The sequence below is a fragment of the Moraxella sp. genome (assembly GCF_030525845.1).
Taxonomy (GTDB): domain Bacteria; phylum Pseudomonadota; class Gammaproteobacteria; order Pseudomonadales; family Moraxellaceae; genus Moraxella.
On the sequence record NZ_JAUNDY010000005.1, the window covers coordinates 57,672 to 114,980 of the forward strand.

Sequence of the window (57,309 nt, forward strand, 5' to 3'; positions counted from 1 at the left end):
TGCGATTTGGCATCATCGCATCTAAATCACTAAGCGACACTTGCAAAGCTCCATCTCTAAGCTCACCAACCGATAGGCGTTTCACAGCGTATGGAGCTCCCCCCGCCACATCAGAGATGGAAACAAACAACATCGCGCCACCATCAACCTGAGCAAGCAATGTCTCTGCCACGCTTACGCCAACATTTACACCTGCCATCATGGTGGCTTCTTGGGCATTGATGGTGGCAAGCAATTCGTCAAGGCTAGACAGTGCCGCATTTCTATCTACCCCGCTTTCGCTGGTAATACTATCACGAAGCCGAGCCACCCACGCCTTTGCCTTATCAAAATTGTTGGCACGTGTCTCACCCATTGCCATCATCATCATCGCACCCTCATGCTTGGGTGTTCGTGTCAAAATGTCTTGTAGTACCCCACGTGCAGTTGCATCAAGCAAACCATTATTAGCAAAAAAGCTGGTCTGGGCGTACGTCATGGCTATCTCGTCATTGGTAGGGTCTAAGCGATATGCTCTTGATAACGCCTCCAACGCCTGCGGTGTCGCTTCTAACGCCACAAAAAGCTCGGATAATCTCATCCAACGATCCGGGTCATAAGCGTGCTGATGGACGTTGGTTTGCATGGCAGAAATCAAGGCAGTGCTGTCTTTGGTTGCCCATGTTGGCGGTGTGTCAATCTTACCTGTCAATAGATCATCTGCCACTTGACCCACCGAATCTTGTGCTTGCCAAAGTCCAAATACAGAGGTTCTGTCCCCACTTGTCAGATAAGCCAACATCGTCAAAATAGGAATCCACACCATGACAATCAGACGGCTTTTTATGCCAACAGGTGCATGGCTCTCCACATAAGTCTGAGCGTCCAAGAGCTGACGTTTGAGTTGAATTTCCCCAGCCTTAAACGCTTCTTCATCAATCCGCCCCGCTTCTTTGTCTGCATTTAACTCAGCGATACGCTCGCCAAACACCGCCACATTGACCACCATAAGCTGATTGTCCACCACCTTTTGCCCTCTTAACCAAGGGAAAATTACCACTAAGGCAAGCAAAACACAAAGCAATACCGAAAGACTAAAAAATAATAACAGCGTTGGGGTCATGACTTATCCTCTTTGCAGGGTTTATTGTGGAGGCTTTGGTGCTTGGTCAAGATATTGGCAATTTTAGCTTCCTCATCTGCCGACAAAGAGACCACTCCTTCATTTGTCGCCACTCGCCCTGCTCTGGCTTTGTAGAGCCAACCTAATATCAACACCACCAATAAAATCGGCGGGAAAATCCACAAAATCCATGTCGATGGTCGAAGCGGTGGTTTATAACTGATAAAATCGCCATAACGGTCAAACATAAACTGGCGAATCTCAGTATCACTTCTGCCGTCCATAATCATCTGATAAGTTTGGTTTTTTAAATCCACCGCAATCGGCGCGTCCGAACCTGCCAAATTTTGGTTTTGGCATTTTGGACAACGAAGCTCTTCAATGAGTGCCTTATAGCGAGTTTCATCTTCGGCACTCTTAAACTCATAAATATCAATAGTAGCAAAACTTGACACGCTCACTACCAACACTGCACTGACGATGAATGATTTGATAATATTCATGATTGGCACGCCTTGGTTTTTTCTGATTCATCTGCATTGGGGTTGGTTAGTGCGTCCATACATGGCTTAATGCTAGATGTCCAGTTTTCTTGACTAATCTCGCCCGTGATGTGCTGATAAACCACCCCTGTGCCATCAACCACGAATGTCTCTGGAGCTCCTGTCAATCCCAAATCTAGACCGTACCGACCATCTAAATCCTGCAAAGAAAATACAAATGGGTCTTGGTACTGATTGAGGTATTGCAGGGCATCAGGCAATTCATCTTTATAGTTTAGTCCCACCATCGGCACGCCTTGTGCTGACAGCTCCATCAAAAACGGATGTTCCACCCGACATGTCGGACACCACGACCCCCAAGCATTGAGTAAAAATGGTGTTTTTGGCAGGTCGGTGTTTGCCATCATGCGTTGAGGGTTGGATAATAAGGGCAGACTAAATGCAGGCAATGGCTTATTCATTGAGGTAGCAATGACCACATCGCTGGGCTTACCCAAGCGATTAAAAAACATCACCATCAACACAAGAAATATCGCCAATGGTATCATAAAAATAATGGTATATTTTTTGGATTTGGTCATGAGCTTACTCCTTATCAAATGGGTGTGTTTTGGGTTTTAAGCGATAACGCTTATCTAGCATGGCAACCAAACCACCCAATGCCATGACAATCGCTCCAAACCACAACCAACGCACCATCGGCTTGACATATACTCGCACCGCCCATGTGTCATGATTGCCAGCAATTGGCTCGCCTAATGCAATATAAATCTCGTTTAGTAGGCTTGCTCTTAGCCCTACCTCAGTCATGGGCATCATTGAGATTACATAATTTCGTTTTTCTGGATAGAGTGTGGTTATGAGAGCATCGTCTGCTTTTACCTGCACAGTGGCACGTATGGCATCATAATTTGAACCCTTAATGGTTTCAAATTCTTGTAAATAAAAGTCATAGCCTTGCACATGGGTACTATCACCTACCGTCATGGCAATATCTTTTTCAACGCTAAGGGCTGACACACCCGCCACACCAAGTGCTGTAATCAGCACGCCAATATGAGCGATTTGCATGCCATAGTAGCTAGGAGTCAGTTTTTTAAGACCATTGAACAAACCCTTTGAATGACGAGTTTTGTCCTTGATATCTAGCACCATAAACCCAATTACCCATACCGATAACATCGCTGTGATATAAATACCATGTTCAAAAGACGTATTTTGACCCAGTAGATTTATCATGTACCATAGTACCCCACCAAGCACAAGACTGCATAGCCCCATGCCCATTAGCAACTTTGTAAAAGAACGACTGTCATGCTTATAACGCATGGTTGCTCCCACTCCCATAAAGGCAAGCAAAATCCATGTCAGTGGTACAAATAACGCATTAAAATATGGAGGTCCTACCGAGACTTGACCGAGCTTAAAGGCATCAGCAATGATGGGGTACAACGTACCAAGTAGCACCACCAAGGTTGCTACCAATAAGATGATGTTATTTATCACTAAGATGGTTTCTCGTGATTTAAGTTTATAAAAACTCTCCACAGTCAGCTTCCAACCACGCAAAGCGAACAGCAGTAGCCCACCACCGATAACCACCCCCAATATCGCCAAGATAGCCATACCCCTTGTGGGGTCGGCAGCAAAAGAATGCACCGAAGTGATTACCCCTGAACGCACCAAGAATGTCCCAAGTAACGATAAGGCAAAGGAGAAAATCGCAAGCATAATCGTCCACGCCTTAAACACACCACGTTTTTCAGTAACAGCCAGCGAGTGCATCAGAGCGGTACTAGCCAGCCAAGGCATGAGTGAAGCATTTTCCACAGGATCCCAAAACCACCAGCCTCCCCAACCAAGCTCATAATACGCCCACCACGACCCAATGGCAATCCCCAGCGTCAAAAACGCCCACGCCGCCACCGTCCACGGACGAGACCAACGTGTCCACACCGCATCAAGTCGCCCCGCCCACAATGCCGCCATACAAAACGCAAATGGCACTGCCATGCCTACATAGCCCATATATAGCATGGGTGGATGAAAAATCAAACCAGGGTCTTGAAGTAGTGGATTTAAGTCCACACCATCAACAGGCAAATTTGGCAGGGTGCGATTAAAAGGACTTGACGTAAAGGTCAGCATGGATAACATCATTACCTGCACGCCTCCTAGCACCGCAAGCACCCTAGCCCTCATGTCCAGTGGCAATCCACGACTAAATATCGCCACGAGCATGCACCACGCTGACAAAATCGTCATCCATAACAGCAGTGAACCCTCATGTCCACCCCACGTCGCTGAGATTTTATAGTACCAAGGAAGTAGGCTATTGGAATGGCTGGCAACATACACCAAACTAAAATCATTAAACAAAAATCCTGCCATCAGCCCCAAAAACGACATCATCATCGCCAAAAACCCAGCCAGTGCCAAACTGGGAGCTAGGCGTTGCCATGCGACTTGTTTTTTTATGATACCTAGCGTGGGTAATACAGCCTGCAAAATTGACAGCATTAAGGCAAGTAATAACGCAAAATAACCCAATTCAGTGATTAACATAGGAAATTCTCAAAATTTTTATCGTTTTAGGGCGTGCTGAACTTTTGTATTTGCCATTAAAAATGAGAAAAATCGTAAGTTTTTCAAGGAAAAAGTGAAGTTTGATAGTTATTCTATCAAACGAGCTTTTGACGATGAAAAACAAGATTTAGCCATTTTTAATGCAAAAGCGATTAATTTTTTCTAAAATTTTTCTGTTTTGTAAAGAGTGTTATAAAGGTTTAGCACGCCCTAGTACTTAAAATACAAAATGCGTTCATCAAAAAAACACCACCACCAAATGTAGCCACCCTGCCAAAAGCCCTGTAATCGCCCCCAAAATCACCAGCGTCATCTCATCTTCTTTAAAGGCGGGTCGAAGCAGATTCTGAAATTCATGAGGCGAAAGTTCTCTGATGCGACTTTCAAACAGCCCAAAAATCTTACTCGCCCTAGAAGTGTTAAGCTTGGGGTCTCTGATGGGTATCATGGTTGCATCAATAGATTTATCAATGATAATATCCTTAAAGGCATCTAGCTCACGACTATCCATGCCAATTCTTAGGATAGATTTAACCACTGGCGATTCAAGCAGTTCGTACAGGTGCGATTTGACAAGCTCACGAGTTTTTGCTGAATGCACACCATACATCATCTCGCTCATGATATTTTCTAAGGTAACTAACTCATTTACCACAATCTGGGCAAAGACGGTTGAGACCTCATCTTGACGCTTCATAAAACCACCCTGCCACAAGTAGCGATGAACGTGGGGGAACATTGGATAGACCTTACCATCTTGGTAGCGAAACAGACGAACGAACCAAATCGGGCGTGGCTCAACAGGATTAAACACCATCCATATCGCAATCCAGTTGGTCAATGCCCCCCAAATTGCTGCAAAAAACGGCACCGTCCAATGCTGTGGCACAAAATAAAAAATCCCCATCTGAATAATGCCAAAGCCAAAACCAATAACAGCACTGATTTTCCAAATGAAGTTAATTTCTTTTTTGCCCACCCTCAAAAACATATCCACCATGAGTTTACGGTCGGATTCCATGCGTTTGACGATCATCGCTCGCATATCCACCAGTTCCTCGACGTGGGTGGTAAGGTCGATAACCAAAGACTTCATAATCTCCGGCATTTCGCTGTGAGCGTGAGCATAAATTCGCCGTCTGATGGCATAAGGGGTATGCGTCCACAGAGCATAATAACGCTCCAACATAATCTCATCGATGAGACTTTCTAGGTTTTTATCCACCGTCTCTGTGATGAATTCCGCCATCTCACGAGGCTCCATCGCCTGCAAAAATTCATCGATATTACCCAGTTTTGAGAGTGCCTGATCGACAATAACCCCTGAAATCTTGCCTGCCTTAGCGGGGACAATGCCTTGCCAGCCCAAGCCCTGTAAGCCCCACGGCATATTACGCACACGAATACCCCAAAACTTGATGGGATGAAACAACATCTCTAATGCCATCCACACATGAGCCCATGTTACAAAGGCGGTAACGGGCGGAATGGTTAGCATGGCAATGAATTCAGGGTGAGCGGCAAGAGCCTGCCAAATGGTCGAAAACATAGGGGTATCTTAAACTGTTTTTGGGTAAGTTTGGCAACGGCTAAACGGCTAATTGACAAAATAAAACAAAATTGGCTAATTCTACCATAATTTTAATTACTTTTCCAAAAATCCCACCCAAAACACCCAACTAAATTGGCAATTTTTACAAATCATTACTTTTAATATCCGCCATGCCATTTTTGCAAAAATTGCTTCACACCTTAAAAATATGCTATAATCATCGGCTTATAATTAGCCTGTCTGTCGCCAACCACCCATGAACCAACCACGCTCCAACGACTCAGACCTTAGCACTCGTGTTTTTCAAAGACGAGTGGTGGTGGCTTGTATCATGGTGTTTTTGGGCATGATGGGACTCATTGCTCGCTATGGGTTTTTGCAGATTAACCAATACGACAAATACCAAACTAACGCCGAAAATAACCGCATTAAACTCATCTCAGACCCACCCTCTCGTGGCTATATTTATGACCGAAACGGCATTTTGCTTGCTGATAATACGCCTGTTTTTACTGCCGTCATCAGCCCTGATGAGATTGAAAATCCCAAGCACACCCTAGAATTACTCATGCCAATCTTTGGGCTAACCAAAGAAGAGGTTGATGACATACTCAGCAGAATTAACAAATCCAAAAACAACCCCGTTACCATCAAAATCGGTCTTAGCGAAGAGCAAATCGCCACATTTAGCGAGCGAAAACCTTTTTTTCGTGGGGTCAGTATCCAAACTAAGCTCTCTCGTGTTTACCCTCATGATGAACTGTTTGCTCATGTCATTGGCTATGTGGGACGAATTAATGACAAAGAGTTTAAAAAAATATCCGAAGATGAGTACACCAAATCCCTATATGCAGGCACAGATTTGATTGGCAAAATCGGCATCGAAGCTCAATACGAGGAAATACTGCTGGGCAAACCCGGTTATCAATCCGTAGAAGCCAATGCTCACGGCGATGTGCTAAGACGACTAGACTCCAAGCCTCCTGTGGCAGGCAATGACCTCTATCTAAGCCTAGATTATGGACTTCAAAAACTCGCCCAAGACCAGCTCGCTGGGCGACGTGGTGCTATCGTGGCATTAGACCCAAAAAATGGCGAGGTGCTAGCCTTTGTCTCTAACCCCAGCTACGACCCCAACCCTTTTGTTTCTGGCATTTCCAGCAAGGAGTATGGAGCACTCAGAGACGACATTGACCAGCCACTTTATAACCGTGCCTTGCAAGGGCTTTATCCGCCCGCCTCCACCATCAAGCCTTTTGAGAGTATGGGTTTTTTACATTACGGGGCGATGAGCTGGGAAGATACGATTTTTGACCCTGGTTATTTTAGTCTACCAGGCGACAGTCATAAATTTCGTGACTGGAAAAAAGGCGGACACGGCACAGTGAACATGAGTAAATCCATCATCATGTCGGTGGACACCTATTATTATAAAACCGCCTACAAACTCGGTATTGATAAGCTACACAGCTGGATGAGTGAGTTTGGTTTTGGCAAAAAAACAGGCATTGATTTACCCAACGAAAAAGCAGGTATCATGCCCTCCCCAAAATGGAAAATGGATACCTACAAAAAAGAATGGCTGCCTGGCGAGACCATTTCTGTCTCTATCGGTCAAGGGGCGTTTTTGGCAAGCCCATTACAAGTAGCCAACGCCAGTGCCATGACCGCCATCAAAGGCAAACACCTAACACCGCACCTTCTAAAACGCTCTGAGGGGGCAGCCCCCGTTCAAATCATTGACAAGCCAGATGGCGTGATTAATTTTAACGGCAAGCCCTCTGATTGGGACAGAATGCACATTGCTATGGAAGATACCGTCAAGCGAGGCACCGCCAAAAACATCTATACCTCACGCTATCGCATGGCGGGCAAGACAGGTACCGCTCAGGTCAAATCCATCGCACAGGGCAAAACCTACAATAAAGCCGCCCTTAGCTCTCGCCACTGGGACCATGCGTGGTTTACAGGGTTTGCCCCTGTGGACGACCCTCAGATTGCACTGGCAGTCATTGTCGAAAATGGTGGGGGCGGTGGTAAAGTCGCTGCGCCGATTGGGCGAGTGTTATTTGACTATTGGATTCTCCAGCGAGAGAAAAATCCCATACTACCTCCTAGCGAGGAAGAGCTTGTTAAAATCAGAGCCATCAAACGTCAAGCCATGCAAGCAAAAATTGCCAAAATGGAAGCTGAAAAAGCCAAAGTAAAAGCCCAAGAGAAAAAATCATCATGACCAAATCCGCCAAACCAAGCCAAGTACGCATTATTGGCGGACACTTTAAAAGACGAAACATCAGTTTTATTGATACCGATGGACTACGCCCCACACCTGACCGCTTGCGTGAGACGATTTTTAATTGGCTGATGGCAGATATTTTTGGTGCAACTGTGCTAGATGCTTGTGCAGGCTCTGGCGTACTGGGTTTTGAGGCGTTATCACGAGGTGCAAGCCACGTAACATTCATAGAGCCGAACACCGCCCAAGCTGGCAAACTCAAACAAAATGCTGACACCCTAAAACTTACCAAAGGCAACCTAACCATCATCAACAATACCGCTGAGCACGCCATACCCTTGCTTGGCACGCCTTTTGATGTGGTGTTTATCGACCCGCCCTATGCTCTAAATTTATGGCACGCCATCATTCACGCCATCATCTCACATCAGCTTTATCATGCTGACACACGTTTTTACATCGAAGCAGATAGACCCCTTGATGAGATATTACAACCGTTTTGTGCCACACTCATTAAAAGCACCAAAGTTGGGCGGGTGCATGCAGGGATATTTACTATGCCAAAAAACAGTTAATTTAACCCCCATTCCGACACCAACAGCTCATTGTCATTCACGTCAACTTCATTAGACTTTTACGCCAAATCGTGTCGCAAAAAAGGGCAAACGTCGGTTCGCCCTTTATGTCATATTCGCTTATGCTTTTAGCAGATGATTTTCAAGATAATGGATATTTTGAGCCTCTTCGGTAAACCGCTCATCAATCAAAATCACATCTCGATGAAGCGGGATATTGGTTTTGATGCCCTCAATAATCAGCTCATCAAGCGAATGAAGCATTTTTTGGACAGCCTGTCGTCGTGTCTGAGCATGACAGATCAGCTTACCAATCATCGAATCATAGTAGCTTGGAATGCTATACCCTTGATACAGATGGCTATCAAAACGCACGCCAGACCCACTAGGGGCGAATAAGTTGTCAATGCGGCCAGGACACGGCATGAACGTCTTAGGGTCTTCGGCATTGATACGGCATTCCATTGCATGTCCACGAATGGTAATCTCGTCTTGATGATAAGATAAGCCATACCCTGCGGCAATTTTTAATTGCTCAACAATAATATCAATGCCTGTAATCATCTCAGTTACAGGGTGCTCCACCTGAACACGGGTATTCATTTCAATAAAGAAAAATTCTTCGTTTTCGTACAAAAACTCAAACGTCCCTGCCCCACGATAACCTATTTGTTTGCATGCACGCACACAAGCGTCCAAAATCGGCTGTTTAATATCATCTGGAATACCAGGAGCTGGGGCTTCTTCGAGTACCTTTTGGTGACGGCGTTGGAGCGAGCAATCTCGATCAAACAAATGCAAAGCATTGCCATTGCCATCGCCTAACACCTGCACCTCGACATGACGAGGATTTTTTAAAAATCTCTCCATGTACACCGTGTCATCGCCAAAAGCGTTTTTGGCTTCGGTCTTAGCGGCTTGTACTTGGCTGATAAGCTCCTCAAAACGCTCCACCACACGCATGCCACGACCACCACCGCCAGCGGCAGCCTTGACAATCAGCGGAAAACCAATCTTGCGTGCTTGCTCTTCGGCATTGTGCAGGGTAATCGCCCCTACCGAACCAGGCACCGTTGGCACGCCTGCCTCTTTCATGGCATTAATGGCAGAGACTTTGTTACCCATCAGACGGATGTGCTCAGGGGTTGGTCCGACAAAAATCAGACCTGCTTCCTCAACCTTCTCGGCAAACTCCGCATTTTCGGACAAAAAACCATAACCAGGATGAATGGCATCAGCCCCTGTGATTTCAGCAGCGGTCAAGATGGCGGGAATGCTAAGATAACTTTGGGTGCTATAAGCCGCTCCAATGCACACCGCTTCATCACAAAAACGCAAATGCATCAAATCCTTATCAGCGACCGAATACACACCCACCGTCGAAATACCCAGTTGCTTACACGCTCGCACGATACGCAGAGCAATCTCGCCACGATTGGCGATGAGTAGTTTTTTAATCATGTCGTCCCAGCCTTATGCTTTATAACGAATCACAGGCTGACCAAACTGCACCACATCAGCATTGGACACCAAAATCTCTTCAATGATACCGCTTTGGGTGGCTTCTAGTGGGTTCATGATTTTCATGGCTTCAATAATACCAAGCTGGTCGCCCACTTCTACCTCTTGACCCACTTTGACAAATGGAGGGTCATTTGGGCTAGGTGCTGAATAAAACACTCCCACCATCGGCGATGTCTCGACCTTGCCACTTGGGGCTTTTGGCGTGGTGGCTTGTGGTACGCCGCCAACAGGAGCAACCGCCTGTGGCACAGCAACCGTCTGCACAGCAACATTGCGAGCCAAATGGACATAACCATCATCATTGCCAACTTCTAGATTTGCTAGGTCTTTTTCTTCCATCAAATCAATAAGTTCACGAATCTGCCCAATATCAATCCCCATGCTCTCTTTGGTGGTTTTTGTTTGAGAGGTTGATTTTTGAGTGCTTTTTGAAATGCCCATGCCATTACCTTATAAAAAATAAAATTAAGGGTTAATTGTAACAAATTTTTTCAAAATCGCCTAGTCCAAAGACTTAGCCAAACCTTACTGTCTTGTAAAAATCAGTAACACAAAAAATTTGTTCATCATCTAAGTGTATAGTGTACATACGTACGAATTTTTTGCAAGTGTTTTTTACAAAATAATGGTAAATTTTTAAGATCTTGAAAAATTAGCACACCAAATTCACATCATTCACGCCAATTCATCTAGCCATGCAGGTCGTGTCCACTTTACCGCATCAACGTATTGAAAATTTTGCATTTTTTGGAGTAGCTCCTCGCTATCTTGTGCCACGCAAAGCAACTGTAAGTTTTCTTTGGGCATAAATCCACTCTCTGCCGTCTTAACAAGCATGTCTAACATGGGATCAAAAAATCCAGCGACATTGAGCAATCCAATGGGGTTTTGGGTCAGTTTTAGCTGGCTCATTGACAAAACCTCAAACAACTCCTCATAAGTGCCAAGTCCCCCCGCCATCGCAATGAATCCATCTGCCAGCTCGATGAGTTTGGCTTTACGTGTTGGCATGTCAGGCGTTTCGATAAGCTCGGTCAGCCCCTCATGGGCTTTTTCTTGCTGTCTTAAAAAGGTGGGAATCACGCCCACAACCTCTCCGCCATGAGCAAGCACGCTATCTGCAATCGTCCCCATCATGCCAATAGCACCGCCACCATAGACCAAACGCTTATCCTGCAAGGCAAGCGTTTGCCCCAAGATTTTGGCGTGATGATAATAATCAGGGATACTGCCGTAGTTTGAACCACAATACACCGTGATGTTTTTTAAGGGATTGATGTTTGTCATAAATTACTTACCTATCAAATAAATTTGTTGCAAAAGTTACGATTTTATAAATACAAAAGTTAGCACCTTAATTTATCAATCAAAAGAATTTTTGGTAAATTTTAAAAACCGCCAAGGCTGAACCGTGCCAAGCCCCATGCCAATAAGCCCCAATACCATGACGATGTTAAGTGGTTCGCCAAGTAACGGCACCGCCAAGAGTGCTGAGATAAATGGGGCAAGACTTGCTAGCCCTCCTGCAAAAAACGCCCCCAAACGCACCACAGCCAAAGAGTAGGTAAATGTGGCAAATATCGTTACTAGCACACCATGAAACACCCCTTGTATGATGATGTGCGATGGGTCTACCCCAACAAAACCCAGTCCACCGATGTCCATCGCCAGCATAAGCACATAAATCGGCAAATATAATATCGCCGACCAGATTACCGTACTGCACATGACCTGCCATGCACTAAACTGCCACTCTCTCAGCAAGATACTGTACCCCGCCCAACAAAATGCACACACCACAAACAACGCATCACCCACCCCAAAGGATAACCCCTTAACCATCATCAAGGCAGTCATGGCAATGAGTGTCGCCACGATTAATGCTAAGGCGATTTTTGTGTCGGTATCTGGTCGTTTTTTGAGCAAAATCAGCATAGCGATGGCGGTTGCCACAGGAATCATACCATTTAAAAACACCGCCCCATGAGCCACAGGAGCAAGCAAAAACGCACTATACACAAGCGCGCTATAACCTACCCCACCCAAAAGTGCCAACGCCACCGCTTTGGGTTGCCATAAAAATTGCAAATCCTGCCGATAAATCAAAATTGGCAATAAAATCAGAGCAGACACCCCAAATCTTACCGCCACAATATCCCACGCCAAAATCCCCCAGCTGGCATTTAGTCGGGCAAATAGGCTAAACCCACCCCACACACACATGGTAAAAATGATTAACACATAACCTTGTGTGCTTGGCGAGAGCCTGTCAAACAGATGATGTAAGTTACGCATAAAAGCCCTAACATCAGCCATCTAAATTCACAAAAACCTCGTTGGCGGATAATCTTGCTTTTGGTAGGTTTTTGTTAAAGTCCTCATCACTGGCATAGCCAAGTGATACCACAACCATGCTTCTCATGCCTTGACTTGACAAATTAAATTCCTTATCAAGTACCGCCTTGTCAAAACCACCGATAGGCGTTGCGTCAATCCCCATCATCTTGGCACAAAATAGCAGTTGTCCAAGAGCGATATAAATTTGCTCATTTATCCACGCATGCAATGAAGCGGGGTCATTAGCATAGGCATTGAGATAATTTTTACAAAGTGCTTGACGTGCTACCTTATCCTCAGGACGGCGAAAACGACCCGCCAAATCCTCTGCATTGATGACTTTGTCTAAATGTTCATCATTAATCTGAGTATTGGCACAAAAAATCAGTACATGCGAAGCCTTCATGACCTTAGGTGCATTATGAGCGTCCGTGCCTGTCATGGCGGTGGCAATGCGTGCTTTGGTCACATCTGTCTTAGCAATCAAAAATCGCCAAGGCTGAATATTTATGGACGATGGCGACAGTCGCAAACACTCAATAAGCTCCAAAAAAAGCGTATCATCAATGGTGCGTATCTCATCATAAGCCTTACAAGCATGGCGGGAGCGTGCAATATTTAGTGCATTCATGTGTTTATCCCAAAATAAAATCAAAATTCTTGTATTTAATGATTGTGAACAACCGCCTTAACCGTGCCATCACAAAATAAAATATCAATCTCGCCTGCACGAACATCATCTTTACTTGATACCAGCTTTTCATGCTGACGCACCAAAGCATAACCCTTAGCAAGAGTACGCTTAGGATGCTGTAACAAAATCATGCTTTGGAGGTGGCGAACCTCATGACTTGTGCGATAAAGTATCTGATGGGCGGTTTTTTGTTGATGAGCAAGCAGGTCATTTAGATGATTTTTGTGAAGCAGAATATGATGTTTGGCATGGGCATTTAGACGATTTAATAAAAAATCATTATCTTTTTTGGCAAGAAGCACAGACTGATTAGCATGATGATGAATGCTTTTCATGCTAAGATGACTTTGTTCTTTGGCAAAAGCCAAGTATCTTAGCGTCTTATCACAGATGGCTTGCATGGCAGATTTGGCAAGAGCTACCGTATTTATCAAATGATTTTCGATAGCCGCAATAACTTTTGATGGCGTATCAAAACGTGTGTGTGCCACCTCATCAAGTAACACCTTATCTCGTTGGTGTCCGACCCCCACCCACACAGGCATGGGAGACTCCGCCACCAAGGCAGACAGCTCATAGTCGTTTAGATAAGCCAAATCCCCCACCGCACCACCACCACGAATGATGACTAGCAAATCTGCATGATACTGATGCGTGTTATAAAAATCGCCAATGGCATAATTAATGACATCTCTAATTTCTTGGGGAGCGTGATTGCCCTGAAAAGTTGCATGATGATAATAAAACTGGCATGCCCCCGCCCCAGCAAGCCTATCTGCCTCTGCACGAAAATCCCCCAATCCTGCGGCATTTTCGGGGGCAATGACTAGCACATGACGAATGTCAAAAGGCATGGGCAATGACTTATTGAGCGTGGTTAACCCTGCATCGTACAGACGTTTTAGCATGGCGTGATACGCCTGCATTAAAGCGCCGAGCGTATAAGTAGGGTCAATATCACTAATGTTAATGCTAAATCCATACTGAGGATGAAAACTGGCACTACCACGAAAGAGTATCGCAAGCCCTGCCGTCAACGCCTGATTGGTGGCTTTGATAAATCTATCTACCACACCAGAACGATACCGCCAAAGCGTAGCCCTAGCAGTGGCCGTGATGTTGCCCTCCTCATCCTTTTCGGCAAGCTCAAAATAATAATGTCCGCCCTTCGTATTTACCGAGCGAATCTCGGCACTAATCCACACCTCATGGTCAAAAGTCTCTGATATGACCATTTTTACTGCCGATAAATACTCGCCCAGTGATAATTTTACATCGCTAAAATCAGGAGCTTCATGCTCTAAGCTCATCTCGTCAGCAATCGATTGATGTAGGGCAACAACCCCATTTTCATCAGAATGCACAGTCGCCAAACGGTCAATATCCGCCAAAATAGTACGTGTCTTTTGTGTCGTCATTTCTGTATTTTTGATATTTTGATTCTTAAGACAGTCATTTTATCACAAGTTTAAAAAATACAACACAAACCCAAACAAACAATATCCATTTTATAATAGCCATAAAAAACCGCCCAATCATGGACGGTTTTTGTGTTTGGCACTTACTTTATTCTAAACTGCTCAAATATGGCAGGGATGCCAGGCAACATACCCACCGCCGCCATCGCAAAGCACAAGATAGCAAAGCCAGCCACAGGAATGACCACACGACCCATAAAGCCAAGCTCAACGCTACGTTTTTTGTCGCCGATCAGACCCAAGTTATCAAGCATCATGGTGAGCGACCAGCCAAACACAGGATTAACGAGGGCAGACGCAAACACCACAACAGCAGCTGATTGGGTGGTTTTACCTGCACGGGTCATCTCCATGCCAGCTTCTAGAAGTGGCACAAACACCGCCACAATCAACGCAATCGATAGCACAGGTTGCCATACCGCCAAGTCCATCGGATAGCCCCAAACGGCAGCCACGATACAGAATACAGCAGTCAAAATCGCACCTGCTGGAATCGGACGTTTGGCGATGGAAGCAGGCACCATGTACGTACCCCATGAGGAGGTAAAGTTCGCCCCACCAAGCACCGAACCAATCATTTGACGAATCGAACAAGTCAACGTCGTATCATCAATATTCATGTGCGAACGCTCAGAATGCTTCGGATAGCTGATTTGTTGGAAAACCTTATGACCGAGCATGTCTGGTGGCCACATGGCAACCGCAAGCACCGCAAAAGGAAACACCACAATAAAGGCCTTGGCATCAGGCAAACCAATCGTCCAGCCTGTACCCTCGCCCCACCAGTAAGTTGGACTAAGTGGTGGCAAACCAGGTTCGGTCTTGAACTCAAACGGAGCTCCCAATATGAACGCCAAAAACGCCGCCAATGCACAGCCCACAGGCACCGCAAGCCAGCGTTTTTGCCAATGTTCTAAGAGAGCATACATGACGATAGTTGCCAAAATAATGATAAAAGCAATGTGGGGCAGACCTATTTTTTCTGACCACGCTATCATGTTTTTGACTTGACCCATCGTCCCCACAAAACCCAGATAGAGTAACAACCCCCCTGCCACGCCATTACTGGTAAGCTTGGACATGAGGCTACCACCTCGAAGCAGAGCCATTGCCAAACCAAATATACCAATCATCAGACCAAACGCAAGCGGATGCCCCCCTGCCGCTACGACAATGGGAATGAGCGGAATGAGCGGACCATGTGTGCCAGGTAGGTTGGAAGTGGGCAATAAAAACCCTGAGAATATCAGCACTAAGATGGCAGCAATAATCATCTCATAACGAACGTTTTGCAGTACAAAATCTTCGCCCAGCCCAAGTGGAGCTGCAAACGCTGCTGCCATTGCACCCACCATCACAATCTTACCGATGGTGGCAGCCATCGCAGGAATGGTATCCTCAAACTCAAAACGGTAGTCCTTAAACGGTAGGTTCATTTTCCACCGCTTGGGCTTCATGATTTGAAGTTCATGTCTAAGATACTCATCACGAGTTTTGAAGCTACTAGAAGGCTTATGCAACTCCTGATAGCTCTTACTCTCTATTTCTCGGAGACGCTCTTCGCTGAGCTCCGCTGTCATATTACTATCACTCACAACAAACTCCTTAGATTGTGATGATAAAAACACATTTTGCAATCCCAAAACACCTCATTGTGCGATGATTGCAAACTGTGTTTTTCCTTGTTTTATTTATAAACCCTGCAATCAGAACCTTCAAATTGCGTTTGTGATTATAACGTTCTTTTTTATGCTTGTCATGTGTTATTTTTAATTTTCACAAAAAATTATTAGTTTATATCAAATTATCAGAAAAACAAATATATCATCACACACCAACACAACATGAAACAAGTCAGTTATGCTATAATAATACTCTCGTTTACATTGATGTGATGCCATGACTATCTTAACCTACCCCTGCCCTCAATGCCAAACATCCACCGTTTGGGCAGACAACCCCACCAAGCCCTTTTGTAGTGAACGTTGTCGCCTGATTGATTTGGGAGCATGGGCAAGCGAAAGCTATCGTGTGCCTGCCGACGACACGCCATTTAGCGATGAATTAACGCCAAACAACCAGACCAGAACAACCCCACATTCAACTTGATACAACCAATTGATTTGTAAATAAAAAGTCATTTTTCTGACAATCAAAATCAGCATTAGACAATCAACGATTGCCAATTTTAAGTTGAAATTGGGATAAAAAACAAGGAAAAACCATGAGTTATTTAATGCCAACTTACGCACGCCAGCCCATCAGCTTTGTCAAGGGCGAAGGCTCTTATCTATACACCGCCGATGGCACAGCCTATTTGGATGCACTCACAGGCATTGCCGTGTGTGGGCTTGGACATTGCCACCCTGCCATAAGCCATGCCATGAAAGAGCAAGCCGATACACTCATTCACACCAGTAATTTATATGGCATCGACTGGCAAGAAAAAGCAGGTGAGATACTGTGCCAAAAAGCGGGCATGGAAAAGGTGTTTTTTGCCAACTCTGGGGCAGAGGCGAACGAATGCGCCTTAAAACTCGCTCGCCTATACGCCCACCAACACGGCAAAACTCGCCCCAAAGTCATCGTCATGGAAAACAGCTTTCACGGTCGCACCTTACTTACCGTAACCGCCACCGCCAACCCAAAAGCAAGAGCAGGATTTTATACGCTTGATGAGGATTTTGTGCGTGTGCCGTTTAATGATGTGGGAGCGGTTTTGGCATTGAGTGAGGATAAGGACATCTGTGCGATTTTGGTTGAGCCCATTCAAGGCGAAGGTGGGTTACACACGCCTAATGAGGATTATTTAGAAAAATTACAAAATATTTGTCATAAAAATAACTGGCTTTTTATGCTTGACGAAGTCCAAACGGGCAACGGTCGTACTGGCAAATATTTTGCTTATCAATACAGCGATGTTCGCCCTGATGTGCTGACCACCGCCAAAGGGCTGGGTAATGGCTTTCCTGTGGGGGCGTGCATGGTGGCAGGCAAGGCTCGTGATTTGTTTGGGGCAGGCTCGCACGGCTCAACCTTTGGTGGCACGCCCTTTGGCTGTCGTGTGGTCTGTGCGGTCTATGATGAACTGACCCAAGAGGTGCTGGACAATGCCGTGCGCGAGAGTGAGTTTATCCGTGATAATGTCCGCTCATCATTTCCTGCCATCGACATTCGTGGACGTGGTATGATGATTGGGTTTGGGCTACCTGATGGCGTGGACTGCACCCACATTGTTGATATGGCACGAGATGAATTTTGCCTGATTTTAAATGTAACAGGTGGCAATGTCATTCGCCTACTACCTGCACTCAACATCAGCCATGAAGATACTGTGGTTTTGGTGGATAGACTTATCGCTTTATTAAATAAAATCATGCCATCATGACACATGCTTATATGGAGGTCGGTGTTTTTGGGGAAAGATTGACATTGCAAACAAATTGCAACACTTGCCACATTGCAGAAAATTTTATCAAAAAAAGTATTCAAAATTCATCTAATTTTGAAAAATTTACCCAAAAATATTTTGATAAAATACCCTCAAACGCAATATTGCAATTAATGCTAGGAAAATACATGAAAAATTATCAAACAACCAAACATCAAGCGGGTATCAGCATTTGGGCAATGTTACCGTGGTTGATTGCCCTTGCCTTAGCCACCGCACTAACCTTACTCATTGTAGGGCATGATGCCACTCCCATGTCCGTTACCGACACCACCGAGCTTGAATACAGCCCAAAACCCCAACAGGCATGGCAACCTACCATCAGCCCCCCTAATGATGGCTCAAGCGTTGCTCCACCGGTACATTCCTATCATGATGCTGTCAGTAAAGCCAGTGTTTCTGTGGTAAATATCTACACCACCCAAAAAGTACAAAATCCCTATGCAGGCGACCCTATTTTTGAGCAATTATTTGAATACTACGGACAGCAGGACAGCAGTGCTGGGGTTAGCAATCTAGGGTCTGGGGTCATCGTCTCCGAAGATGGCTACATCATCACTAATGCTCACGTCATCAAAAAAGCCGATGAAATTACCGTTGCTCTAAATGACGGACGCAAGGCACGTGCTACCATAGTTGGTTCGGATACAGACAGTGATTTGGCGGTTATTAAGATTGAATTAGACGGCTTAACACCCCTGATATTTCGCCACGAACCCATTCGAGTTGGCGATGTCGCCTTAGCCATCGGCAATCCCTTTGGTGTAGGGCAAACTGTAACGCAGGGTATCATCTCTGCTACCGGAAGAGCTGGGCTGGGTATTAGCACTTTTGAGGATTTTATCCAAACCGATGCTGCCATCAACCCTGGTAATTCAGGAGGTGCATTAGTAGATGCTAATGGTGCATTGATAGGCATTAACACCGTGATTTATTCTCGCTCTGGCGGTTCAATGGGGATTGGTTTTGCCATTCCTACAAGTATTGTAGAGCAAGTGATGAATGGACTTATTAGTACAGGCAAGGTCAGTCGTGGTTGGCTAGGTATTGAAATTGCTCCCATTAGCGAAAACCCCACCAACCTCCAAGAACACGAAGGGATTATCATTGCCAACGTCATTAAAGGCAGTCCAGCAGATAACGCAGGCTTGCAAGCAGGCGACGTGGTCTTATCCCTAAACGGCAAAACCACCAATGACGCCAACACCCTCATCGGCATCGTCTCCACCACAGCCCCAAACAGCGAACTTGTCGCTATCATCAAAAGAGATGGTCAGGAACAAAGCCTATCCATTACTGTGGGAGAACGCCCAAGCCAAGAAGTTGCCAAGAAAAATGACTCCCCAAATCGTGAGCTAAATCCAAGAGAACTTGAACAGCTCCACGAACTGTTTAATCAACTAAATCGCTTGCATGGTCGATAGCATAACATCATGCAAGCCCTACAACGTAACACCCAACATTTCCAATAACGCACCAGTACTTGATGAGCGTGTCAAGCTAGGGTTAATCACTAACCCTAGATGGCGTTGGAGTTCGATATGTTCGCTTAGGTCAATTTTTACAAGGTCTTGATTAATCAATGTCTCTGGTAGTACCGACCAACCTAGCCCCACCGAAACCAACATACGAATGGATTCTAAGGGGTTGGTACTCATGGTGGCAAAGGGGCGAATGTTATGTTTGCTAAATTCTGATAGTGTAATTTGACTGGTAAAAGTATTTGCCGCTGGCAATATCGAGGGGTAACGTGCCAGTTGCGACAGGCTTACCTTGGACTGATGAGCCAAAGGACTTAGTACGCCCGCCACAAAATACAGGGGGTCAGACCACAGGGTATGATAAGCAAGCCTCCTATCAAAAGTCGGTGGCAACGTCAAAAACGCCAATGCCACCTCGCCATCTAACACCGCCTTATGTGCTGTCTCACTATCCATAAACTGCACTTCAAGCTGTACCGCAGGATATGTCTGGATAAATTGCTTTAATACAGGGGGCAGATGATGAAGTCCAATATGATGGCTTGTGCCAATAATCAGTCTGCCCGTTACCACTTCCTTAGAGTGCAATAAATTTGCCTTACAGGTCTCATAGTCTTCAAGCCATTGTTTGGCATAGGGCAAAAGCTCATGGGCGCCTGCCGTCGGAATAATGCCACGCCCAATCGTATCAAACAACGCCATACCAAATTCGTCCTCCAAGCTTTTGATGCGTTTGGAGACAGCAGGTTGCGTAATGAACAATTTTTCGGCTGCACCTGAGATACTGCCTGTTTGCATAACGGTAATAAAGGTGGCTAAATGTGTCGTATTCATGGTTGCTCTTACCCATTAAAACGGTTGGTTATGATAATTATCTTTTGGTACAATCATGGATACATCATATCAAATTTTTTTATGTTCGTGGTAATTTTGTTCACTTTTGGTTATATTTTTCAGATATTCTCACTTACAAATGTGATACAATACCCCCAAGTTTTATCCCGCCACAGGCGTTATTATGACTACCCAAAAATCAGCCCTTAGCCAAAAGCTTACTGTTGCCATGATTGGTTTTTTTGCCTTTTTGCAGGTCTACTCCGTGCAGGCAATTTTACCGATACTTATCAAAGATTTGGGTTCAAGCGAGATAAAGGCTGGACTATCAGTGGGAGCGACTGTGATGGCGATTGCCATGATGTCGCCTTTTATGGGCATGCTCTCTGATGCGTTTGGGCGACGGCGATTTATTGTGGGGTCACTGATTTTACTAGCCATTCCCACTGCCATGGTTGGTTTTTCTCAGTCAATGGACAGCTTGATTTTTTGGCGATTTTTACAGGGACTTAGCATACCGGGCATTACAGTAGTACTCATTGCCTACATCGGCGAAGAATACAGCGACCAACTTGCCAGCATGATGAGCCTGTACGTGGCAGGGACAGTACTGGGCGGTTTTAGTGGGCGGTTTTTTGCAGGTCATTTGCATGAGTGGATTGGCTGGCGATGGGGCTATGGCGTGATGGCGATTTTGACCATCATTGGAGCGATATGGGTATTCAATGCCCTACCCAAGTCCCAAAATTTCAAAAAAAGCCAAAACTTCAAAGACTCTCTGCGTCTACTCATCTCTCACACCAAAAGCCGCCATGTTATCAGTGCCGTCATGCTCGGTGGCTGTGTGCTGTTTAGTTTGGTGGGCTGCTTTACTTTTATTAACTTACATTTAGCAGATGAACCCTATCATTTATCGTCAGCTCATTTGGCTAATATTTTTGCCCTATATCTCATCGGCATGGTTATCACTCCCCTATCCGCCAAAATCATCGCTCGCTTTGGCATGACCAACACCATCATCTTTGCCACACTCTGCTCCGCCTCTGGGCTGTTTCTGACTTTATCCGCCCCCTTGTGGCTCATTATTGTTGGGCTAACCATCATGTCATCAGGCGTATTCATCACTCAATCTGCCACCATCAGCTACATCGCAAGCCATGTCAGCGAGGGACGCTCGCTCGCCTCTGGGCTGTATTATATGGGCTATTATGGTGGGGGCAGTATCGGTGCATGGCTGTGTGCCATCGCTTATACTCACGGCACATGGGCATACACGGTCGCCATGATTTTTGGGGTGCAACTCCTTGCACTCATGATTGTCATTGGTCTGATGAAAAAAGCTTAACGTATTTATCACTTTGATTTTTTGGCAATTTTCGCACGAGTTTCTTGCCAAGATTGTTCCATTTTTTGTTTGTAGGTTTGCCAATCATCATCTTCGGCATTTGGGTTGTTTGTATTATCAGAGACGTTTGTTGTTGATAAAGATGTTTTTGTCATTTCTATGGTTTTTTGTGTGCTTGCTATTTTTTCTTTTAATGGATTGGTATTATTAATGATAAGGTCGTAATTGCTGGGATTATTATTAATAATGCCAGAATAATTATTGGCAATATCCGATGGATTTTCTGACATGACTGATGTGGCTTTGGTAGATAATGTTGACAAGATAGAATATTGTCCATAACGATAAAAACGCCATGCACCAACCCAAAAACACGCCACAATACCAATGACAAATCCCAAAATATCATAATCGCCAACCTCCTTTGGCGATATTGCCAATAAAGATAAGACAATCACATTAAGAAAAGCCAAAAAAGCAAGAGCCAGAAAAACTTTCGGTCTTGTTAATGGCTTTTTGTAAAATAAAAAATCAGGTTTAATAAGCCAATAAATCGCCAAAAAAGGCAATATTAAATTAATACCAAACCAAAACCCAAGCATTTTTTATCTCCAAAATTTGGCGATAATTAGGGCGTGTTGAACTTTTGTATTTGCAATTAAAAATGAGATAAATCGCACGATTTTCAAGGAAAAGTCCGCAGTTGATATTGAAATATCAACAAGGATTTTGACGCAGAAAATCAAGACTTAGCCATTTTTAATGCAAAAATGATTAAAATATTTCTATACCATTTCTAATTTGTAAAGAATGTTATAAATGTTCAACACGCCCTAAATTTCCGCCCATTTTTCCTTATCTTTAAACATACATTCATTAAACACCACGCACGAGCCACATTTGGGTGAGCGAGCCATACAAGTATATCGTCCGTGTAAAATCAGATAATGATGAGCGTCCACGAGAAACTGACCGGGAATGCGTTTCATGAGTGCATGCTCCACCGCCAGCACCGTTTTGCCTGTGGCAAGCCCTGTGCGATTGCCAACTCGAAAAATATGCGTATCCACCGCCATGACAGGTTCGCCAAAGGCGGTATTTAGCACCACGTTGGCGGTTTTGCGACCCACGCCCGCTAGGGCTTCTAATTCGGCTCGGGTGCGTGGCACTTGTCCATTGTGTTTTTTGATTAAATCTTCACAAGTTTTTATCACATTGACCGCTTTGGAATTATAAAGCCCGATAGAATTGATGTAGGATTTAAGTCCGTCTACACCCAGTTTTAATATCGCTTCTGGTGTATTGGCGACTGGAAAAAGTTTACTGGTGGCGATATTCACGCTTTTATCAGTGGCTTGGGCGGAGAGCATTACCGCAATGAGTAACTCAAATTCATTAGAATAATTAAGCTCAGTAACAGGCTCTTTGATATGCTCGCTTAATTTTTGAAAAAATGCCAAACGTTTGGCTTCATTCATGGGGCGAGATGGTGGCGTATTGGCGGTTTTGGCAGTTTCTAATTTTGAGGTTTTTGGTTTTTTGGGGGTTTTGGTGTTCATGGTAAGGCTGGACAAATCATAAAAACGGCATTATTATAACACAGTTTATTTTTAAATTTATTAATGATTAAAATGATTTATTTACATCACACCCCATTAATATTTATTTTACCTAATTATCAAGGGCGTTTAAACAGTAACGACCGTGAATGTATTCGTGCTTATCGTCATCGTCTGTTAAGCCAATTTTGCCAAACTCATCATTTACCCACTCCCATTTACGACAAAGATAAATATGGCAAGCCCTTTTGCCAAAATGTTGCCAACCTCTCTTTTAATCATTCACATTGTGCCAGCGATTATGCGTTGATATATGGTTTTGACATAAAAAATATCGGTGTGGACATTGAAAATATTCATCGTAAACTTAATTTTTATGATTTGGCGAAACGCTATTTTCACGCTGATGAATATGTACTTTGGCAACATGAGGATTGTGATGAGTGTTTGTGGTTTAAATTGTGGACGATAAAAGAGGCGGTATTAAAGGCAAGTGGTATTGGCATTCGCTTGCCTTTAAATGAGATTAAGGCGGTATTTATGGATGATGATACAGGCTATGTTTATCATCAAGATATGGGAAAGTTTTATTTTAAAAATAAAATGATAAATGATTGCGTAATAACGGTAGCATATCCGTTTGAATACAGGAAAATCATTGTTTCATTTTCCTAAAAAAATAACGTTTGATTGCTCTCATTCATAAATAACAACTGATTTTCATCAACTTGATAACTGATAATGGCTTGATGTGATTGATGATTGTATTATTATCAGAATAATTGTTGTTAGACTGGGTATTATTATGGCAACCCAATAATAAAAAACCGATAAAACTAATCCATAACAACTTACTCATCATTTTTTTCCCACTCATTCAACCGCTTAATCACTTTATAAAACAGCGAGCCTTTTTTAAATTCGCCTTTTTTATTTTTATCATTAACGCTAATACCTGTCAATAATGCTAAGGCTTCATAAATCGTTTCAACGGCATAAATATGAAATTGCCCATTTTTAACCGCATCAATAATTTCATCTTTTAGCATTAAATTATGCAAATTCGCCTTTGGCATAATCACGCCTTGATTGCCTGTTAAACCTTGTTCTTTACAAATATCAAAAAAACCCGCAATTTTGGCATTTAAGCCCCCAATCGCCTGTGCTTCGCCCAGTTGGTTCATTGAGCCTGTGATGGCAAGTGATTGATTTATCGGTACATTTGCCAAAGCAGACAGCAAGGCACAGCATTCTGCCATTGTCGCAGAATCGCCGTCAATTTGTCCATAACTTTGCTCAAAAGCAAGGCTTGCCGAAAAATTCATTTGTCCAAATTGGCTAAATTCGGCACGTAAAAAGCTCGTCATAATCAGCATTCCTTTGGCGTGCAGACTTCCGCCAAGCTCCACATCTCGTTCAATGTCAAGGATTTCGCCATTGCCAAACTTGGGGGCGATGGTGGCGGTCAAGCGAGCAGGTAAACCAAACTCGCTATCGGCATAACTAATCACAGTTAGGGCGTTGATTTGTCCTACTTTTTGCCCTGTGGTGCTAATGAGTTGTTGTCCGTTTTTTAATTCTTGCCAATAGAGTTCTTTTAAATATCCCGTGCGTTCTTGCATATCTTTTAGGGTGGTTTCTATATGGATTTTTCTGACCGATTTTTTATTATCCAAGATTGCATTTCTATGGCTTTCAAATATTAATTGACTTAATCTGTCGCTATGCAAATCTAGTTTATTTTGTTCATCGCAAAACATTGCCAAAATATCCATGATTTTAGCACAAGCCGTATTATCAAATACCAATAAGTCATTCTTTTTGACAATGTTATTGATTTTGGCAACAATTTGTAATTCATTGTCTAAATTTCTAGGGGCAACATCATTAAAATCGGCACGGATTTTAAATACCGAATTGAACTCTGGCTCAAATTCCAACAGTTCATAATATAAATCAGGTTCACCCAATAAAATAACTTTGACCGATAATGGTATACTCATTGGCTCTAAGGATAATGAGCCTGTTAAAGTAAGCATTTGCTCCAAACTGGATAATTTAATTTGTTTGGATTGCAAGGCTCTTTTTAAACCTTGCCACGCATAAGGGTGCTCTAATAAACTTAGGGCTTCTAGTATTAAATATCCGCCATTGGCACGCATTAACGCCCCGCTTCTAATCATTGAAACATCGCTATAAGCCGTGCCAAGTTCGGTGGTGTATTCAATATGCCCCAAAAGATTTAAATGTGTGGGTAATTCTTCAAAGACAATCGGTGCCCCACTATTTTTTTGATGACTGACAACCACATTCACGCCATATCGTGCAGGAATGTGTGGGGTATTAAAATCGCCTTCGCCGTCCACAATGTCTAGTGTATTGGCAACCATGTCCGAAAGTAAATTTTTTAAATGGGTAATGAGTTTACCCACTTCATTTTTATCGTGATTTAGACTTTGATATTTTTTAATTAAGAGTTCAAATAAAGGTGTTAATAATTTAATGGCTAAATTTTCGTGTAATTCATCAATTTTGGCATTGGTATTATTTTCCAACTCGTCAAGGGCAAAGTTTAAATTGATGAGTTTTTTATGCAGTTTTTCGTGAATGCTGTCATCAATGGGTTTATTCACATCGATCGGAGAAAATGATGGAATTTTTTGTTCGTCAATCATCACCGATGACAAAAAAACATTAAAAGGTTTGGCTAATTCATTAAATTCACTGATTAATTTTTTTTCATTAACTTGTAAGTGACTTTTTAAATTGGCGAGTTGATTTTGATAATTGAGACTGGTGAATTTGGTGGTTAATTTTTTTTGACACGTTTTCCAAAGTTTATCCATTTCTTGACGAAAGCCAAGCCCAATGCCTGTTGGCAAGCTGATGGCGATTGGCAAGCGTGGATCGTCAAAATTATGAACAAAAACAATGTCTTGGGGCGTAGGTTCAGTTTTGGCTCGCTCGGCAAGTAGGCGAGTGATGAGTGTGCGTTTGCCAAGTCCATTTTCGCCCACCGCAAAAATATGATAGCCATTCGCTTTGATATCAAGGGCGGTTTGGATTGCCTTGACCGCACGGTCTTGTCCAAAATTGGGGTTAAAAGTGGGGGCGTGGGCGGTGGTTTTTGGTAGGGTGGCAGGGTCGGTGTGGCAAGTTAAGGCGGTGTAAGGCAGGCGATGGGTAAGAATGTCGGTCATCGTAATATGTGCAAAAGTTTGTAATCAGGGGGATATTTTAACAGATAATAATATGATAAAATAGCAAGTTTACAAAATATCATGACATGACCATGACTTATCATAAAATTTCCGTCCATGCCGAACGTTTTGGCGATGAGTTGTACCACTTTGCTGATGATTTGCGGTTGACATTTAGTGAAGTTCAGATTAAGCAGTTATTGGGTTATCTGGATAATCTCCTGCTTTGGACGAAAGCATATAACCTCACCGCCATCACCGAACCCAAAGACGCTTTTATTAAGCATATTTTGGATTGTTTGGCGATTGTGGCGGATTTGCCTTTTACCGAGCGGTCGGACGTGAATGTGTTGGACATTGGTACTGGGGCAGGTTTGCCGTCCGTCATCATTGCCATCATGCGACCTGATTGGCAGGTTACCGCTCTTGACAGCAATGGCAAAAAAATCCGCTTTATCAAACAGATGGCGGGCGAACTTGGGCTAAAAAACATCATACCTGTGGCAAGTCGCATTGAGTACTTTGATGGGCAGTTTGACGTGATTACCTCTCGTGCCTTTGCCAGTTTGGATGATTTTGTAACTCTTGCCAAGCCATATCTAAAAACCGATGGCGTGCTTTATGCGATGAAAGGCAAAGCCCCCAGCGATGAGGATGTAGCAAATTTGACCGATTGGCATATTGAAGTTAAACCCATTCACGTTCCAAAGTTGAGCGATGAGCGGTGTGTGGTTTATTTAAAAAGATGATGAGAGATTGATTTTAAGGGGAATTTATGGAAATTATCGCAATCGCCAACCAAAAAGGTGGGGTCGCCAAAACCACCACTGCCGTCAATTTGGCGTGTGCGTTGGCACTCATTGCTAAAAAGAAAGTGCTACTCATTGACCTAGATTCACAGGGTAACGCTACGACCAGTTTGGGGCTTGACAAAAACGAGCTGTCTTATACGGTGGCGGACGTGCTACTTGATGATGTGCCTTTGGCGGACACCATTTTGTATGGTGATGGCATTGATGTGATAGGGGCAAACCGTGATTTGGCGGGGACTGACGTGTCGCTCGCTGACGTGGCGGACGCACCACTTTTGCTAAAAAACGCCATCAAAAACAGCGAGCTTGACTATGATTATGTCATCATGGACTGTGCTCCAAGCCTAAGCCTGTTGACGGTGAACGCACTGGTTGCGACCGATGGCGTGATTATCCCCATGCAATGCGAGTATTTTGCCCTTGAAGGAGTGGCGGATTTGATGGGGACGATTGACAAACTGACCAAGCTAAACCCCACACTACACGTGCGTGGCGTGGTGCGGACGATGTATGATGGGCGTAGTACACTTGTGCAAGATGTGTCGGCAGAGCTTGAAAATTATTTTGGGGAAAAATTGTACAAAACTTATATCCCAAGAAGTATTCGCCTTGCCGAAGCCCCAAGTTTTGGCAAATCGATTTTTGAATATGAAAAATCCTCCAAAGGGGCGATTGCTTATCATCAGCTCATGAATGAATTTTTAACCCAAAAGTGCTAAGGTATATCCAGCCTGTATCTTAACACCAAAAACCCCAAATTAGACAATGGGTTTACGGCGATAAAACAAAATCCCCGGTGTGGACAAACCAAGCACCAATGCCGAAATGACGAATATCGCCTCAAAAAAGTAAGTCATCATTTGCACAAACAAATTCATGCTAAATCCAAAATAGCCAATCTGCACCATGCTGACCATCGCCTTATACGCCACGATACCAGGCATGAGAAAAATCACACTGGGCACGATGAGTGCTTTGGGTGGTAGTCCATGTTTTTGAGAAAAATACACCCCCAAAAAACTTGAAAGCATGCTTGCAAAAAATGTCGCCACCGCCAAATGCGACCCAAAATACAAAAATGCCGATTTCACACAAAAGCCCAATGCTGTCATGCTAAGACAGAGAGCAATATAACGTCTTGGCAAGGTAAACATCAAGCACCACCCAAATGTAATCATGCAAGATAAGCCCACCTGCCCCAAAAACTCCAATATCATCACTCACAGCCCCCAATGCGGTATTCTAAGTAAAATCAGTGCAATCACAATCCCTACGCATGCCGATAACGTCAGCATGGTTGCAAACATCCATCGCCCCACCCCCATGTTGATATAACCCTTTAAAATATCAGATAAAGCATTAATGATTGGAAAACTAGGCACAAGCAACAGTACGCTGGCTGCCACCGCCACATCGGCATTTGCTCCCAAATTTAAAAAATACGCCACCGCTCCGAGCATGGTGGCTACAAAGGCTGCAACAATCACCACCACAAAGACATTAAAATACTGTGCTGACAAATAAAGTCGTATTCTCATTGCGCAAAATCCTGCCACAAATGTTACCAAAGCAATGGCAAGATGACCGCCATTTAGCAGAGCAAAACACGCACATGACATTCCCACAAAAAATGCCATCAGACCGTTTGGGTAGGTGGCACGATTGATGTTGTCAAGCTGATGTTCAATGCGTGCAATGGTTTGCTCATCACGTTTTTCACGTTCAGTATTTAGGACAATCTGCTGAATTTGCACCAAGATACTGACATTAATGCCCTGATGGACGGTATTTCTAACGGTAGTAATGCAATGCCCATTATACAGCGTGGTTAGCGTGATGGCATTAAACGATAATCCACACTCAACACCACTAACACCCAATGCCAGCCCAAGTCGCTTGGTCAAATCGACCACCACCACCGATTCTGCTCCATATTGCATAAGCAATAGGGCACACCGAACACATAGACGTGTAATGCGTTGCTGTTCAGAGTGTGACAAATAAGGCAGTTTTTTGGTGGATAAATGATGGGAAGTCATGACAAAACAGATAAATAAATACAGCGTATTTTAATCCAAAAATTAACAAAAATACAGACAAACCATCATCAATAAAAACACCCCAAAGGCAAACTAAACTTTGGGGCGTTGAATTTGGGATAAGATTACAGCTTAGAGGTCAGCTCAGGAACAGCCACTTGATAATCGGCTTCTAGGAAATAATCTGCCACACTTGCAATCGGAGCTTCTGGGTCGGTGTTAATCGCCACGATGGTTTTGGAGTCTTTCATGCCCGCAAGGTGCTGAATCGCCCCAGAGATACCCACCGCAATGTAGAGATTGGGTGCAACGATTTTACCCGTTTGACCCACTTGCAAATCGTTTGGCACAAAGCCAGCATCCACCGCTGCACGGCTAGCACCAACCGCACCACCAAGCTTATCCGCCAAAGGCTCGATGTATTTGGCGAAGTTTTCACCGCTTGCGAGCGCTCGACCGCCAGAGACAATGATGCTGGCAGAGGTCAGCTCAGGACGAGCGGACACGGCAAGCTCTTCTTTGACAAAGGAGGATTTACCTGTATCGCCACCTACGCTCACGCTCTCAATAGCTGCACTACCGCCTGTGGCATTGGCTGGGTCAAACGCCGTGCCACGCACGGTAGCAATGACTTTACCCTCGTCATTTTGGACGGTAGCAATGGCGTTGCCTGCATAAATAGGACGTTCAAAGGTCTTGGCATTGATGACTGCCGTGATGTCTGAAACCATGTTTACATCTAAAAGTGCCGCCACACGTGGTAGGAAGTTTTTGCCTGTGGTGGTCGCAGGAGCTAAAATATGGCTGTATGGCGTTGCAAGCTCTGCCACCAAAGGAGCAACGTTCTCAGCAAGCTGATTTTCAAAGGCACTATTATCTGCCAAAAGCACCTTGCTGACACCTGCCACCTGTGCCACGCTGTCAGCTACTGCTTGTGCGTTACTACCTGCAACCAAAACATGAACATCTCCACCAATTTTAGTGGCTGCGGTAATGGTAGCCAAAGTCGCTGATTTGAGTTCTTTATTGTCGTGTTCTGCATAAACTAATACGGTCATGGTCGTATCCTTGTGATTTAAATTCGCCAAAATGATTGTCATGGATTGGCGATGTAAATTGTCAAAATATGATGAATGATAAGCGATTAAATCACTTTGGCTTCGTTTTTAAGTTTATCAATCAACTCATCAACACTCGCCACTTTCACGCCTGCACTACGTTCAGCAGGAGCTTTGACACTCAACGTGGCAAGTTTTGAGGTCATGTCTACACCAAAATCGGCAGGGGTTTTAACATCGAGTTGTTTTTTCTTGGCTGCCATGATGTTGGGTAGTTTAGGGAAACGTGGCTCGTTTAGACGCAAATCGGTGGTAATGACCGCAGGTAGAGGCAAGCTGACTGTTTGAAGTCCACCATCAATCTCACGAGTTACTTTGGCGGTGCCATTTTCGATAATCACTTCACTGGCAAATGTCGCTTGACCCACGTCCATTAACGCTGCTAACATTTGTCCTGTTTGGTTATTATCATCATCAATAGCTTGCTTACCAAGAAGCACCAGCTGTGCTCCCTCTGCCTGTGCCACACCTTTTAGGATTTTGGCAACTTGTAGAGGATAAGCCTTAGCGTCTGTCTCCACCAAAATACCACGGTCAGCACCAAGTGCCAGAGCCGAACGAATCTGTTCTTGTGATTGGCTAGTACCAATAGATACGGCAATGACTTCGCTTGCCACACCTTTTTCTTTTAGGCGTACCGCTTCCTCGATGGCGATCTCACAAAATGGGTTGACGCTCATCTTAGCATTGGCAAGCTCCACGCCTGATTCATCTGCTTTGACACGCACTTTGACATTGTGGTCAACGACACGCTTTACGGCAACTAATACTTTCATGCTGACTCCGTTTTGGGTTGTTTAAATTATTAAGAATATATCACATTTATGACATTTGTGCCATGCCTGATTTTCTAAAATTTAAAAATTTTGGTCAATGACTTAAAATGAATGGGCGGTCATTTTTAGTTGTAGAACATATCGTCATTTTGGCTCATCAGTCATTGACAAAAGTCTAAAAAGCCATTATAGTAAAATTTTCGTCTGTAAATTTTAAGGATAAAATATGGCAACGTTCATTACCTGCGACTTGCTCGATGACAACGAAGATAAAGTCATTGATGTCATACCTCCCATCATCGGTACTCAGCGATTTGTTAATTTTGGTGGTAAAACCACCTTCGGCGGTCAGGTGGTTACCGTTAAATGCTTTGAGGATAATTCACGTGTCAAAGAGTTACTGGCAACATCAGGCGAGGGCAAAGTACTGGTGGTTGATGGTGGCGAGTCCACAAGATGTGCCTTACTCGGGGATATGATTGCCAAATCAGCACTTGACAACGGCTGGGAGGGCGTAATCATCGCTGGGTGCGTGCGTGATGTTGATGACATCGCCAAAATGAACATCGGTGTTATGGCATTGGCAAGCATTCCCAAAAAGAGCGTGCGTAAGGGCGTAGGAGAAACTCAGCTTCCCATTACCATCGGTGGTGTCAAGATTCGCCCAGATGACTGGATATATGCAGACAATAACGGCATTATTGTCAGTAGCGAAAAACTCATCTAGCCGTTATTTAATCAAGTGCTAATCACGCCAAATCGTTTTTCATTGACTTTTTGAGTAAAAAGCCCTACCATTAGCTTGGTGGAGCATGACTGGTTTTGGTTTGTGCCAATGGTTGATTTTGGGCTAAACGGCAATTTACCCACATGATGATTTAGCCTAGGGCGTGTTGAACTTTTGTATTTGCGATTAAAAATGAGAAAAATTATTGCTAAGTTATTTCCAATTTGTAAATAATGTTATAAATGTTCAACACGCCCTATTTAAGTAACTAATAAATTTTAATAGAGAAAACGATGAGCGAGTACATTACCGATGAAAAAATCCTAGCCGTCCGCAAGTTTTTTTTGGGTTTACAAGACAATATTTGTCATGCCCTAGAAGCCCAAGAGAGCTTAGGCAGTGTAGATGGAGGAAGTAGTGCTGGATTTATCAGCGACATTTGGGAACGTCCCGATGGTGGTGGTGGTCGCTCCAACGTCTTATCAGGTGGTCAAGTCATCGAAAAAGCAGGCGTGATGTTTAGTCATATTCTCATTAACCACCTACCAGCATCAGCCACTCAAAGACACCCTCAGCTGGCAGGAGCCAATGCCCAAGCACTTGGTGTGTCTTTGGTGGTACACCCCAAAAACCCTCACATTCCCACAAGCCACGCCAACATTCGCCTGTTCATTGCCACCCCTAGCGATGGAGGCGAGCCGATTTGGTGGTTTGGTGGCGGTTTTGACTTAACCCCATTTTATCCCAATCTTGACGACGTCGTGCATTGGCATAAAACCGCCCATGATTTATGCCAACCCTTTGGCGAGGACATCTACCCTAGATTCAAGGCATGGTGCGATGACTATTTTTATCTAAAACATCGTAATGAATGTCGTGGCGTTGGGGGGCTATTTTATGACGATATCAATACCGAGAGCATGGGTTGGGATTTTGATAAATGCTTTGAGTTTACCAAAGCGGTCGGACAAGGCTATTTAGATGGCATTATCCCCATTTTCCAAAACAACAAACACAAGCCCTACACTCCTGCCGAGCGTGAATTTCAGCTGTATCGACGTGGACGCTACGTTGAGTACAACCTCGTCTATGACCGTGGCACGCTCTTTGGCTTGCAGTCAAATGGTCGCACCGAATCCATTCTTGTAAGCATGCCTCCTTTGGCAAGCTGGGCGTATCGCTATGAACCAATGGCAGGTACAAGAGAATTTGAATTGACCGATTTTTATCTCAAACCAAAAGATTGGCTAAATTTTCAAAATCAGGATTAGCTTCACGCCATCTCACTCATGCGGTCATTTTGATGGCGGACGCTCATAAATCAAAATGGATAAATCCTACCCTCAGAGTAAGTTTAAAAATTTACTCTGTCTTTTTGCGTGTGATTCATACACTACATAAAACCAACAAAACAGGCTTTGAAAGCATAAGCTAACCATGCTAGAATAAAGGATTAACCATTTTCTTATAGCCACCTATGTAGGAAGCCAAATGAAACTAAAATCCCTAACCCTGATTGTACTGACCTCGCTGGCATTAACCGCTTGCGGAGGCGAGAGTGCTTCTACTGCACCTGCAAGTAACGCAGGTAGTGATGCCATCAAAGCTCGACAAGATGCCATGCAAGATTGGCGTGGTGCTAACGAAATCATGAAAGGCATGATGGAAAATCCTGCTAATTTTGACGTTGCTGTCTTTAAAGAGCAAGCAGAATTCATCAGCAGTAGCACCGCACAAATGTGGTCGTATTTTAATGATGAAAACGCCAAAGGCAAAGCACAAGACGCTGTATGGACTGATGCCGCAGGCTATAAAGCCAAGCAAGATGAATTTAATGCCGCCATTCAAAATCTTGTGAATGTCGCCAGTAGTGCCAGCAGTGCCGACGATGTAAGTGCTGCTTTTGGTCAGATGGCAGAGAACTGCGGTAGTTGCCATAAAGTATATAAAAAATAACCATTACCCAAATAAAAAGAGTGGAACATGCCACTCTTTTTTTATATCAAAACAAGGAACATTAAGCCTTGTCGAAGTTTTCTTGGGCTTTGTCCCAGTTAACCACGTTCCAGAACGCCTTGATGTAGTCGGGGCGTTTGTTTTGGTATTTTAGGTAGTAGGCGTGCTCCCACACATCAAGACCGATGATAGGCGTGCCTTCACAGCCTGCCACGTCTTTACCCATAAGTGGGCTGTCTTGGTTGGCGGTAGAAACAACAGCAAGTTTATCGCCTTGCTTGACCAGCCACGCCCAACCAGAACCAAAACGAGTGGCAGCCGCCTTTTCAAACTGCTCTTGGAAGGCTTCCACCGAACCAAAATCACGCACGATGGCGTCTTTTAATGAGCCTTTTAGTTCTGTGCCAGTTTTTAGGATTGTCCAAAATAGGCTGTGGTTGGCGTGTCCACCTGCGTTGTTACGTACAGCAGTTTGTTTGTCGGCAGGTAGAGCTGATAGATTGGCAATCACTTCTTCGGCTGATTTGTCCGCCCACTCGGTGCCTTCTAGGGCAACGTTGGCGTTATTGACGTAGGCTTGGTGGTGGCGAGAATGGTGGATTTCCATGGTCTCTTTGTCAAAATGTGGCTCTAATGCGTCATAGGCATAGCCTAGCTCTGGCAGGGTAAATGACATAACAATTCCTTAATAAAAGTAGGGTTAAACGCTTTACAAATCATGGATTTGCAACTACTAATATAAAGCCAAAAAACACAAATTTCAAGAGCTCTTACCTAAATTTTGTCAAAGACCAAAACAACCTTAATACCTTAGTAGGTGTTGGGTGTTTTGATGATTTTATTTTTTAAAAAATCCGTGATATACTGACAAGAATCACATTTTTAAGTTTCCTCATGAACCCAACTGACGAACTACTGACGCTTGGCAAGACATTCCTCCAAAAAGCCAACCAATTTCTGACACAATACACACAACCTGCCATCACACTTGACAAAGAAGTTTTGGCTTATCGCTGGGTGGGTGGCGTGCATGGAGGACTTTCTGCCATTGATGTGCATTTTAGTGTCAGCCTTGACGATTTGCACGGTATTGACACTCAAAAAGATAAGATTATCCAAAATACTCGCCAGTTTTTACATCGCCTCCCCGCCAATCATGTACTCATGACGGGTACACGTGGTGCTGGTAAATCAAGTTTGGTGCGTGCTTTGCTTTGTGCTTATCATACAGATGGGCTAAGGATTATTGAAGTTTCTCGTGATGATTTGCAAATGCTTGATAAAATCCGTCATGCAATCATGATGGCGGATAATGACTGTCGTTATATTGTTTACTGCGATGATTTGGCATTTAACCAACATGATGAAAATTACCGCACCCTAAAAAGCGTCTTAGATGGGGCATTAGATAGCGAACAAGACAACCTACTGGTGTATGCTACCAGCAACCGCCGTCATCTACTGCCTCAGCTAATGAAAGACAATGTCAGCATTTATAATGGTCAGACAGATGAAGTTAATCCCTACGAGACCATCGATGAGACCGTTTCACTCTCTGATCGTTTTGGGTTGTGGATTTCTTTTTACCCCATGAACCAAGAAACCTACCTAAATATTGTGGCACATTATCTTGCCAAAGCAGGTCTGGATTTTGACGAATCAGCCCAAGCAGAGGCTCTAAAATGGGCTAGCGGTCGTGGCGGTCGCTCTGGACGTGTGGCATATCAGTTTAGCAGGCATTGGGTTGGCATCAACAACCTAACAATCCACCCTGCTGATAAATAACCAATAAAGTTTCTCATGCTACATTCGCCCATTAGATACACCAAACCAATCAACATGCGTTTTTGGATTGGTGGATTTTAATTATCAATTTAACAAAACAATAAAAATCAAATGAATTTTGTGCTATTATAATGAATTTCACTTAGCACCGTTACTTATGACTACCATCATCGCCTTTGATACCGTGTTTGACCAATGCTCCATCGCCATCATCACAGATGGCGAAGTGATTTATGCAGATACCCTTGCAGGCGGACGTGGACAAACCGAAACCATTCTACCCCTACTTGATCAAGCCCTTCATCACTCAGGTACTTCATTAGCCAATGTCCATGCTTTCGCCTTCAATCGAGGGCCGGGAGCGTTTAGTGGCATTCGTATCAATACGGCGGTGGTGCAGGCTTTATCGTTTGCGTGCGAGTTGCCATGTGTGGGGGTGTCAAGTTTAAAAACGCTTGCCAATGCCTTTGTTGTGCAAAATGCTATTTCTAATAATGCCATTATCGCAAGTTGTATTGACGCTCGCCAAAATGAAGTTTATGCGTGTTTTTATCAAATTGAAAATGGTGTATTAACCCAAATTGGCGATGAACAATTATTGGCATATGATAGTGAAATACAAGCCGATTTTATCATTGGCAATGGTGGAGCATTTATCAAAACCAACGGCAAACTGATTGACCTAAACCCAAGTGCCAGCGATATTGGAAAAATTGCTTATTTTGACTATTTAAATAATGGCGGAGTAAGTGCTGAAAATGCCCTACCTGTCTATTTACGTCATAATGCATGGAAAACTTTGGCGGAGCAGGGGAAAAAGTGATTAAAGGCATTTTATATTTTATTATTTATCTATTTCTTTGCTATCAAGGTGGCATTAAATTTAGCATTCTATTTACATTATTTTTATTGGCATTATTTTATATAATATTTAAAATTCACGATGTTGATGATTATGTGGATAGGCTGTAGATGGCACACAATCAAAGGTCTAATCAGAGTTGGGATAAATCCCAGCCTACAAAACCCCAATTTATGTAAAAAGAGCGAATTATTGTGGACATTTTATTATTTATCAAAGCCCTAATCATGGGCATTGTCGAAGGCATTACCGAGTTTTTGCCGATTTCTAGTACAGGATACTTGATTTTGTCTGCTGATTTGATGAACTTTTGGACAAAAGAAAAAACCAGCCTTTTTATTGTCGTCATTCAAATGGGGGCAATCTTGGCAGTGGTTTATGATTATTGGGGCAGACTGTACAATGCCTTAATAGGGTTATTAACAGGCAAAGCCAAAGGCTTGGAAAAACCTCGTCAATTAGGGTTATCTTTGATCATTGCCACCATTCCTGTAATGGCGGTGGGGTTGGCATTTGAGGATTTTATTACCGAAAAATTATTTCACCCTGTGGTGGTGGCAATCATGCTCATTATCGGTGCGATACTCATTATTTATGCCGAAAAAACCAAAAGACCCATTATCGCAAAAACCGCTGAACAAATCGATTTTAAGACCGCTTTAAAAATCGGTTTATGTCAATGTCTTGCCCTAATTCCAGGAACTTCTCGCTCTGGCTCAACCATCATCGGAGCATTGTTATTTGGCACATCACGCACGGCGGCAACCGAGTTTTCATTCTTTTTGGGTATTCCTGTGATTTTTGGGGCTGCCATTTTGGGACTTATTAAACATAAAGATGCTTTACAAACAGGACAAGATTGGACGGTATTGGGCGTTGGGATATTGATTTCCTTTGTTGTGGCACTTCTTTGTATTCGTTTTATGGTGGCGTGGGTCAGTAAAAAAGACTTTATGATTTTTGCTTATTTAAGAATTATAACAGGATTGATTGTCTTGATTGCGTTTTTTGGGTTCGGTTATCAAATACAAGGGTGAAATCATTGAATTGTCTTTTTTTAAATAATGATGAACAACAATTAAAGTTAATTAAAAACATCATAAAAGAATTTCAATTACCTTTGTCATTGTCCATCATTGATACTTTGGACTGCTCCAATAAATCCTTAAAAAAACTAAATACCTTAAATCCCGATACACCCCTACTATTTTTCGATAAACAAAGTTTAATTTTAGCGATGGTGGTGGATGATGAAATCATCAAAACTTCCCTAAATTGGCAAAGCCTACAAAAACGCATTGTCAGTGCAGGCAAAAATAACGAGCTGATTTTAAAGGCAAGCAAATTAAATAAAGAGATGAGCGTCATTGACGGTACAGCAGGGTTTGGGCAAGACAGTTTGATTTTGGCAAGCACAGGGGCAAGCGTTCTGATGATTGAACAAAACCCCATGTTGTTTTTAATGTTAGTGTTTGAACAACAAAAAATGAGCCAAAACCAAAATTGGCAAAAACTCATGACAAGAATGAGTATTGTGTTTGGCGATAGTAATGAGATTATCAAACAAAACCCAAAACACGATTTGATTTATCTTGACCCCATGTTCCCCAATGACAGCTATAAAGGAGCGGTCAATAAAAATATGCAAGTGTTGCACCATTTTATCAATCCGCCAAGTTTTGCCGATGAAATGGTTTTATTTGAAACGGCAATGGCAAACTGTGATAAACTGATGATTAAACGCCCCATTTCCGCCCCCAATTTTGCTAATAAATCGCCCAATCAAAGTTTTAATAATGACGTCATCAGATTTGATGTTTATTACCCCAAAATCTCCAACCCTTAATAAAATAAACCCCTGCTTACTGCAAGGGTTTTATCATTTAGACTTCGTACTCTTCTGTGGGACTTAGGTTAATCCCTGCTTGTGCCGCCAATCCATCAGGGCTAAACACTCCCTCATAGACAAACGAGGTTGGACCTGTCATCATGACCGAATATCCCTCTTGGTAACGCACCGCAAGACTACCGCCATAAAGCTGAACTCGCACGTCCACACCCTCATCAATCCAGCCTTCACGCACACCGACCGCCACAGCAGCACATGCCCCTGTACCACACGCCTGCGTTTCGCCCACGCCTCTCTCATAGACACGCAGACGCACATGGCGTTGATTAATAATTTGGACAAAGCCAACATTGACACGCTCTGGAAATGATTCGTGGCTTTCGATGAGCTTACCCAATCTTGCCACGTCAGCAGTCAGTACATCGTCCACCAAAATCACCGCATGGGGATTACCCATATTGGCAAGATACAACTGCACAGGCTCGCCATCGACATTTAGGCGGTAAGCGTTCCCAATTTTAGTGATGGCTTGGGGAGCAAAAGGAATCTCGCTAGGCTCAAACTTAGGCTTACCCATGTCCACTTGCACCCAACCATAACGGTCGGTGGTCAGCGTAATAATGCCACTAGCGGTCTCCACTCTAAGACGCTGTTTAAAGGATAATTTGCGAGCTTGCACAAAAGAAGCAAAACATCTTGCTCCGTTACCACATTGAGAAACTTCCTGTCCATCAGCATTAAAAATACGGTACTTAAAATCCACATCAGGGCGAGATGGTGGCTCTACGATAAGCAACTGGTCAAAACCCACGCCAATATGACGATCGGCAAGCAATCTAACCAGCTCATTTGTCAAGTTCATACGCTGAGTAACTAGGTCAATTACCATAAAATCATTGCCCAGACCATGCATTTTAGTAAATTCGATAAGCATTGTCATTTTCCTTTATTTTGGATAAAATTTTACACCGCTATCTTATCACGATACGCCCAAATTGTTAATAATAAATTATCAATAAAACCCAATAAAGATAAAAAACCGATTTTAAATACATTTTATCCATATCCAAGCTTGACACAATCGCTGATTTTTCGTATAAAATAACGCTCTATTTTATCCCCTGTTTTTATTATGACTCATTTAAATAATACCAACCAACCCACCAAATTTCAATTTCCCAAAGCCACCATTGACAATCATGCCCTACTTAGCTTGCCAACCAAATGGGTAAAAACCCAAAACGAACTGCAAGAGCTGATTGACGAGCTTGACACAGTTGATGTAGTGGCGTTGGATACCGAGTTTATTAAGCGTGATACTTACTACCCCATATTGGCACTCATACAGGTCAATACTGGTAAAACCCTTTATCTGGTTGATGTTCCCTGCCTTGATTTGACAAAGTTTTGGCAGGTGCTATGCCAAGTGCCAGTCATGGTGTGGTATGCTTGCGGAGAAGATTTGGGGATTTTTTATTTGCTGGCGGATAACCCACCACTTACCAATGTTTTTGACGTACAAATTGGCGTGGCATATCTGACAGGTAAATTGCAAGTAGGTTATAGCCAATCTGTACACGAGATTTTGGGGATTGCCCTAGATAAGGGTGAGAGCCAATCTGACTGGCTTGCTCGCCCTCTGACACACAAGCAGGAACAATACGCACTCAATGACGTGCGGTATTTGCTTGCTTTATATGAGTCCGTAAAAGAAAATCTTATTAAAAATAAATCACTTAACTACGCCATTGAAGACTGCACGCTCTACGCCAAAGAGCTACACGCCGCACAAAATATCGCTGATGACCAGCTTTATCTAGACTTTGTCGCACCAAACTATAACAGGGTACAACTCTCCACTCTAAAAGCACTTACTGCGTGGCGAGAAAAACTGGCACGTGCCACCAATAAACCCAGAAGTTTTATCATTGGCAAACAGCCATTGCGTGAGATTATTGAGACACTACCCACCAACATCAAAGAATTGTCAACCACCACCATAAACCGTGCTTCACTTCGCCGTCATGGCAATGAGATTGTTGCTATCATCAAGCATGCCAAAGAGTTACCCACCCATCAAATGCCTACAAAAATCCCTGCCTACACCAGCAAAGCCAAGCCCTTTCGCCAAGCCCTAAACCAAGCCATTGATGAACATGCCAATTTGTTGGGCGTGCCTAGCAACCTGCTTTTAAAGGGGCGGTGGATTGACGAGCTTTTATATCATATCTACCAAGACAAGCCCGCTCATGACACGCAGGATTTATCCGATGGACTAAATGGCTATCGCCGTATTTGGGTTGTGAAAGTGGTACTCCCTCTACTCTATCAGCACAAAAAAGCCATCGATGACGGCTTTGATTGTGGGTTTAGAATGTAAATTGACAATAAAAACAAACCCAAGTTCAAGCCTTGGGTTTGTTGTTAGATGAGATTAGAACTTCATGGTAAAGTTTGCACCGATTGCTGATACATCATTATGCTTACCGTCAGTATAGCTATAATTTAGACCAACCTGTGCATTTGGCGTGATGTTATAGTTGGTGCCGATGGTTGCTTTTACTTGGTTTTTGCCAGTATCCCAACCTTCAAACTCAACATCAGTACTTGTGCCTGCATAATTGGTGCGTAGTTTTACGTCTTTTTTGGTGGTATTGGCTGCTTGTACGCCACCATACACTTCCCAATTTGGTGCTACCATCATTGCTGCATCAACACCAATACCGATTTGGGTTTGTTTAGTACTTAGGCTATTGATATTGTTGATACCATCATTGTAGTTGTCGTTGCTCTTATAGTTTTGATAGCCAGCAAAGGCATAAGGCTTCACTTCCACTTGACTACCCACGTTTAGCTTGCTTGCCACCTGCACGCCAGCACCCAATACTCTGCCATCAAAATCACCAGAATTATTAGCACCATTGCGGTTGCTCTTGGTGCTGGTGTTGGCACCTTGTAACCAACCTGTTACATTAGCTTTATCAGTGATGGACTTAGAGGCACCGACAGTAAGACCGAGCAGTTTGGTTTCGGTTTTATTATTAATACCATAAACAGAGTCTACAAGCTCTAATTTACCAGTATCAATCTGTGCACCAACGACCACGCCAGTATCTAGCTTAGTACCAACACCCACATTAAAGCCATTAGTTTTACGCTCACTGGTAGAGTGATTGAGATCATAATCATACTCTTGGTGCAGCACATCGCCCCACATTGCTCGCTCTTCTAGGTTACCTAGTTTTTTGGCGAAATTGGTGGCGTTGGTGGCACTAACTTCTACGGTATTGGCGGCGGTGTTAGCGTATACGCTTGGGTCAAGTTTATAAAGCTCTTTATTGGTGTCTACAACTGATAAAGTTGACGATACATCTGTTGCATTGTTGGTCGCTACCATGTTTTCAAAACCAGAAAATACTCGGCTAGCAAATGATTTTTCATCATCGCTCAACGTACCAGTCTCTTGTTTTTTATCCATGTTAGCAAGCACTTTATCTAAATTACTCGCCACACGAGCACCGCTGTCCATCATAGACACCGAACGAACCACATTACCTGCTTGCAAGCGTCTTGCAGTGATTTGAACATCGGTATTGGTGCTACCACTGGTGGTACCATTACTGTTGGCAGTGGGTGTGTACTCTACTTTGGTAAGCTCAAACAGTGGATTGGTAGAACGCTGATTGGCGTATTGACCTCTGACACCGTTTTTGGCACGAAGAACAGTACTGCGGCTGCCATTTTGACTGATGATGCCATCACGAGTTTCTCCTGTTAGGCTGATAGTACCATCTAACAATGCCCAGCCATTTACAGTAATCATGTTGCCAAATTTGGCTTTAAATTCACTATTACGATCTGCGCTAAAATTGTTGTCAATTGTTAGGTTGCCCTCGTTATTTAGTGAGCCACCCTTCTGCACCACCATACCAACAGTACCATAACCTGTTAGCTCGCCACCAAACAAGCGAATGATGGATTGACCATTATTGCCATTAACTTCTAGCGTACCACCTCTAATGATAGAATCACCACGATAGCTGTTGTTGCCCGTAAAGACTAGTTTACCATTACCTTGTTTGGTAAAACCTTTATCGCCTTTTAGGTCATTATAAAACACAGAAACAGGCGTACCAGCAGTATCAAGCACCACGTTATCCCAATAGAAGCCACCATAACCTTTGGCAGCAGCCTCTGGATCTAGTAGACCCCAGCCACTTTCCCAAGTGATGTTTTTACCGTTGTGGTTTTTGATAACTTGGCGGTTCTCCCAACCTTTATCACCATAGATGTAGATATTGCCACGACTGTCTCTAAATGTCTGACCACGATAGCCAGTTGGTACACGAGACACTTGCACTAGACCACGATAAGTGGATGGCATATCTGTGTTAAAATCCTTAGCAGTCCCCAAAATGGTTTGAGAAATATTTTCATTCTTCATCCAAGGATAAGCTGCTTTCACCAGCACTGCCGTCCCTGTAACACGAGCTGCGGCAGGAGAGGTACCTTGATAAGTAGCTAAGCTACCATTATTATCGTGGTTGGTAGAGGTAGAAGTTGCCGCCAAGCACCAATCAGCTGTACGACCACAGAAGTTGGCCTGAGAGAAATCCTCACGAGGCGACGATACAGTAATAAAACCCTTTTTAAAATCACTGTTAATTAAAGGAGCTAGGTTCTCATCATGGGCATCATTTAGGTTTTCATTGCCGCTTGATTTGATTAATAAAGCATCACGATTCAAAATCAAATCATGAATCACAGGCAACGTCAATTCAGCATGGGTAATTCTGCCTGTGCGACCATAAGTTACCGCACCCGTATTGCGGTTATAGTCGGAGATTTGAGCATCACGATACCATGTGTCAGAGTTATCAGAACCCCAAGAGTTATTAAAAATCTTAACACCGTAATTGTCATTTAGGCGACGCATCATCAAAAATTGGTTGCCACCATTAGAATTTCTATCAATACTATCACTGCCATAGATGCGAGCATTAGTCATGCCGTTGTTACCAGCAATGATAGAGGCCATTTGTGATCCATGATGTCCGCTGGCGACATTGGTTGCCATCTCACTGATGCCAGAATCATCGTAAGGCAGATAGCAGTTATTTGCCCCCTTGATTTGGCAATATACCTGCGTACCATGAACGTTAGCACCGATCATGTCTTGGTTATTGCGGTTAATACCAGAATCAATCACACCCACACGCATGTTGCGAGTGTCAATGCTATTTTTTAGATTATTCAAGCGAGCAGCATAGCCATTTTGATCCGTACCAAAAAACGCTTGGGTTAATTGAGCGTTATTGATATCGTCCATGGCACTATAACCTGTTCTGGTGCCAGCACTGGCACGTGGCTGAGACGCAACCAAGTTTTGATTAATAGCACGGTCATAATTGGGTTTGGTGGGCGTGATAGGAGCAACATAGCCATTGTTCTGTCCTACTGATGGGGCAGGGGCTGGGGCTGGGGCTGGTGCGGGATTGACTGGCTGTCTTGGTTTCCACCACCAAGGATTGGCACTGGCCGTACCACTAACTGCAACTAAGCACGCCAAGGCAATGGGCGTAAGCGTAAAATATTTTTTGGATTGAGTGTTTTTCATCACAAACTCCTAGCTAAATTAGCAGAAAAACAAATGAGGTAAATTATTATTCGCATAAAAAAGTATTGGTAGAAGTAGAGGCACTCGCCATCATCAAACAAGCGATGGTCAGCGGCTTTAAACCAAATTTCTGTTTAGCAAATACTAATTTCTTCATGGGGTTTTTCCATAAATACAGTCAATCGACCCAAAATAACACAGCCAATTTATCAGCATAAACTTGCCATTTAAGTTATTTTACATTCAATGACCATAACAACACACAACATAAGATAATCCAACACATTGTTAATCATCTTATCATTCACACCAAAATTGGTAACGATGCTTACTCGATTGCAATCTTGATGTAACTATTGTAAAAGAAAAATCAGATCTGTCCAAATAGCAAGAAATTTCAGTAACATTTGGGTTTACTTGCAAGTTATTGTTTTTTATAGATAATTTTAAAAAACATAAACAACCATAGCAAGAACTATTAACAAAAACAAATCACTAGCAATATTATAGATGCAATACAGTAAGAATAAAAAATCCTCACCAAAAACGCCAGCCAATCCACCAGCAAACGCATGTCTGCCATGACATGCATAAGAATATAACATAACAAAATAGAGAATATTTACAAAAATGAAACATTTGTATAAACATTTGTACATAAAATACACAATTTAAATAAGGTATTTTTATAAAAAATAAAAATTAATATAAATCAATAAACTACAAACTTTTTTCATGTCATCACACCCAAACCTGCCACAAATGGATAATTTTTGTCAATTTTTAACATTGTAACGCTAATGTTGCTCATCTGATAAAATAGCATAAAAAGACAAAAAAATAACCTATATTCAATAGGTTACTAGATAAATGGTGATAACCAGATATTATTATAAATTTTAAAAATGACAATGTTGATTACATTTACCTATATGATGATGGGGATCTTGAACCGATGATGGTCTACTTGATAACCTCCAACTGACATTTAGCAAACACATACTCCAAATGTTGATGGGGACTGTCACAACCAACATGAATACAAGCACCAACATCATCATAACCCACCGCCATCGCCCCCATCGGCATACAGCAGCACGCCAACACCTCATCTGCATTTAGCTGTGCCAACGGAGTCTGCTTTGATGAAACTTGCCCAATCATGCCTCTAACTTTCATCTTACACGCCCCACAATACCCCTGACGGCACATGTACCGCACGTCTTTATGCTCGGTGCGTATCATGCCATCAAGCAAGGTCTCGCCCTCATGCAGGTAAAACCGCATTTCATCTGTAAAAACCCACGACATGAGCATTCTACTGATTACAATTTAAAATCATTTAAATCCACCCCTTCCAAATCACTGTCAATCTGACCGACCAGATAGGTGGTGATTTCGGTTTCTTGGGGGGCAACTTGGACATTGTCGGACGATAGCCAAGCGTTAATCCATGGGATTGGGTTGGATTTAACATCAAAAATCGCAGGCAAGCCAATCGCTATCATACGTGTGTTAGTGATGTACTCCACATACTGGCACAAAATATCACGGTTTAGTCCAATGATTGAGCCATCTTTAAATAAATAATCCGCCCAATCTTTTTCTTGCTCGGCTGCCACACGGAAAATCTGAGTTGCCTCCGCCTCACACTCTTTGGCAATCTCTACCATCTCGGGGTCGTCCTGACCATTTCTCATCAGATTGATGATGTGCTGAGTACCATTGAGGTGCAAGGCTTCATCACGGGCAATCATCTTGATGATTTTGGCATTACCTTCCATGACTTTGTTTTCGGCAAAGGCAAATGAACAGGCAAACGACACATAAAAACGAATCGCCTCCAATACATTAACCGCTACGATACACAAATATAGCTTTTTCTTTAATTCACGCAAATCGCCCTTGCCTGTTAAGTTATAAGTTTGGCTCGCCTCATACAAATCATCATAATACACCGCAATGTCTTTGGCTCGTGCCAAAATGTGCTCGTTATCCATGATGTCATCAAAAATCACGCTGGGGTCATTGACGATGTTACGAATGATGTGCGTGTAGCTACGGCTGTGAATGGTTTCGCTAAAACTCCACGTTTCAATCCATGTTTCAAGCTCAGGCAAAGACACAATCGGCAAAAGCACCGCATTGGGGCTACGTCCTTGAATGCTATCTAGCAAGGTTTGGTATTTTAGGTTGGATAAAAAAATGTGCTGGGCGGGGGCAGAAAGCTCACTAAAATCAATCCTATCACGGCTGACATCAATCTCCTCTGGTCGCCAGAAAAAGGACAACTGCTTTTCAATCAACTGCTCAAAAATGGGGTGGCGTTGCTGGTCGTAGCGAGAGACGTTCACCGCTTGCCCAAAAAACATGGGTTCTTTTAGGGGGTCGTTTTTGGTTTGAGGAAAAATAGAATAATGCATACAACTCTCTGCTTCAATTTGAGAATATACTATATATGGTATATTTATAAAAATATAATAACTACATCGTGTGTATTTTGGTGTGTCATTCTAGCATAATTTTATGTTTTTCGGCAAAAAATTTTAGTCATTTACCCATAAAATTCAACAACAGATTGATTTTAAAATAATTTTAAAATCCAATAACCAGCTTCCAACAAAAAAACCATGAATATATCATGGTTTTATGTCAAAATCACTACTTTAAATCTTAAACTCATGCACCGCATCAATAAAGACTTTGGCATGCTCTGGTTTTACCCACTGGGTGATGCCATGTCCCAGATTGGCGATATAGCCAGTCTTGTCGGCACGATAAGCATTGGAGAGCATGTCATTGACCGCTTGGCGGATGCTCTCTGGCGAGCCATAAAGTGTCGCAGGGTCTAGGTTACCCTGAATGGCTTTGGGCTTTTGAAGTTTTTTGTGCTTGATGGTTAAGGCTCTTTGGGTTTCACTAAGCATTTGGCGAGCCTTATCAAGACGCACCGTCCAATCAAGCCCCAAACAATCCGCCTCGCTGTCCGCCTGAATATCAAGCCACAACCCACCACCTTTGGTAAATAATACCACAGGAGTATCAGGGTTTTTTTCTTTTAAGCGTGCGACAATCTCACGGTTATAATGATGACTAAATTCAGCAAACTGCTGATGTGCCAACGCTCCACCCCAACTGTCAAAAATCTGTACCAAGTTTGCCCCTGCCACAATCTGAGCATCCAAATAATCCACCACCGCATCGGTGATTTTGGCAAGCAAGGCGTGCAAAAACTCAGGGCGAGCGTACATCATCTCTTTGGTATGGCGAAATTCACGACTTGACCCACCCTCCACCATATAAGTGGCGAGCGTCCAAGGCGAACCGCTAAACCCAAACAATGGCACTTGACCGTTTAGTTCTTTGCGAATGTTGGTTACCGCTTTCATGACATAATCAAGCTGACCGTTCACATCGATTTTTGGTAGGCGTTCAAGGTCGGTGGGCGTGCGGACGGTGTATTTGAGCTTAGGACCTTCGCCCTCCTCAAAATACAATCCCAAACCAAACGCATCAGGAATGGTTAAAATGTCGCTAAACAAAATCGCCGCATCCAGCTCAAAACGGCGTAAGGGCTGTAACGTCACTTCGGTCGCCAAGTCCGTATCTTTACACAGGCTCAAAAAATCGCCCGCTTTGGTACGGGTTTCTTTATATTCTGGCAAATATCGCCCCGCTTGTCTCATCATCCATACAGGGGTGGTATCCACAGGCTCAAAACGCAAGGCACGGAGTAGGCGGTCGTTTTTTAGGGGGGCGAATTTTTGGTTGGTTGCCGACATAAAATTTTCCATGTTTAGAATGTACAAATTGCCATAAATCATCACTAAGGTCTATGTGCAAATAATACACAAATTATGGTTATAAAAAAACCCAAACTTTAATTATACCAATATTATAGCAAAAGTTGTATGCTTTTAAAATAAGTTCACAAATTGACAACATATAAGCAACATAATACCATCTTTTAATTGTCTTGCGATGATATTACAACACCGCCATCTCATCACGATGCACCATGATGGCTTTGTCATTATCAGTTAAATTTAAGATTTGCAATACTTCATCGGTGTGCTTTTGGGTGATTTGTTTGGCTTGGGTGCTGTCAAAACCCACTTGACCCACTGCCAAACGCACTTTATCACGATTAACGATTTCCACCACATCGCCCATGTCAAAATCGCCCTGCACTTCAACCACACCCACAGGAAGCAATGATTTGTGCTGATGCGTGATTGCCTCCACCGCCCCATCATCAATGATGAGCGTGCCTGCCACACGAATGTGGGTAGCAAGCCATTGCTTCTTGGCAATCAGACGGTCGGCATGGTCGGTAGTCAGCCGTGTGCCAATCGATTCGCCATCTGCCAGACGAGTGATGATATTTTCAACTTTACCATTGGCGATGATGGTTGGACAATTTGCCATCGCTGCCAGTCGCCCTGCACGGATTTTGGTGAGCATACCACCAGAACCCCATTTACCGCCATCGCCCGCCACCTCAAAGAGATAATCCGCCATCGCTCGCTCGGTTTGGATAAGTTTGGCATCAGGGTTGGTGCGTGGGTTGTCAGTAAATACGCCCTCTTGGTCGGTCAAAATGATGTACAAATCCGCCCCCACGAGCGTGGCACTCATCGCCCCGAGCGTGTCATTATCGCCAAATTTAATCTCTCCATAGCTCACCGTGTCGTTTTCATTAATGACAGGAACAACATGCCAGTCAATGAGTTGGTTTAGGGTTTGGGCGATGTTAAGATAGCGAGAACGATGAGCCAAATCATCATGGGTGAGCAAAATCTGTGAAGACTGCACCCCTCGTTGAATGAGTGCCTGCCACCACGTCTCAATCAGCCCCATTTGTCCAATGGAAGCGCACGCCTGCAAAGCAGGGAGCTTTTTGGGGCGTTCAGATAGGTTCATGCGAACCACACCCTCTGCCACCGCCCCACTAGACACCAGCACCACCTCGATACCACGAGCGTGCAACGTGGCGATTTGTCTTGCCCATTCATAAATGGCGGTGCGGTCAAGCCCACGACCGTTGTTGGTCAGTAGTGATGAACCGATTTTAATGACAATGCGTTTTAGCTTACTCATAACATTCCCTTGTTAATATGGTGCGTACTCCACCGCCACATCATAATCATCCTCGTCCCAGTCGTCCTCATCATCGTCAGACAGACCCTCACGCTCAGCTTTGCGTTTGGCACGGTATGCCTCTTTTTGGATTTCGGTATTATGACGGACTTCCTCCTCCAATCTGGCAAATCGTTCGGCTCTTTCTTTGGCAAAATCAACGTCCTCCGCCTCTCGCTCCTCTTCCGCCTCAATCTCGCTCATCAGATGATATTTAATCTCGTCCGTACCAATACCGCCAATGGTTGAAGTACGAAAGACTTCGCCTTGCCAATTTAAATCCTTGACGATGTTTTCACACACTTCATCAAGCTCATCATCGTCCAATTGGTCGATTTTATTGAGTACCAGAATTTGGGGTAATTTGGACAACTCAGGCGAAAATTTTTCGAGTTCATGCAAAATAATGCGTGCATTATCGGCAGGATTTGAGCCATCAATCGGCTTAACATCAACAATGTGGAGCAAACGGCGAGTACGAGCCACGTGTTTTAAAAAGCGAATGCCAAGCCCTGCTCCCTCGCTCGCCCCCTCAATAAGCCCCGGAATATCCGCCATCACAAAGGATTGATGCGTACCCACATCGACCACGCCCAAGTTTGGCACAAGGGTGGTAAAAGGATAATCCGCCACCTTAGGACGAGCGGACGACACTTGGCGGATAAAGGTGGATTTGCCCGCATTTGGCAAACCAATCAAACCCACATCAGCCACAACTTTAAGTTCTAATTTTAGATTTTTGGCTTCGCCAGCAAAACCGGGAATGGCTTTACGGGGAGCTTGGTTGGTGGAGGTTTTAAAGCGGGTATTACCAAAACCGCCATCACCACCCTTAGCCACCAAAATGGTTTGCCCAATCTCCACCAAATCCCCAATCACCACATCAAGGTCAGTATCAATGATGGTCGTACCCACAGGCACTTTTAAATAAATGTCGTCCGCCCCTTTGCCTGAGCAGTTTTTGGAGCGACCGTTTTCGCCTCGTTTAGCCTCAAATTTACGAGTATAACGAAAATCCACGAGCGTGTTGGTGTTGTCATCAGCAATCACATAAACACTACCGCCCTTGCCACCATCACCGCCATCAGGGCCACCTTTGGGGACAAATTTTTCACGGCGAAAACTGACAATGCCGTTACCGCCATCGCCTGCTTTGACACTAATCACCGCTTCATCAATAAAACGCATAATTTATCTCTATTTTTTACTTAATCGGTCATTATACCATATTTTTCACAGGAATATTGATTCACGGATGACAAAACCACCCCAAAACGGCATTTATTTTGGGGTGGTTTGGATTTAGGATTATTTTACGCCCTGTTTGACCAAATCATCATAACCACCATGATTGGTAACATTGGTATAACCCAAGATTATCAAGCGACAACAGCTCTTACTAATGGTTTTAACAAAGATGAGGTGCAAAGAGAACTTGATGTTCAAGTTCAGGTAACGCAAAGCTTTGACCAAAACAGACGAGAAGTTAGAACCCAATATGCCAAAAAAGCAGAAGCGTATCGCAAAGAAGCTGAAAAACTCCCACAAGGAAGCCAAGAAAGAACAGACTTAGAAGCCAAAGCCAAGCAAATAGACGACAACCTCAGACTATTTGATGGCATCACCTCAGCCTTGTATGCACCTAATTCAAATGGTATCATAGGCGATGTTGCAAGAGCGGTTAGTCCACAAGTGGCTTATCAAATTGGGCAATATTTTAAAGACAACGAACTCAAAAACCAATCAGATGGCGGTAATAGACCCGAAGAGCAAAGCCCACAACACCTACTGGCTCATGCCATACTTGGTGCTGCCACAAGCTACGCCACAGGCAACAACATCACAACAGGTGCTCTATCAGGAGCAACCAGTGAAAAAGCCGCCCCAATCTTAGCCACCTACCTATATGGCAAAGACACAAAAGATCTGACCCAAGAGCAAAAAGACACCATCGTCAGCATTCTAAATCTAACTACAGCAACCGTAGCTTATACAGCGACTGATCGCAGCACTGCTGATGCGGGCGGAGTTGGAATTGGTTGGAATATTGGTCCTGCAACTGGTTATTCCAAAACATTTAAAATTCTACCAATCGATAATCAAGAATCTAAAAAATAAACAATAGGAGCTATAAATGCAAAATTTACCTTTATTTGTATTTTTTATACTATTTCTATTCATACTTTCTTATTTTTATTTTATAGTAAGACTAAGTAAAGATATAGGATTAATTAAAGATATTGGTGGTTTTTTTACTCATAATATTGAAATAACTAATTTAGCTTGGGATATTTTTATAGGAAGAATAAAGTCAGAGAATATAAAAAAATCAAAATATTTTAAAATTGTTCAATTCCATCTACGTTTTTATCCAGTAATATTTATTATATGGATTTATACAGATGCGGTATTTGGCTCATGACAACTTATTGTTATATCGTAATTTAAGAATACTCGTGCAAACACTTTAAATAGAATTAGGAGTGGAAAGTGGGTTGCAAAATAAATGAAAGAAAGTTGAAATTGGAGGCATTTTTTTAAGTAAGAATAATTATCTTTTTGAGGTTTTTGCTTTATTTGATTGTCAGTCCAAAAAGTATGCTATACCTATGTCAATAAATGTGTGTGCAACCAATGATACAATGTACAATGATTTAAAAAGTAGCTTGATTGAGATTATTCAAGATGAACTTAATGAGGTTTTTCTAGATTGGTTTTGTGATTTAGATGGTGCAATTTATCGTCATTTTTGTGATTATTAAAAAAAGATATATTGAACCTTTTGTAAAACCAAAAAGATAAAACTAAGCATTTCTTATCTTGTAAAACTTTAAAAAACCCAAATTTAATAAACGCAAGGGTCTCTTGGGAAAAAGAATTTTCCTTTAAAACCCCAACACTACTTGCCAACCCCATACCCTATTTTATATAGTCTACCATCAATATGCTTTTAAAAGAATCTTTGATATGAACAAACAATTATACCGCGTCATCTTCAGCAAACACCTACAAAGACTTGTGGTTGTTTCTGAAAAGACACATTCGCAAGGAAAATCAGGCAGTCAAGGAGGAAGTGAGTCTAATGCAGGACTAGGAGAAAGTCAGATTATCTCCCAAAATCGTGTGAATGCCTATTATGGAAAATGGGCAACCTTGTGTGGGGCGGTATTAATTGGACTTGGCCTTGCTAACCTTTCTTATGCTAACACCAATAACCCTCCTACCACCATCATCGCTGACTCATGCAAAAAAAGCTAAACCACCTTGACCACTGTTAAAATTCCAACCCCAAACTTACCCCACCAGTCCATTCCTTTTTACCAAAGTACTCAGGTGAATCAGGCTTTATCATTTTTTATTTCATAAGCAGTTGGATTTTATTGCGTGCCAGACTTGTTGGCGGAACGCTCGCCTTCGCCATATTTTTGCATTTTTTACACAATTTCGCCATTATGTTGGAAACGTTGGTCATCATGTCAAAATAATACAGTTAAAAATTTTAAAAGTACCACAAAATCAACCTTAGGCGCAGGGTGCAACCACGCACCGTTTGAAGTACTAGCCCTTTATTGGTGCGTGATACGCACATTACGCAGGCTTTATAGTCAATTCCACCCCCTATCCAAAACACCACGCAAGCATCAAAGAGGATTATGTTAAATAAATATTTGTCCATAAAAAAATCCCACCAGTTTGCACTCGTGGGATTTTATGCGTGAGCTATTTGGCTAATTATTCGCCAACAACAGACACATAACGGCGACCGAACTCGCCTTTCTTTTCAAATTTTACCACGCCGTCAGTCAAAGCGAAAAGTGTGTGGTCACGACCCATGCCCACGCCTTCACCTGCATGAAATTCTGTACCACGCTGACGAACGATGATGTTACCTGCGATGACGTCTTGACCGCCAAATACTTTTACACCAAGCATTTTTGGGTTAGAGTCGCGACCGTTTTTGGTGGAACCACCAGCTTTTTTAGTTGCCATGAGAATATCTCCTGTGAATACTTTTAGCTAAAAGTATGTAAATTAACCATTGATTGCGTTGATTTTAAGCTCGGTATACCATTGACGATGACCTTGCTCTTTGTGATAGTGCTTACGGCGACGGTGCTTAACGATACGCACCTTTTTGCCACGACCGTGAGAAACTACTTCTGCAACCACACTGGCACCAGCAACCACAGGCTGACCGATTTTTACATCAGCACCATTTACTACCATTAGCACTTCCTCGATATTCAAGGTTGCACCAACTTCTGCTTTCAATAGCTCAACTTTCAAAGTCTCGCCAACGCTGACACGGTGTTGCTTACCGCCACTTTTGATAACTGCGTACATCGCATTCTCCAATAAACCTGAGTGCCGTGGCTATCCCTTGATAGCTCTTACTAACGAACACGACTAGGAAAAATAAGGTGGTATTTTATCTATTTTTATGAGAAAAAGCAAGAAGTTTTAAGATAATTTTCAAGCAGACTTGCAAATACCAAAAGATGCCCCATACAATTTTTAACTTTTTAACCAAACTAAAATTATGAACGCCTACCGTCTTTCTGATGTCGCCAATTTTCATGGCAAAACCCCCAACCAAATCAAAGTCATCGTTGGCATGTCTGGCGGTGTGGACAGCTCGGTGTCGGCGGTGTTGTTAAAAGAAGCAGGCTTTTGTGTGGAAGGCTTGTTCATGAAAAACTGGGAAGAAGATGACGGCACCGAATACTGCACCGCCATGACCGACCTAGCGGACGCACAAGCGGTGGCGGACAAAATCGGCATACCGCTCCATACCGCCAACTTTTCGGCAGAGTATTGGGACAATGTCTTTGAACATTTTTTGGAAGAATACAAAGCAGGTCGCACGCCCAATCCTGATATTTTGTGTAACAAAGAAGTCAAATTCAAAGCCTTTTTGGATTATGCCTTGACGCTGGGGGCGGACTATATCGCCACAGGGCATTATACTCGCCGAAGTTTTGAAGTGGACAGCAAGGCGTGCTTACTGCGTGGACTAGACACCAACAAAGACCAAAGTTATTTTTTACACGCAGTTGGGGGCGATAAAATCGCCAAAACGCTATTTCCTGTGGGCGAACTAGAAAAGTCAGAAGTGCGAGCCATTGCCGAGCGGTACGAGCTTGCCACCGCCAAGAAAAAAGACAGTACAGGCATTTGCTTTATCGGCGAGCGTAAATTTAAAGATTTCTTGCAAACCTACCTACCTGCCAAACAAGGCGACATTTACACCGATGATGGTGTGAGGCTTGGTACACACGACGGTTTGATGTATTATACCATTGGGCAACGGGGTGGCATTGGCATTGGTGGGGTGGCAAATCGCCCAGAAGAGCCATGGTTTGTGCTACATAAAGATCTGGCAAATAACCGCTTGATTGTCGGACAAGGGCACGAACACCCTTATCTCATGTCCACCACCTTGACCGCCTATAAGCTAGACTGGGTCAATGCCGTGCCTGCTAGCGGTACAAAGCTCACCGCCAAAGCTCGCTATCGCCAACCCGACCAAGATTGCACCGTTTTTGTGGACAATGACACCGTGCGTGTGGTCTTTGACACCCCCCAACGGGCGGTAACGGCTGGACAATCGGTGGTCTTTTATGACGGTGAAGTGTGTTTGGGCGGTGGGGTGATTGATTGGTGTGATGCTCCTTTCGGTTCCAATTCATAAATCGCTTATTCTACGCAGCCATAAAATTAGCCCACACTCACTATTTTGGCAGATATTAGCATACCATCTGCCACATTTTGATTGCCTGAGCCATCATCGCCACATCATGCACTCGCACGATGTTTGCCCCTTGTTGGATTGCCAGTAGATGAGCCACCGCCCCCACGACATCTCGGTCGGCGGGTGTGTGGTTGTGAGCAGGGGTAAATTGCCCCAAAATCTCACCCAAAAAGCGTTTGCGAGACACGCCAAACAGCATGGGTAAATCAAAATGAGCTTGAATGTCGCCAAGCCGTTTCATCAAAGCAACATGATGTTCGTAATTTTTGGCAAAGCCCATGCCCACATCAATGATGATGTGTTCACGTTTCACGCCTGCATTGAGGGCGTTTTGTACGTCCGCCCCAAGCTCGCTGACTACTTCTGCCACCACGTCCGCATATGTTGCCAAATCATTCATCGTCCTTGTCATGGTATCAGGCTCACCCCGTGAGTGCATGATGACGACAGGGCAATCAAGGCTTGCCACCATCTCCCTAGCCCCCACCCCACGCAGTCCACGCACGTCATTGACGATGTCTGCCCCTGCCCTAATGCCCTGCTCCATAACGGCAGGATTGCTGGTGTCAAGCGATAGCCAAATCTCATCGCCAAACCTTGCACGGATTGCGTCCACCACAGGCACGACCCGACCAAGCTCAGTATCACTATCAACCGCAGGGGCATTTGGGCGAGTGGATTCGCCACCAATATCAATGATGTCCACACCCCAAGAGAGCATCTCATCTACATGGCTTAAAGCGTTGTCCAATGTATCAAACCGCCCACCGTCCGAAAAAGAATCGGGCGTTACGTTTAAAATCCCCATGATTTTTGGGGTGGATAAATTTAGGGTTTTGGCGTTAGTAGATAGAGTAAAATGGGGTAACAGATTTGAATTTTTAATGTCAATCATTTTAATATCTCATCGGTTTGGTGTAAAACTATTGAATCCACCATTCATCAAATGTCATTTCTTCATCAAGATAAAATACTTCGCCAATTTTGGGTGTATAAAGTGGCAAATGATGTTGTTTGGCATAAGTGGATAATTTAATTAACGGTTCATTCCAAGCATGATAAGCTAAGGTAAATTTGCTATTATGCACAGGAATGATTTTTTGTGGATTTAAATCATTGATGGCTTTGATTAAATCATCAGGCATAAAATGAATGTTTGCCCAATTTTTATTATATTGTCCATTTTCTAAAATTGCTAAATCAATATCTCCAAACTTTTGTTTAATGTCTTTATAAAAAACATCATAACCGCCATCGCCACCAACATAAACATTGCCAAAATCCGATGAAATCATAAACGATGCCCATAGCGATTGATTGCGTTTTAGTCTTCTTCCCGAAAAATGACGAGTAGGCAGGGCGGTAATATTAAATTTACCAAGTTGAATGTTCTCGTACCAATCCAATTCAATAATTTTACTATCATCAATACCCCAACGCTCCAAATGAGCTCCAACACCAAGACCCATAATAATCTGCCCAACATTGTTTTTAATTGCTGTAATGGTGTGGTAATCCAAATGATCATAATGGTCGTGCGTGATAATTAAATAATCCACCTTTGGCATATCGCTAGGCTGATAAATATCCGTTCCTTGATATGGGTTACCACCAAAAGGTAAAGGTGTTGCTCGTGTAAAAACAGGGTCAATTAAAAATATTTTGCCATTTAAATTTAATAAATAAGATGAATGTCCAAACCAAATAAACCAATTTTTATTTTTTGGTAGATTATTTAAATCGGTCTTGATAGATGGAATGGGGTTTTTGGGTGTGATGTTTGAGCTTTTTTCTGGAAATAGCATTTCAAAAAACCAAGCAACTGCTCCATCTTCGTGATTAATGATAGGCGTATGGGAAAGATTTTGAAATTGCCCGTTTTTGTAATTGGGTGAGTTTTGAATTTTTGCCAATCGTTCGCCTGTAGGTGTCGCTCCAAAAATAGGCATTTGCAAATATAAAGTAATGATAATCGTCAAAATGGCAATTATAGAAAAAAGGATTAACATGGAATTTTTGAGATATTTCATAAATTAAAAAATAAAAAACCAGATTATGAACCAACAAAACTAAACTTGAAAAACATTTTTAATTATGCCATTATATCTTATTTTAAAACCTTTGTTAAGGAAAAACTTTGCAATATCTTGACCAACACGCAGGCACAGAAAAAGCCATTTTGGTGCATTGTGTATTTAAATCGCTTGAATTTGCCGATAACCAAAACGATTTACAAGAGTTTGCCCTGCTTGCCACTTCTGCCGATGCTGTTATTTTGGATACCATTACAGGGACGATGAACAAGCCCAATGCCAAACTATTTATTGGAACAGGTAAGGCGGACGAGATTGCCCAAAGGGTTGCCGATTTAGATGCCAACATTGTGCTGTTTAATCATACGCTAACACCCAGCCAAGAGC

53 protein-coding genes and 1 pseudogene (1 of these 54 cut by a window edge) are annotated in these 57,309 nt (G+C 43.2%); 22 read left to right on the forward strand and 32 right to left on the reverse strand.

Annotation, left to right across the window (positions count from 1 at the left end; translation table 11 throughout):
* From ccmI to Q4B79_RS03355, 5 genes are all read right to left on the reverse strand, one after another.
* On the reverse strand, window positions 1-1,102 hold the 5' portion of the coding sequence (ccmI, locus tag Q4B79_RS03335) for a c-type cytochrome biogenesis protein CcmI (RefSeq protein WP_303085012.1). It extends 164 nt beyond the left edge of the window; the window shows 1,102 of its 1,266 coding nt (coding positions 1-1,102); its start codon is at window positions 1,100-1,102; its stop codon lies beyond the left edge, outside the window.
* Window positions 1,099-1,605 (reverse strand): cytochrome c-type biogenesis protein, encoded by a 507-nt coding sequence (locus tag Q4B79_RS03340; protein WP_303085013.1) that lies wholly within the window; start codon window positions 1,603-1,605, stop codon window positions 1,099-1,101. Before Q4B79_RS03340 ends, ccmI begins: the two co-directional genes overlap by 4 nt.
* Window positions 1,602-2,186 carry a DsbE family thiol:disulfide interchange protein gene (locus Q4B79_RS03345; RefSeq protein ID WP_303085014.1) on the reverse strand — a complete coding sequence of 195 codons (585 nt, stop codon included), beginning with the start codon at window positions 2,184-2,186 and terminating at the stop codon, window positions 1,602-1,604. Before Q4B79_RS03345 ends, Q4B79_RS03340 begins: the two co-directional genes overlap by 4 nt.
* Window positions 2,187-2,190: 4 nt before the next feature.
* Window positions 2,191-4,170 carry a heme lyase CcmF/NrfE family subunit gene (locus tag Q4B79_RS03350; protein WP_303085015.1) on the reverse strand — a complete coding sequence of 660 codons (1,980 nt, stop codon included), beginning with the start codon at window positions 4,168-4,170 and terminating at the stop codon, window positions 2,191-2,193.
* A gap of 259 nt (window positions 4,171-4,429) precedes the next feature.
* On the reverse strand, window positions 4,430-5,740 hold the full coding sequence (locus tag Q4B79_RS03355) for a hypothetical protein (RefSeq protein ID WP_303085016.1): 1,311 nt from the start codon (window positions 5,738-5,740) through the stop codon (window positions 4,430-4,432).
* 259 nt (window positions 5,741-5,999) lie between these two features.
* On the opposite strand from Q4B79_RS03355, the gene mrdA reads away from it, so the two are divergent.
* Together mrdA and rsmD are read left to right on the forward strand one after the other, a co-directional pair.
* On the forward strand, window positions 6,000-7,976 hold the full coding sequence (gene mrdA, locus Q4B79_RS03360) for a penicillin-binding protein 2 (protein ID WP_303085017.1): 1,977 nt from the start codon (window positions 6,000-6,002) through the stop codon (window positions 7,974-7,976).
* On the forward strand, window positions 7,973-8,554 hold the full coding sequence (gene rsmD / locus Q4B79_RS03365; protein WP_303085018.1) for a 16S rRNA (guanine(966)-N(2))-methyltransferase RsmD: 582 nt from the start codon (window positions 7,973-7,975) through the stop codon (window positions 8,552-8,554). The genes mrdA and rsmD overlap by 4 nt, the downstream gene beginning before the upstream one ends.
* 120 nt (window positions 8,555-8,674) lie before the next feature.
* Here rsmD and accC read toward each other — a convergent pair whose 3' ends face one another.
* The 7 genes from accC to Q4B79_RS03400 all read right to left on the reverse strand — a co-directional run bounded on the left by accC (window position 8,675) and on the right by Q4B79_RS03400 (window position 16,167).
* Window positions 8,675-10,015 carry an acetyl-CoA carboxylase biotin carboxylase subunit gene (gene accC, locus Q4B79_RS03370; RefSeq protein WP_303085019.1) on the reverse strand — a complete coding sequence of 447 codons (1,341 nt, stop codon included), beginning with the start codon at window positions 10,013-10,015 and terminating at the stop codon, window positions 8,675-8,677.
* A 12-nt stretch (window positions 10,016-10,027) separates the two neighbouring features.
* Complete coding sequence (gene accB, locus Q4B79_RS03375; RefSeq protein ID WP_303085063.1) at window positions 10,028-10,453, reverse strand: acetyl-CoA carboxylase biotin carboxyl carrier protein; 426 nt, start codon at window positions 10,451-10,453, stop codon at window positions 10,028-10,030.
* A gap of 300 nt (window positions 10,454-10,753) precedes the next feature.
* Complete coding sequence (locus tag Q4B79_RS03380; RefSeq protein WP_303085020.1) at window positions 10,754-11,365, reverse strand: TIGR00730 family Rossman fold protein; 612 nt, start codon at window positions 11,363-11,365, stop codon at window positions 10,754-10,756.
* A 75-nt stretch (window positions 11,366-11,440) separates the two neighbouring features.
* The gene (locus tag Q4B79_RS03385) at window positions 11,441-12,373 is read right to left on the reverse strand and encodes a DMT family transporter (protein ID WP_303085021.1); all 933 of its coding nucleotides are present in this window, start codon (window positions 12,371-12,373) and stop codon (window positions 11,441-11,443) included.
* Between the two features lie 13 nt (window positions 12,374-12,386).
* Window positions 12,387-13,046, reverse strand: a complete 660-nt coding sequence (gene nfsB / locus Q4B79_RS03390) for an oxygen-insensitive NAD(P)H nitroreductase (RefSeq protein WP_303085022.1) — start codon at window positions 13,044-13,046, stop codon at window positions 12,387-12,389.
* A 35-nt stretch (window positions 13,047-13,081) separates the two neighbouring features.
* Window positions 13,082-14,527, reverse strand: a complete 1,446-nt coding sequence (gene xseA / locus Q4B79_RS03395) for an exodeoxyribonuclease VII large subunit (RefSeq protein WP_303085023.1) — start codon at window positions 14,525-14,527, stop codon at window positions 13,082-13,084.
* A 143-nt stretch (window positions 14,528-14,670) separates the two neighbouring features.
* Entirely contained in the window at window positions 14,671-16,167 is a 1,497-nt protein-coding gene (locus Q4B79_RS03400; RefSeq protein ID WP_368500044.1) for a DUF3360 family protein, read from the reverse strand.
* 319 nt (window positions 16,168-16,486) lie between these two features.
* Between Q4B79_RS03400 and Q4B79_RS03405 the strand changes: the two genes are divergently transcribed.
* The 3 genes from Q4B79_RS03405 to Q4B79_RS03415 all read left to right on the forward strand — a co-directional run bounded on the left by Q4B79_RS03405 (window position 16,487) and on the right by Q4B79_RS03415 (window position 19,462).
* Window positions 16,487-16,696, forward strand: a complete 210-nt coding sequence (locus Q4B79_RS03405) for a DNA gyrase inhibitor YacG (protein ID WP_303085025.1) — start codon at window positions 16,487-16,489, stop codon at window positions 16,694-16,696.
* Window positions 16,697-16,811: 115 nt separating this feature from the next.
* Window positions 16,812-17,975, forward strand: coding sequence for an aspartate aminotransferase family protein (locus Q4B79_RS03410; RefSeq protein ID WP_303085026.1), 1,164 nt, complete (start codon window positions 16,812-16,814; stop codon window positions 17,973-17,975).
* Between the two features lie 191 nt (window positions 17,976-18,166).
* Window positions 18,167-19,462, forward strand: coding sequence for a S1C family serine protease (locus Q4B79_RS03415; RefSeq protein WP_303085027.1), 1,296 nt, complete (start codon window positions 18,167-18,169; stop codon window positions 19,460-19,462).
* A gap of 18 nt (window positions 19,463-19,480) precedes the next feature.
* Here Q4B79_RS03415 and Q4B79_RS03420 read toward each other — a convergent pair whose 3' ends face one another.
* A complete protein-coding gene (locus Q4B79_RS03420; protein WP_303085028.1) occupies window positions 19,481-20,353 on the reverse strand; it encodes a LysR family transcriptional regulator in 873 nt (290 codons plus the stop codon).
* Window positions 20,354-20,537: 184 nt separating this feature from the next.
* On the opposite strand from Q4B79_RS03420, the gene Q4B79_RS03425 reads away from it, so the two are divergent.
* Window positions 20,538-21,698 carry an MFS transporter gene (locus Q4B79_RS03425; RefSeq protein ID WP_303085029.1) on the forward strand — a complete coding sequence of 387 codons (1,161 nt, stop codon included), beginning with the start codon at window positions 20,538-20,540 and terminating at the stop codon, window positions 21,696-21,698.
* Window positions 21,699-21,706: 8 nt separating this feature from the next.
* On the opposite strand, the gene Q4B79_RS03430 is transcribed toward Q4B79_RS03425, so the two are convergent.
* Window positions 21,707-22,171, reverse strand: coding sequence for a hypothetical protein (locus tag Q4B79_RS03430; RefSeq protein WP_303085030.1), 465 nt, complete (start codon window positions 22,169-22,171; stop codon window positions 21,707-21,709).
* A 360-nt stretch (window positions 22,172-22,531) separates the two neighbouring features.
* Entirely contained in the window at window positions 22,532-23,176 is a 645-nt protein-coding gene (gene nth, locus Q4B79_RS03435) for an endonuclease III (RefSeq protein ID WP_303085064.1), read from the reverse strand.
* Between the two features lie 153 nt (window positions 23,177-23,329).
* Here nth and Q4B79_RS03440 point away from each other — a divergent pair, with 153 nt between their 5' ends.
* Complete coding sequence (locus tag Q4B79_RS03440; RefSeq protein ID WP_303085031.1) at window positions 23,330-23,932, forward strand: 4'-phosphopantetheinyl transferase superfamily protein; 603 nt, start codon at window positions 23,330-23,332, stop codon at window positions 23,930-23,932.
* A gap of 176 nt (window positions 23,933-24,108) precedes the next feature.
* Here the strand turns inward: Q4B79_RS03440 and Q4B79_RS03445 are convergent, their stop codons facing one another.
* Window positions 24,109-26,457 (reverse strand): ATP-binding protein, encoded by a 2,349-nt coding sequence (locus Q4B79_RS03445; protein ID WP_303085032.1) that lies wholly within the window; start codon window positions 26,455-26,457, stop codon window positions 24,109-24,111.
* A gap of 92 nt (window positions 26,458-26,549) precedes the next feature.
* Between Q4B79_RS03445 and rsmG the strand changes: the two genes are divergently transcribed.
* Together rsmG and Q4B79_RS03455 are read left to right on the forward strand one after the other, a co-directional pair.
* Window positions 26,550-27,206, forward strand: coding sequence for a 16S rRNA (guanine(527)-N(7))-methyltransferase RsmG (rsmG, locus tag Q4B79_RS03450; RefSeq protein ID WP_303085033.1), 657 nt, complete (start codon window positions 26,550-26,552; stop codon window positions 27,204-27,206).
* Between the two features lie 26 nt (window positions 27,207-27,232).
* Entirely contained in the window at window positions 27,233-27,988 is a 756-nt protein-coding gene (locus Q4B79_RS03455) for a ParA family protein (protein ID WP_303085034.1), read from the forward strand.
* A gap of 39 nt (window positions 27,989-28,027) precedes the next feature.
* Here the strand turns inward: Q4B79_RS03455 and Q4B79_RS03460 are convergent, their stop codons facing one another.
* The 4 genes from Q4B79_RS03460 to Q4B79_RS03475 form a co-directional block, all read right to left on the reverse strand.
* Window positions 28,028-28,489: a threonine/serine exporter family protein gene (locus tag Q4B79_RS03460; protein ID WP_303085035.1), complete on the reverse strand. Its 462-nt coding sequence runs from the start codon at window positions 28,487-28,489 to the stop codon at window positions 28,028-28,030.
* The gene (locus tag Q4B79_RS03465) at window positions 28,490-29,308 is read right to left on the reverse strand and encodes a threonine/serine exporter ThrE family protein (protein WP_303085036.1); all 819 of its coding nucleotides are present in this window, start codon (window positions 29,306-29,308) and stop codon (window positions 28,490-28,492) included.
* 125 nt (window positions 29,309-29,433) lie between these two features.
* Window positions 29,434-30,366 carry an electron transfer flavoprotein subunit alpha/FixB family protein gene (locus tag Q4B79_RS03470; RefSeq protein WP_303085037.1) on the reverse strand — a complete coding sequence of 311 codons (933 nt, stop codon included), beginning with the start codon at window positions 30,364-30,366 and terminating at the stop codon, window positions 29,434-29,436.
* Between the two features lie 86 nt (window positions 30,367-30,452).
* A complete protein-coding gene (locus tag Q4B79_RS03475; protein ID WP_303085038.1) occupies window positions 30,453-31,202 on the reverse strand; it encodes an electron transfer flavoprotein subunit beta/FixA family protein in 750 nt (249 codons plus the stop codon).
* A 226-nt stretch (window positions 31,203-31,428) separates the two neighbouring features.
* Between Q4B79_RS03475 and rraA the strand changes: the two genes are divergently transcribed.
* The 3 genes from rraA to Q4B79_RS03490 all read left to right on the forward strand — a co-directional run bounded on the left by rraA (window position 31,429) and on the right by Q4B79_RS03490 (window position 33,885).
* Window positions 31,429-31,929: a ribonuclease E activity regulator RraA gene (gene rraA / locus Q4B79_RS03480; RefSeq protein WP_303085039.1), complete on the forward strand. Its 501-nt coding sequence runs from the start codon at window positions 31,429-31,431 to the stop codon at window positions 31,927-31,929.
* Between the two features lie 293 nt (window positions 31,930-32,222).
* Window positions 32,223-33,200, forward strand: a complete 978-nt coding sequence (gene hemF, locus Q4B79_RS03485) for an oxygen-dependent coproporphyrinogen oxidase (RefSeq protein WP_303085040.1) — start codon at window positions 32,223-32,225, stop codon at window positions 33,198-33,200.
* 220 nt (window positions 33,201-33,420) lie between these two features.
* Window positions 33,421-33,885: a cytochrome c gene (locus Q4B79_RS03490; RefSeq protein WP_303085041.1), complete on the forward strand. Its 465-nt coding sequence runs from the start codon at window positions 33,421-33,423 to the stop codon at window positions 33,883-33,885.
* A gap of 61 nt (window positions 33,886-33,946) precedes the next feature.
* Here the strand turns inward: Q4B79_RS03490 and sodA are convergent, their stop codons facing one another.
* Window positions 33,947-34,561 carry a superoxide dismutase [Mn] gene (sodA, locus tag Q4B79_RS03495; protein ID WP_303085042.1) on the reverse strand — a complete coding sequence of 205 codons (615 nt, stop codon included), beginning with the start codon at window positions 34,559-34,561 and terminating at the stop codon, window positions 33,947-33,949.
* A gap of 218 nt (window positions 34,562-34,779) precedes the next feature.
* Between sodA and Q4B79_RS03500 the strand changes: the two genes are divergently transcribed.
* The 4 genes from Q4B79_RS03500 to Q4B79_RS03515 all read left to right on the forward strand — a co-directional run bounded on the left by Q4B79_RS03500 (window position 34,780) and on the right by Q4B79_RS03515 (window position 38,378).
* The gene (locus Q4B79_RS03500) at window positions 34,780-35,670 is read left to right on the forward strand and encodes an ATP-binding protein (protein ID WP_303085043.1); all 891 of its coding nucleotides are present in this window, start codon (window positions 34,780-34,782) and stop codon (window positions 35,668-35,670) included.
* A gap of 157 nt (window positions 35,671-35,827) precedes the next feature.
* On the forward strand, window positions 35,828-36,493 hold the full coding sequence (tsaB, locus tag Q4B79_RS03505; RefSeq protein ID WP_303085044.1) for a tRNA (adenosine(37)-N6)-threonylcarbamoyltransferase complex dimerization subunit type 1 TsaB: 666 nt from the start codon (window positions 35,828-35,830) through the stop codon (window positions 36,491-36,493).
* 233 nt (window positions 36,494-36,726) lie between these two features.
* Window positions 36,727-37,569, forward strand: a complete 843-nt coding sequence (locus tag Q4B79_RS03510; protein WP_303085045.1) for an undecaprenyl-diphosphate phosphatase — start codon at window positions 36,727-36,729, stop codon at window positions 37,567-37,569.
* Window positions 37,570-37,574: 5 nt separating this feature from the next.
* Complete coding sequence (locus Q4B79_RS03515) at window positions 37,575-38,378, forward strand: class I SAM-dependent methyltransferase (protein ID WP_303085046.1); 804 nt, start codon at window positions 37,575-37,577, stop codon at window positions 38,376-38,378.
* 37 nt (window positions 38,379-38,415) lie between these two features.
* Here the strand turns inward: Q4B79_RS03515 and dapF are convergent, their stop codons facing one another.
* Window positions 38,416-39,315: a diaminopimelate epimerase gene (dapF, locus tag Q4B79_RS03520; protein ID WP_303085047.1), complete on the reverse strand. Its 900-nt coding sequence runs from the start codon at window positions 39,313-39,315 to the stop codon at window positions 38,416-38,418.
* Between the two features lie 198 nt (window positions 39,316-39,513).
* Between dapF and Q4B79_RS03525 the strand changes: the two genes are divergently transcribed.
* Window positions 39,514-40,761 carry an HRDC domain-containing protein gene (locus tag Q4B79_RS03525; protein WP_303085048.1) on the forward strand — a complete coding sequence of 416 codons (1,248 nt, stop codon included), beginning with the start codon at window positions 39,514-39,516 and terminating at the stop codon, window positions 40,759-40,761.
* A gap of 54 nt (window positions 40,762-40,815) precedes the next feature.
* On the opposite strand, the gene Q4B79_RS03530 is transcribed toward Q4B79_RS03525, so the two are convergent.
* The 6 genes from Q4B79_RS03530 to cgtA all read right to left on the reverse strand — a co-directional run bounded on the left by Q4B79_RS03530 (window position 40,816) and on the right by cgtA (window position 50,325).
* Window positions 40,816-43,998 carry a S8 family serine peptidase gene (locus Q4B79_RS03530; protein WP_303085049.1) on the reverse strand — a complete coding sequence of 1,061 codons (3,183 nt, stop codon included), beginning with the start codon at window positions 43,996-43,998 and terminating at the stop codon, window positions 40,816-40,818.
* 963 nt (window positions 43,999-44,961) lie between these two features.
* A complete protein-coding gene (locus tag Q4B79_RS03535; RefSeq protein ID WP_303085050.1) occupies window positions 44,962-45,309 on the reverse strand; it encodes a 2Fe-2S iron-sulfur cluster-binding protein in 348 nt (115 codons plus the stop codon).
* A 14-nt stretch (window positions 45,310-45,323) separates the two neighbouring features.
* A complete protein-coding gene (nrdB, locus tag Q4B79_RS03540; protein WP_303085051.1) occupies window positions 45,324-46,421 on the reverse strand; it encodes a class Ia ribonucleoside-diphosphate reductase subunit beta in 1,098 nt (365 codons plus the stop codon).
* 243 nt (window positions 46,422-46,664) lie between these two features.
* Complete coding sequence (gene hemE, locus Q4B79_RS03545; protein WP_303085052.1) at window positions 46,665-47,780, reverse strand: uroporphyrinogen decarboxylase; 1,116 nt, start codon at window positions 47,778-47,780, stop codon at window positions 46,665-46,667.
* Between the two features lie 205 nt (window positions 47,781-47,985).
* A complete protein-coding gene (proB, locus tag Q4B79_RS03550) occupies window positions 47,986-49,098 on the reverse strand; it encodes a glutamate 5-kinase (protein ID WP_303085053.1) in 1,113 nt (370 codons plus the stop codon).
* Window positions 49,099-49,110: 12 nt separating this feature from the next.
* On the reverse strand, window positions 49,111-50,325 hold the full coding sequence (gene cgtA / locus Q4B79_RS03555; RefSeq protein WP_303085054.1) for an Obg family GTPase CgtA: 1,215 nt from the start codon (window positions 50,323-50,325) through the stop codon (window positions 49,111-49,113).
* 108 nt (window positions 50,326-50,433) lie between these two features.
* On the opposite strand from cgtA, the gene Q4B79_RS03560 reads away from it, so the two are divergent.
* The 3 genes from Q4B79_RS03560 to Q4B79_RS03570 all read left to right on the forward strand — a co-directional run bounded on the left by Q4B79_RS03560 (window position 50,434) and on the right by Q4B79_RS03570 (window position 52,395).
* Window positions 50,434-51,255 (forward strand): hypothetical protein, encoded by an 822-nt coding sequence (locus Q4B79_RS03560; protein ID WP_303085055.1) that lies wholly within the window; start codon window positions 50,434-50,436, stop codon window positions 51,253-51,255.
* A 16-nt stretch (window positions 51,256-51,271) separates the two neighbouring features.
* Window positions 51,272-51,559, forward strand: a complete 288-nt coding sequence (locus tag Q4B79_RS03565) for a hypothetical protein (RefSeq protein WP_303085056.1) — start codon at window positions 51,272-51,274, stop codon at window positions 51,557-51,559.
* Between the two features lie 545 nt (window positions 51,560-52,104).
* Window positions 52,105-52,395, forward strand: a complete 291-nt coding sequence (locus Q4B79_RS03570; protein WP_303085057.1) for an ESPR domain-containing protein — start codon at window positions 52,105-52,107, stop codon at window positions 52,393-52,395.
* A 474-nt stretch (window positions 52,396-52,869) separates the two neighbouring features.
* Here the strand turns inward: Q4B79_RS03570 and rpmA are convergent, their stop codons facing one another.
* Window positions 52,870-53,127, reverse strand: coding sequence for a 50S ribosomal protein L27 (gene rpmA, locus Q4B79_RS03575; RefSeq protein WP_029102112.1), 258 nt, complete (start codon window positions 53,125-53,127; stop codon window positions 52,870-52,872).
* 42 nt (window positions 53,128-53,169) lie between these two features.
* Window positions 53,170-53,481 (reverse strand): 50S ribosomal protein L21, encoded by a 312-nt coding sequence (rplU, locus tag Q4B79_RS03580; RefSeq protein ID WP_078273844.1) that lies wholly within the window; start codon window positions 53,479-53,481, stop codon window positions 53,170-53,172.
* A gap of 196 nt (window positions 53,482-53,677) precedes the next feature.
* Between rplU and mnmA the strand changes: the two genes are divergently transcribed.
* Complete coding sequence (mnmA, locus tag Q4B79_RS03585; RefSeq protein ID WP_303085058.1) at window positions 53,678-54,829, forward strand: tRNA 2-thiouridine(34) synthase MnmA; 1,152 nt, start codon at window positions 53,678-53,680, stop codon at window positions 54,827-54,829.
* 55 nt (window positions 54,830-54,884) lie between these two features.
* Here mnmA and folP read toward each other — a convergent pair whose 3' ends face one another.
* Together folP and Q4B79_RS03595 are read right to left on the reverse strand one after the other, a co-directional pair.
* Window positions 54,885-55,697: a dihydropteroate synthase gene (folP, locus tag Q4B79_RS03590; protein ID WP_303085065.1), complete on the reverse strand. Its 813-nt coding sequence runs from the start codon at window positions 55,695-55,697 to the stop codon at window positions 54,885-54,887.
* A 115-nt stretch (window positions 55,698-55,812) separates the two neighbouring features.
* Window positions 55,813-56,898, reverse strand: coding sequence for an MBL fold metallo-hydrolase (locus Q4B79_RS03595; RefSeq protein WP_303085059.1), 1,086 nt, complete (start codon window positions 56,896-56,898; stop codon window positions 55,813-55,815).
* 128 nt (window positions 56,899-57,026) lie between these two features.
* Here Q4B79_RS03595 and Q4B79_RS03600 point away from each other — a divergent pair.
* A pseudogene (locus Q4B79_RS03600) lies at window positions 57,027-57,309 on the forward strand (GTPase HflX); the annotation flags it as partial.

What these genes read in the sequence shown, in the direction of transcription:
- Q4B79_RS03340 (WP_303085013.1), bottom strand. Translation starts at nt 1,605, where the DNA reads ATGAATATTATCAAATCATTCATCGTCAGTGCAGTGTTGGTAGTGAGC.
- Q4B79_RS03345 (WP_303085014.1), bottom strand. Translation starts at nt 2,186, where the DNA reads ATGACCAAATCCAAAAAATATACCATTATTTTTATGATACCATTGGCG.
- Q4B79_RS03350 (WP_303085015.1), bottom strand. Translation starts at nt 4,170, where the DNA reads ATGTTAATCACTGAATTGGGTTATTTTGCGTTATTACTTGCCTTAATG.
- Q4B79_RS03355 (WP_303085016.1), bottom strand. Translation starts at nt 5,740, where the DNA reads ATGTTTTCGACCATTTGGCAGGCTCTTGCCGCTCACCCTGAATTCATT.
- mrdA (WP_303085017.1), top strand. Translation starts at nt 6,000, where the DNA reads ATGAACCAACCACGCTCCAACGACTCAGACCTTAGCACTCGTGTTTTT.
- rsmD (WP_303085018.1), top strand. Translation starts at nt 7,973, where the DNA reads ATGACCAAATCCGCCAAACCAAGCCAAGTACGCATTATTGGCGGACAC.
- accC (WP_303085019.1), bottom strand. Translation starts at nt 10,015, where the DNA reads ATGATTAAAAAACTACTCATCGCCAATCGTGGCGAGATTGCTCTGCGT.
- Q4B79_RS03380 (WP_303085020.1), bottom strand. Translation starts at nt 11,365, where the DNA reads ATGACAAACATCAATCCCTTAAAAAACATCACGGTGTATTGTGGTTCA.
- Q4B79_RS03385 (WP_303085021.1), bottom strand. Translation starts at nt 12,373, where the DNA reads ATGCGTAACTTACATCATCTGTTTGACAGGCTCTCGCCAAGCACACAA.
- nfsB (WP_303085022.1), bottom strand. Translation starts at nt 13,046, where the DNA reads ATGAATGCACTAAATATTGCACGCTCCCGCCATGCTTGTAAGGCTTAT.
- xseA (WP_303085023.1), bottom strand. Translation starts at nt 14,527, where the DNA reads ATGACGACACAAAAGACACGTACTATTTTGGCGGATATTGACCGTTTG.
- Q4B79_RS03400 (WP_368500044.1), bottom strand. Translation starts at nt 16,167, where the DNA reads ATGACAGCGGAGCTCAGCGAAGAGCGTCTCCGAGAAATAGAGAGTAAG.
- Q4B79_RS03405 (WP_303085025.1), top strand. Translation starts at nt 16,487, where the DNA reads ATGACTATCTTAACCTACCCCTGCCCTCAATGCCAAACATCCACCGTT.
- Q4B79_RS03410 (WP_303085026.1), top strand. Translation starts at nt 16,812, where the DNA reads ATGAGTTATTTAATGCCAACTTACGCACGCCAGCCCATCAGCTTTGTC.
- Q4B79_RS03415 (WP_303085027.1), top strand. Translation starts at nt 18,167, where the DNA reads ATGAAAAATTATCAAACAACCAAACATCAAGCGGGTATCAGCATTTGG.
- Q4B79_RS03420 (WP_303085028.1), bottom strand. Translation starts at nt 20,353, where the DNA reads ATGAATACGACACATTTAGCCACCTTTATTACCGTTATGCAAACAGGC.
- Q4B79_RS03425 (WP_303085029.1), top strand. Translation starts at nt 20,538, where the DNA reads ATGACTACCCAAAAATCAGCCCTTAGCCAAAAGCTTACTGTTGCCATG.
- nth (WP_303085064.1), bottom strand. Translation starts at nt 23,176, where the DNA reads ATGAATGAAGCCAAACGTTTGGCATTTTTTCAAAAATTAAGCGAGCAT.
- Q4B79_RS03440 (WP_303085031.1), top strand. Translation starts at nt 23,330, where the DNA reads ATGATTTATTTACATCACACCCCATTAATATTTATTTTACCTAATTAT.
- Q4B79_RS03445 (WP_303085032.1), bottom strand. Translation starts at nt 26,457, where the DNA reads ATGACCGACATTCTTACCCATCGCCTGCCTTACACCGCCTTAACTTGC.
- rsmG (WP_303085033.1), top strand. Translation starts at nt 26,550, where the DNA reads ATGACTTATCATAAAATTTCCGTCCATGCCGAACGTTTTGGCGATGAG.
- Q4B79_RS03455 (WP_303085034.1), top strand. Translation starts at nt 27,233, where the DNA reads ATGGAAATTATCGCAATCGCCAACCAAAAAGGTGGGGTCGCCAAAACC.
- Q4B79_RS03465 (WP_303085036.1), bottom strand. Translation starts at nt 29,308, where the DNA reads ATGACTTCCCATCATTTATCCACCAAAAAACTGCCTTATTTGTCACAC.
- Q4B79_RS03470 (WP_303085037.1), bottom strand. Translation starts at nt 30,366, where the DNA reads ATGACCGTATTAGTTTATGCAGAACACGACAATAAAGAACTCAAATCA.
- Q4B79_RS03475 (WP_303085038.1), bottom strand. Translation starts at nt 31,202, where the DNA reads ATGAAAGTATTAGTTGCCGTAAAGCGTGTCGTTGACCACAATGTCAAA.
- rraA (WP_303085039.1), top strand. Translation starts at nt 31,429, where the DNA reads ATGGCAACGTTCATTACCTGCGACTTGCTCGATGACAACGAAGATAAA.
- hemF (WP_303085040.1), top strand. Translation starts at nt 32,223, where the DNA reads ATGAGCGAGTACATTACCGATGAAAAAATCCTAGCCGTCCGCAAGTTT.
- Q4B79_RS03490 (WP_303085041.1), top strand. Translation starts at nt 33,421, where the DNA reads ATGAAACTAAAATCCCTAACCCTGATTGTACTGACCTCGCTGGCATTA.
- sodA (WP_303085042.1), bottom strand. Translation starts at nt 34,561, where the DNA reads ATGTCATTTACCCTGCCAGAGCTAGGCTATGCCTATGACGCATTAGAG.
- Q4B79_RS03500 (WP_303085043.1), top strand. Translation starts at nt 34,780, where the DNA reads ATGAACCCAACTGACGAACTACTGACGCTTGGCAAGACATTCCTCCAA.
- tsaB (WP_303085044.1), top strand. Translation starts at nt 35,828, where the DNA reads ATGACTACCATCATCGCCTTTGATACCGTGTTTGACCAATGCTCCATC.
- dapF (WP_303085047.1), bottom strand. Translation starts at nt 39,315, where the DNA reads ATGCTTATCGAATTTACTAAAATGCATGGTCTGGGCAATGATTTTATG.
- Q4B79_RS03525 (WP_303085048.1), top strand. Translation starts at nt 39,514, where the DNA reads ATGACTCATTTAAATAATACCAACCAACCCACCAAATTTCAATTTCCC.
- Q4B79_RS03530 (WP_303085049.1), bottom strand. Translation starts at nt 43,998, where the DNA reads ATGAAAAACACTCAATCCAAAAAATATTTTACGCTTACGCCCATTGCC.
- Q4B79_RS03535 (WP_303085050.1), bottom strand. Translation starts at nt 45,309, where the DNA reads ATGTCGTGGGTTTTTACAGATGAAATGCGGTTTTACCTGCATGAGGGC.
- nrdB (WP_303085051.1), bottom strand. Translation starts at nt 46,421, where the DNA reads ATGCATTATTCTATTTTTCCTCAAACCAAAAACGACCCCCTAAAAGAA.
- hemE (WP_303085052.1), bottom strand. Translation starts at nt 47,780, where the DNA reads ATGTCGGCAACCAACCAAAAATTCGCCCCCCTAAAAAACGACCGCCTA.
- proB (WP_303085053.1), bottom strand. Translation starts at nt 49,098, where the DNA reads ATGAGTAAGCTAAAACGCATTGTCATTAAAATCGGTTCATCACTACTG.
- cgtA (WP_303085054.1), bottom strand. Translation starts at nt 50,325, where the DNA reads ATGCGTTTTATTGATGAAGCGGTGATTAGTGTCAAAGCAGGCGATGGC.
- Q4B79_RS03565 (WP_303085056.1), top strand. Translation starts at nt 51,272, where the DNA reads ATGCAAAATTTACCTTTATTTGTATTTTTTATACTATTTCTATTCATA.
- Q4B79_RS03570 (WP_303085057.1), top strand. Translation starts at nt 52,105, where the DNA reads ATGAACAAACAATTATACCGCGTCATCTTCAGCAAACACCTACAAAGA.
- rpmA (WP_029102112.1), bottom strand. Translation starts at nt 53,127, where the DNA reads ATGGCAACTAAAAAAGCTGGTGGTTCCACCAAAAACGGTCGCGACTCT.
- rplU (WP_078273844.1), bottom strand. Translation starts at nt 53,481, where the DNA reads ATGTACGCAGTTATCAAAAGTGGCGGTAAGCAACACCGTGTCAGCGTT.
- mnmA (WP_303085058.1), top strand. Translation starts at nt 53,678, where the DNA reads ATGAACGCCTACCGTCTTTCTGATGTCGCCAATTTTCATGGCAAAACC.
- folP (WP_303085065.1), bottom strand. Translation starts at nt 55,697, where the DNA reads ATGGGGATTTTAAACGTAACGCCCGATTCTTTTTCGGACGGTGGGCGG.
- Q4B79_RS03595 (WP_303085059.1), bottom strand. Translation starts at nt 56,898, where the DNA reads ATGTTAATCCTTTTTTCTATAATTGCCATTTTGACGATTATCATTACT.